The 57,191-nt window shown below is 69.9% G+C and carries 47 protein-coding genes; 25 read left to right on the forward strand and 22 right to left on the reverse strand.

Annotated features, from left to right (window positions below; genetic code table 11):
• Window positions 1-107 precede the first annotated feature (107 nt).
• The 3 genes from J3S20_RS22425 to J3S20_RS22435 all read left to right on the forward strand — a co-directional run bounded on the left by J3S20_RS22425 (window position 108) and on the right by J3S20_RS22435 (window position 3,176).
• Complete coding sequence (locus tag J3S20_RS22425) at window positions 108-1,097, forward strand: tripartite tricarboxylate transporter substrate binding protein (RefSeq protein ID WP_216838780.1); 990 nt, start codon at window positions 108-110, stop codon at window positions 1,095-1,097.
• Window positions 1,098-1,161: 64 nt separating this feature from the next.
• A complete protein-coding gene (locus tag J3S20_RS22430) occupies window positions 1,162-2,160 on the forward strand; it encodes an NAD(P)-dependent oxidoreductase (protein WP_216838781.1) in 999 nt (332 codons plus the stop codon).
• A 38-nt stretch (window positions 2,161-2,198) separates the two neighbouring features.
• Window positions 2,199-3,176, forward strand: a complete 978-nt coding sequence (locus tag J3S20_RS22435) for a tripartite tricarboxylate transporter substrate binding protein (protein WP_216838782.1) — start codon at window positions 2,199-2,201, stop codon at window positions 3,174-3,176.
• 54 nt (window positions 3,177-3,230) lie between these two features.
• Here the strand turns inward: J3S20_RS22435 and J3S20_RS22440 are convergent, their stop codons facing one another.
• Window positions 3,231-3,410, reverse strand: a complete 180-nt coding sequence (locus J3S20_RS22440; protein WP_216838783.1) for a helix-turn-helix domain-containing protein — start codon at window positions 3,408-3,410, stop codon at window positions 3,231-3,233.
• Window positions 3,380-3,526 carry a sigma 54-interacting transcriptional regulator gene (locus tag J3S20_RS31285; RefSeq protein WP_379793700.1) on the reverse strand — a complete coding sequence of 49 codons (147 nt, stop codon included), beginning with the start codon at window positions 3,524-3,526 and terminating at the stop codon, window positions 3,380-3,382. The genes J3S20_RS22440 and J3S20_RS31285 overlap by 31 nt, the downstream gene beginning before the upstream one ends.
• On the opposite strand from J3S20_RS31285, the gene J3S20_RS22450 reads away from it, so the two are divergent.
• The gene (locus tag J3S20_RS22450; RefSeq protein WP_216838784.1) at window positions 3,510-3,662 is read left to right on the forward strand and encodes a sigma 54-interacting transcriptional regulator; all 153 of its coding nucleotides are present in this window, start codon (window positions 3,510-3,512) and stop codon (window positions 3,660-3,662) included. The two genes, J3S20_RS31285 and J3S20_RS22450, sit on opposite strands and share 17 nt — an antisense overlap.
• Before the next feature lie 189 nt (window positions 3,663-3,851).
• Here the strand turns inward: J3S20_RS22450 and J3S20_RS22455 are convergent, their stop codons facing one another.
• A complete protein-coding gene (locus tag J3S20_RS22455) occupies window positions 3,852-6,167 on the reverse strand; it encodes a penicillin acylase family protein (protein WP_216838785.1) in 2,316 nt (771 codons plus the stop codon).
• Window positions 6,168-6,241: 74 nt separating this feature from the next.
• On the opposite strand from J3S20_RS22455, the gene J3S20_RS22460 reads away from it, so the two are divergent.
• Window positions 6,242-6,955 carry a GntR family transcriptional regulator gene (locus J3S20_RS22460; RefSeq protein ID WP_216838786.1) on the forward strand — a complete coding sequence of 238 codons (714 nt, stop codon included), beginning with the start codon at window positions 6,242-6,244 and terminating at the stop codon, window positions 6,953-6,955.
• Complete coding sequence (locus J3S20_RS22465; RefSeq protein WP_343215277.1) at window positions 6,952-9,111, forward strand: alpha-ketoacid dehydrogenase subunit alpha/beta; 2,160 nt, start codon at window positions 6,952-6,954, stop codon at window positions 9,109-9,111. Before J3S20_RS22460 ends, J3S20_RS22465 begins: the two co-directional genes overlap by 4 nt.
• Before the next feature lie 140 nt (window positions 9,112-9,251).
• On the opposite strand, the gene J3S20_RS22470 is transcribed toward J3S20_RS22465, so the two are convergent.
• Window positions 9,252-10,748, reverse strand: coding sequence for an ABC transporter substrate-binding protein (locus J3S20_RS22470; RefSeq protein WP_216838787.1), 1,497 nt, complete (start codon window positions 10,746-10,748; stop codon window positions 9,252-9,254).
• A 92-nt stretch (window positions 10,749-10,840) separates the two neighbouring features.
• Here J3S20_RS22470 and J3S20_RS22475 point away from each other — a divergent pair, with 92 nt between their 5' ends.
• Window positions 10,841-12,082 (forward strand): aminotransferase class III-fold pyridoxal phosphate-dependent enzyme, encoded by a 1,242-nt coding sequence (locus tag J3S20_RS22475; RefSeq protein ID WP_216838788.1) that lies wholly within the window; start codon window positions 10,841-10,843, stop codon window positions 12,080-12,082.
• Here the strand turns inward: J3S20_RS22475 and J3S20_RS22480 are convergent.
• A complete protein-coding gene (locus tag J3S20_RS22480; RefSeq protein ID WP_216838789.1) occupies window positions 12,074-13,507 on the reverse strand; it encodes an amidase in 1,434 nt (477 codons plus the stop codon). The two genes, J3S20_RS22475 and J3S20_RS22480, sit on opposite strands and share 9 nt — an antisense overlap.
• 104 nt (window positions 13,508-13,611) lie before the next feature.
• Here J3S20_RS22480 and J3S20_RS22485 point away from each other — a divergent pair, with 104 nt between their 5' ends.
• Together J3S20_RS22485 and J3S20_RS22490 are read left to right on the forward strand one after the other, a co-directional pair.
• Window positions 13,612-15,186 carry an ABC transporter substrate-binding protein gene (locus tag J3S20_RS22485; RefSeq protein WP_216838790.1) on the forward strand — a complete coding sequence of 525 codons (1,575 nt, stop codon included), beginning with the start codon at window positions 13,612-13,614 and terminating at the stop codon, window positions 15,184-15,186.
• Between the two features lie 74 nt (window positions 15,187-15,260).
• Window positions 15,261-16,793: an ABC transporter substrate-binding protein gene (locus J3S20_RS22490; RefSeq protein WP_216838791.1), complete on the forward strand. Its 1,533-nt coding sequence runs from the start codon at window positions 15,261-15,263 to the stop codon at window positions 16,791-16,793.
• Window positions 16,794-16,797: 4 nt separating this feature from the next.
• Here the strand turns inward: J3S20_RS22490 and J3S20_RS22495 are convergent, their stop codons facing one another.
• From J3S20_RS22495 to J3S20_RS22510, 4 genes are read right to left on the reverse strand one after another with little or no spacing between them, the layout of a single operon-like run.
• Window positions 16,798-17,748 (reverse strand): ABC transporter ATP-binding protein, encoded by a 951-nt coding sequence (locus tag J3S20_RS22495; protein WP_216838792.1) that lies wholly within the window; start codon window positions 17,746-17,748, stop codon window positions 16,798-16,800.
• Entirely contained in the window at window positions 17,745-18,704 is a 960-nt protein-coding gene (locus tag J3S20_RS22500) for an ABC transporter ATP-binding protein (protein WP_216838793.1), read from the reverse strand. Before J3S20_RS22500 ends, J3S20_RS22495 begins: the two co-directional genes overlap by 4 nt.
• Window positions 18,701-19,570, reverse strand: a complete 870-nt coding sequence (locus J3S20_RS22505; RefSeq protein WP_216838794.1) for an ABC transporter permease — start codon at window positions 19,568-19,570, stop codon at window positions 18,701-18,703. Before J3S20_RS22505 ends, J3S20_RS22500 begins: the two co-directional genes overlap by 4 nt.
• A complete protein-coding gene (locus J3S20_RS22510; protein WP_216838795.1) occupies window positions 19,567-20,484 on the reverse strand; it encodes an ABC transporter permease in 918 nt (305 codons plus the stop codon). The genes J3S20_RS22505 and J3S20_RS22510 overlap by 4 nt, the downstream gene beginning before the upstream one ends.
• A gap of 269 nt (window positions 20,485-20,753) precedes the next feature.
• Between J3S20_RS22510 and J3S20_RS22515 the strand changes: the two genes are divergently transcribed.
• The 9 genes from J3S20_RS22515 to J3S20_RS22555 all read left to right on the forward strand — a co-directional run bounded on the left by J3S20_RS22515 (window position 20,754) and on the right by J3S20_RS22555 (window position 32,183).
• Window positions 20,754-22,673, forward strand: a complete 1,920-nt coding sequence (locus tag J3S20_RS22515; protein ID WP_216838796.1) for a methyl-accepting chemotaxis protein — start codon at window positions 20,754-20,756, stop codon at window positions 22,671-22,673.
• A gap of 4 nt (window positions 22,674-22,677) precedes the next feature.
• A complete protein-coding gene (locus J3S20_RS22520) occupies window positions 22,678-24,138 on the forward strand; it encodes a chemotaxis protein CheW (protein WP_216838797.1) in 1,461 nt (486 codons plus the stop codon).
• The gene (cheB, locus tag J3S20_RS22525) at window positions 24,135-25,241 is read left to right on the forward strand and encodes a chemotaxis-specific protein-glutamate methyltransferase CheB (RefSeq protein WP_216838798.1); all 1,107 of its coding nucleotides are present in this window, start codon (window positions 24,135-24,137) and stop codon (window positions 25,239-25,241) included. Before J3S20_RS22520 ends, cheB begins: the two co-directional genes overlap by 4 nt.
• Window positions 25,238-26,077, forward strand: coding sequence for a CheR family methyltransferase (locus J3S20_RS22530; RefSeq protein WP_216838799.1), 840 nt, complete (start codon window positions 25,238-25,240; stop codon window positions 26,075-26,077). Before cheB ends, J3S20_RS22530 begins: the two co-directional genes overlap by 4 nt.
• The gene (locus J3S20_RS22535; RefSeq protein ID WP_216838800.1) at window positions 26,074-28,023 is read left to right on the forward strand and encodes a chemotaxis protein CheA; all 1,950 of its coding nucleotides are present in this window, start codon (window positions 26,074-26,076) and stop codon (window positions 28,021-28,023) included. The genes J3S20_RS22530 and J3S20_RS22535 overlap by 4 nt, the downstream gene beginning before the upstream one ends.
• The gene (locus J3S20_RS22540; protein ID WP_216838801.1) at window positions 28,020-28,283 is read left to right on the forward strand and encodes a hypothetical protein; all 264 of its coding nucleotides are present in this window, start codon (window positions 28,020-28,022) and stop codon (window positions 28,281-28,283) included. Before J3S20_RS22535 ends, J3S20_RS22540 begins: the two co-directional genes overlap by 4 nt.
• Window positions 28,284-28,329: 46 nt before the next feature.
• On the forward strand, window positions 28,330-28,713 hold the full coding sequence (locus J3S20_RS22545) for a response regulator transcription factor (protein ID WP_216838802.1): 384 nt from the start codon (window positions 28,330-28,332) through the stop codon (window positions 28,711-28,713).
• Window positions 28,710-29,348: a chemotaxis protein CheX gene (locus J3S20_RS22550; protein ID WP_216838803.1), complete on the forward strand. Its 639-nt coding sequence runs from the start codon at window positions 28,710-28,712 to the stop codon at window positions 29,346-29,348. The genes J3S20_RS22545 and J3S20_RS22550 overlap by 4 nt, the downstream gene beginning before the upstream one ends.
• 168 nt (window positions 29,349-29,516) lie before the next feature.
• Window positions 29,517-32,183, forward strand: a complete 2,667-nt coding sequence (locus J3S20_RS22555; RefSeq protein ID WP_216838804.1) for a hybrid sensor histidine kinase/response regulator — start codon at window positions 29,517-29,519, stop codon at window positions 32,181-32,183.
• Between the two features lie 24 nt (window positions 32,184-32,207).
• Here the strand turns inward: J3S20_RS22555 and J3S20_RS22560 are convergent, their stop codons facing one another.
• From J3S20_RS22560 to J3S20_RS22595, 8 genes are all read right to left on the reverse strand, one after another.
• Window positions 32,208-32,588 (reverse strand): hypothetical protein, encoded by a 381-nt coding sequence (locus J3S20_RS22560; RefSeq protein WP_216838805.1) that lies wholly within the window; start codon window positions 32,586-32,588, stop codon window positions 32,208-32,210.
• A gap of 2 nt (window positions 32,589-32,590) precedes the next feature.
• On the reverse strand, window positions 32,591-33,088 hold the full coding sequence (locus J3S20_RS22565; RefSeq protein ID WP_216838806.1) for an alpha/beta hydrolase family protein: 498 nt from the start codon (window positions 33,086-33,088) through the stop codon (window positions 32,591-32,593).
• Window positions 33,089-33,448: 360 nt separating this feature from the next.
• A complete protein-coding gene (locus J3S20_RS22570) occupies window positions 33,449-35,344 on the reverse strand; it encodes a ferritin-like domain-containing protein (protein ID WP_216838807.1) in 1,896 nt (631 codons plus the stop codon).
• A gap of 117 nt (window positions 35,345-35,461) precedes the next feature.
• The gene (locus tag J3S20_RS22575) at window positions 35,462-36,283 is read right to left on the reverse strand and encodes an SMP-30/gluconolactonase/LRE family protein (protein WP_216838808.1); all 822 of its coding nucleotides are present in this window, start codon (window positions 36,281-36,283) and stop codon (window positions 35,462-35,464) included.
• On the reverse strand, window positions 36,283-36,729 hold the full coding sequence (locus J3S20_RS22580) for an ester cyclase (protein WP_216838809.1): 447 nt from the start codon (window positions 36,727-36,729) through the stop codon (window positions 36,283-36,285). The genes J3S20_RS22575 and J3S20_RS22580 overlap by 1 nt, the downstream gene beginning before the upstream one ends.
• 6 nt (window positions 36,730-36,735) lie before the next feature.
• On the reverse strand, window positions 36,736-37,308 hold the full coding sequence (locus J3S20_RS22585; RefSeq protein ID WP_216838810.1) for an SDR family NAD(P)-dependent oxidoreductase: 573 nt from the start codon (window positions 37,306-37,308) through the stop codon (window positions 36,736-36,738).
• The gene (locus tag J3S20_RS22590; protein ID WP_216838811.1) at window positions 37,305-37,964 is read right to left on the reverse strand and encodes an NADPH-dependent F420 reductase; all 660 of its coding nucleotides are present in this window, start codon (window positions 37,962-37,964) and stop codon (window positions 37,305-37,307) included. Before J3S20_RS22590 ends, J3S20_RS22585 begins: the two co-directional genes overlap by 4 nt.
• A gap of 10 nt (window positions 37,965-37,974) precedes the next feature.
• Entirely contained in the window at window positions 37,975-39,456 is a 1,482-nt protein-coding gene (locus J3S20_RS22595; protein ID WP_216838812.1) for an aldehyde dehydrogenase family protein, read from the reverse strand.
• 367 nt (window positions 39,457-39,823) lie between these two features.
• Between J3S20_RS22595 and J3S20_RS22600 the strand changes: the two genes are divergently transcribed.
• Window positions 39,824-39,967 (forward strand): hypothetical protein, encoded by a 144-nt coding sequence (locus J3S20_RS22600; protein ID WP_216838813.1) that lies wholly within the window; start codon window positions 39,824-39,826, stop codon window positions 39,965-39,967.
• Between the two features lie 54 nt (window positions 39,968-40,021).
• Here the strand turns inward: J3S20_RS22600 and J3S20_RS22605 are convergent, their stop codons facing one another.
• Both J3S20_RS22605 and J3S20_RS22610 read right to left on the reverse strand, forming a co-directional pair.
• Window positions 40,022-40,921: a helix-turn-helix domain-containing protein gene (locus J3S20_RS22605; RefSeq protein ID WP_216838814.1), complete on the reverse strand. Its 900-nt coding sequence runs from the start codon at window positions 40,919-40,921 to the stop codon at window positions 40,022-40,024.
• Window positions 40,918-41,775: an AraC family transcriptional regulator gene (locus J3S20_RS22610; RefSeq protein WP_216838815.1), complete on the reverse strand. Its 858-nt coding sequence runs from the start codon at window positions 41,773-41,775 to the stop codon at window positions 40,918-40,920. The genes J3S20_RS22605 and J3S20_RS22610 overlap by 4 nt, the downstream gene beginning before the upstream one ends.
• 481 nt (window positions 41,776-42,256) lie before the next feature.
• On the opposite strand from J3S20_RS22610, the gene J3S20_RS22615 reads away from it, so the two are divergent.
• The 3 genes from J3S20_RS22615 (at window position 42,257) to J3S20_RS22625 (ending at window position 44,441) form a co-directional block, all read left to right on the forward strand.
• Window positions 42,257-42,751, forward strand: coding sequence for a fasciclin domain-containing protein (locus tag J3S20_RS22615; RefSeq protein ID WP_216838816.1), 495 nt, complete (start codon window positions 42,257-42,259; stop codon window positions 42,749-42,751).
• Window positions 42,752-42,880: 129 nt separating this feature from the next.
• Entirely contained in the window at window positions 42,881-43,801 is a 921-nt protein-coding gene (locus J3S20_RS22620) for an MBL fold metallo-hydrolase (protein WP_216838817.1), read from the forward strand.
• A gap of 64 nt (window positions 43,802-43,865) precedes the next feature.
• Window positions 43,866-44,441 (forward strand): hypothetical protein, encoded by a 576-nt coding sequence (locus J3S20_RS22625; protein WP_216838818.1) that lies wholly within the window; start codon window positions 43,866-43,868, stop codon window positions 44,439-44,441.
• Between the two features lie 255 nt (window positions 44,442-44,696).
• On the opposite strand, the gene J3S20_RS22630 is transcribed toward J3S20_RS22625, so the two are convergent.
• Complete coding sequence (locus J3S20_RS22630) at window positions 44,697-51,545, reverse strand: M10 family metallopeptidase C-terminal domain-containing protein (RefSeq protein ID WP_216838819.1); 6,849 nt, start codon at window positions 51,543-51,545, stop codon at window positions 44,697-44,699.
• Window positions 51,546-52,199: 654 nt separating this feature from the next.
• Here J3S20_RS22630 and J3S20_RS22635 point away from each other — a divergent pair.
• Both J3S20_RS22635 and J3S20_RS22645 read left to right on the forward strand, forming a co-directional pair.
• Entirely contained in the window at window positions 52,200-52,499 is a 300-nt protein-coding gene (locus J3S20_RS22635; RefSeq protein ID WP_216838887.1) for a hypothetical protein, read from the forward strand.
• Window positions 52,500-52,773: 274 nt separating this feature from the next.
• Entirely contained in the window at window positions 52,774-53,838 is a 1,065-nt protein-coding gene (locus J3S20_RS22645) for a TIGR03032 family protein (RefSeq protein ID WP_216838820.1), read from the forward strand.
• Window positions 53,839-54,190: 352 nt separating this feature from the next.
• Here J3S20_RS22645 and J3S20_RS22650 read toward each other — a convergent pair whose 3' ends face one another.
• Complete coding sequence (locus tag J3S20_RS22650; protein WP_216838821.1) at window positions 54,191-55,141, reverse strand: LysR family transcriptional regulator; 951 nt, start codon at window positions 55,139-55,141, stop codon at window positions 54,191-54,193.
• Between the two features lie 99 nt (window positions 55,142-55,240).
• On the opposite strand from J3S20_RS22650, the gene J3S20_RS22655 reads away from it, so the two are divergent.
• A complete protein-coding gene (locus J3S20_RS22655) occupies window positions 55,241-56,194 on the forward strand; it encodes a Bug family tripartite tricarboxylate transporter substrate binding protein (protein WP_216838822.1) in 954 nt (317 codons plus the stop codon).
• A gap of 22 nt (window positions 56,195-56,216) precedes the next feature.
• On the opposite strand, the gene J3S20_RS22660 is transcribed toward J3S20_RS22655, so the two are convergent.
• Complete coding sequence (locus J3S20_RS22660) at window positions 56,217-56,804, reverse strand: hypothetical protein (protein ID WP_216838823.1); 588 nt, start codon at window positions 56,802-56,804, stop codon at window positions 56,217-56,219.
• Window positions 56,805-57,191: the final 387 nt, after the last annotated feature.

Here is a 57,191-nt window from a genome sequence, read left to right on the forward strand (position 1 = left end):
CATAGCCTCCTTGAATCAGGTCTTGTTTTTCGAAATGCCGTTTCGTTATAAGCCTTCCAAGCCTCGGGCCGTCAAGCAGCGCCTGGTGCAGGGAAGGAAACCCCGGAATGCCCGGACCCCAATTCGGCCGTCGCGCCACCCTCCTCGGCGGCCTCTCCGCCCTGGCCACGCCAGCCCCCTTCGGACGGGCCCTGGCCCAGCGCGGCTGGCCCGCCGGGCGGCCGATCGAGATCGTGGTGCCCTTCGCGCCCGGCGGCGGCATGGATGTGATGGCGCGCAGCATCGCGCCCTTCCTGGCGGCGAAGCTGCCGGGGGCGCGCGTGGTCGTCTCCAATCGTGCCGGCGCCGGCGGGCAGCTGGGGACGGAGGCGGTGGCCAATGCCGCGCCGGACGGCTTCGTGCTGGGCGCCTGCGCCACGCCCACCGTGCTCAGCCAGCCGATCGAGCGGCCCGTGCGCTGGCGTCCGGCGGAGCTGACCTACCTGGCGCAGGTGGTCGAGGATCCCTGCGGCCTTTTCGTGCGCGCCGACAGCCCGCTGCGCGGACTGCCCGACCTGCTGGCGGCGGCGCGCGCCCGGCCGGGCGACCTGGCCTATGGCACGGCCGGAATCGGCGGCGATGACCACATCGCCACCCTGCTGCTGGAGGAGGCGGCGGGCCTGCGGCTGAGCCACGTGCCCTTCAACGGCACCTCCCAACTCCTCGTGCCGCTGCTCGGCGGCCAGCTGGAGGTCGGCGCCTTCAATATCAGCGAGGCGTTGCCCCTGCTGCGCGACGGCGCGATCCGCGGCCTGGCCCTGGCCAGCGCAACCCGCGACCCCTCGGCGCCCGGCATCCCGACCTATCGCGAAGGCGGCGCCGATGTCGTCTTCTCCGCCGGGCGCGGCATCTTGGGCCCGCCGGGCCTGCCGGATGCGATCCGCACAGCGCTGGAGGAAGCCTTCGCCGCCAGCTTCGCCGACCCCGCCTGGGCCGAGGCCGCGGCCCGCGCGGGCCTGCCGCTCAAGCCCCTGGTCGGCACCGCCTATCGCGAGGCGGCGCTGGGCGGCGAGGCGGCGCTGCGCGCCCTCTGGTCCCGCCGGCCTTGGAAAGAATGAAATTGCGTTGCACCGCGCCGGCCACCGCCCACCGACGCAGCTGATGCCATCACGGAGCGAAGCCATGTCCCACCACCATGCGGCAGCCCCCGTGGTGCTCGTCACCGCGCCTCGGCTCGCAGCCGAAGCCATCGCGCTACTGCAGGCGGCCGGCTGCGCGCTGGCCTATACCGAGGCCTATCCCTCGGAGGCGGCGCTGCGCGACGCCATCGCCCGGCACCGCCCGGTCGCCCTGCTGCATCGGCAGGGCGCGATCAGTGCCGCGGTAATGGACGCAGCCGCGCCCGATCTGCGCGTCATCGCCCGCCACGGCGCCGGCGTAGACGGCATCGACGTGGCGGCCGCCGAGGCGCGTGGCCTGGCGGTGACGCGCGCCGCCGGCGCCAATGCGCGCGCCATCGCCGAACACGCCTTCGCGCTGATCATGGCGCTGCTGAAGGACCTTCCCGCGGTCCGCGACGCCATGGCCCTGGGCGGCTGGGAGAAGACCACGCGCATCGCGCGCGATGCCGAGGGCACGACGATCGGCATCCTCGGCTACGGCGCCATCGGCGCACGCCTCGCCCGCCTGGCCGATGCCTTCGGCATGCGCGTTCTGGGCTTCGACCCGGCCCTGCCCCCGGGCCCCCTGCCCGGCCCCGGGGAGCGGGTGGCGGAGCTCGAGGCACTGCTTGGCCGCGCCGAGGTACTCTCCCTGCATTGCCCACTGAACGAGGCGACGCGCAGCCTGATCGACGCGGCGGCGCTCGCACGGCTTCCGCGCGGGGCGATCCTGATCAATACCGCGCGCGGCGGCATCGTGGATGAGGCGGCGCTGCTCGGCGCGCTCGACTCCGGCCAGCTGGCCTGGGCCGGCCTCGACGTCTTCGCGCAGGAACCGCTGCCGGAGGAAAGCCCGCTGCGGCGGCATCCGCGCGTGCTCGCCTCGCCGCACCTGGCCGCGAATACGCCGCGCGCGGTGGCGGCCATGGGCTGCGCGGCGGCGGAGAGCATCATCGCCCTGCTTGCCGGCGGCACGCCCGCCTTGCCGGGTGCGCTGGTCCTGCCGGCCCGCGCCGCCTGAGGGGGCGTGGAAACGAAACATAAGCGAAGGAGGAAAGCATGACCCAAGACTCCAAGGCCACGCGCCGCGGCATCCTGGCCGCCGGCCTCGCCGGCCTTGCCGCGCCGGCGCTGGCGCAGCAGGCCTGGCCGGCGGGGCGGCCGATCGAGATCATCGTCGGCTTCGCGCCCGGTGGCGGCACCGATGTGATGGTGCGCGCCCTGGCGCAGGCCCTGCAGCCCGAACTGCCCGGCGCCAATTTCGTCGTGGCCAACCGGCCCGGCGCCGGCGGCGAGACCGCCTATGCCGCGCTGCAGGCCGCGCGCCCGGATGGCTATACCTTCGGCACCATCAATACGCCCGGCTTCCTCTCGCTCGGCGTGCAGCGCCGCGTGCGCTACGACCGCGCGCAGATCCGGCTGATCGCGCGGCTGGTGGACGACCCCAGCGCCTTCGTCGTGCATCGCGATTCGCCCTACCGCACGCTGAAGGACCTGGTGGAGGCGGCGAAGCGCCGGCCGGGCACGATCAGCGTCGGCTCCTCCGGCATCGGCACCGACGACCATCTCGGCCTGACGCTGTTCCAGGCCGCCTCCGGCACGGAATTCATCCACGCGCCCTTCGCCGGTGCGGGGCCGACGCGCAATGCCGTGCTCGGCCGGCAGATCGACGTCGCCGGGCTGAACCTCGGCGAGATCGGCATGCTGGGCCAGGAGAACCCGATGCTCCGCGCCCTGGCCGGCATGGGCACGCAGCGCTGGGAGCTGATGCCGGATGTGCCGAATTTCCGCGAGGAAGGCTATGACGTGATCATGACCAGCGAGCGCGGCCTCGGCGCGCCGGCCGGCATCCCGGACGAGATCGCGAAGCGGCTGGAGGATGCGATCGCCAAGGTGATCGCGACGCCCGAATGGGCGGAGAAGGTGCGCCAGCTGGAACTGGCGATGAGTTTCCGGCGCGGCGCGGAGTGGGAGGCCGAGATGCCAGCTCAGCTCGCCCGCTACCAGGGCATCTGGCAGCGGACCCCCTGGCAATAGGGGGAGGCGCGGCAAGGGCCTGGCTGTCCGCCCGCGGCTGACCGCGAGGCCCGATCATCCCGCCAGACCGAGCTCCCGCATCCGCTTCCACAGCGTGGTCCGCGAAATGCCGAGCAGCCGTTCGGCCTCGCCGCGGCTGCCGCCGGCGCGCCGCAGCGCATCCTGCACGGCGCCCCGCGTCGCCTCGCCGACCACGCTGTCCATCAGCCCCGCCTCGGCGCCAGGGGCTTCCATCTGCGGCGCGAGATCCAGCTCCGGGAACAGCGCGCCGGCGCCCCGGTGAAGGCGCCGCGCTCATGGCCGAAGAAGGTGCTCTCGGCCAGGTCGCGCGGGATGGCGGCGCAGTCCACGGCGGCGGAGGCGGTGCTGCGCAAGGCGGCGCGCGTCGACGTGCCGGTGGTGCTGACCGGCGAGACCGGCGCAGGCAAGGAAGTGGCCGCGCGCTTCCTGCACGAGGCCTCGCCACCTCGCCGAACGCGGTCATGAAGAAGGCCGGCAGCGCGCCGGGGTCGTCCACCAGGCGGCGATCGACCTCCTCGCCCGACATGTCGGGCCGGCGGATGTCGCTGACCACGGCATTGGGGCGCAGCGACCGCTCACGCCGGCGAATATCGGCGGGGTGGGGTGTTCAGCAGCGTGAACAAAATGGGCCTGGCGCCCGACGCAATCTGCATCCTAGGGCGCCAGCACCTGGCGCCACACCGCCTGCGCCTGGATTCCGTCCCAGCCGTACAGCATCGGCACCATCGCCGTGCCGGCCCAGACCGGGTGCTGGTCCGCGTAATGCGGGCTGCCCGGATGGCCGGAGGTGCCATGGAAGACCGACCAGCGGCTGTTCTCCCACGCCCCCACATCGAAGGCATAGCGCGCCAGCGCGCCATAGCCTGCGGCATTGCCGCCGGCAGCGAAGAAGCCGGTGGCCAGCACCGTGTCCATGTCGCCGCCGATCGGCAGGGAAGGCGGGTCCAGCAGCGCCGCCCAGTCCGGGAACAGTGGCGACAGCGGGTGGGTCAGGCGCGGGCGATGCACCTCGCCCCAGGGGCACGCGCCGGCCGCCTCCGGCGCCGCGCTGCGCAGCGCCTCGGCCAGGGCCTCGGGCCAGCTCATGCCGTCCAGCAGGCTGGCATCGTCCGCCCGCAGCAGGGTCGGCAGGGTCCACCAGAGCTGGTTGGTGGGCGGCACGCCGGGGCTGACGGACAGCATCGGGTGGCCGGCCAGGGCGCCAAGGCCGCTGCGCTCCACCAAGATCGCCGTCAGCGCGCGGCGGAAGGCGACATAGGCGGCGGGCGCGCTGGAATCCGCCGCCATGCGCCCGTCCCAATCCAGCAGGCACTGGCGCAGCGCGGCGGCCTCCGGCTCCGCGGGGGCGGGCAGGGCGGCGAGCTTGGCGCGGAACAGCAGCGCGTTCAGCGACAGCGTGTCGCCATGCAGGCTGGCCGCCCCCTCCACGCTGCGGGCTTCCGGCGCCGCGCGCAGCCGGTCCAGCACGCGCTGGGCGCGGTAGGGCGGGTGGCAATCGGTGCAGAGGTAGTCCGGCCCGTCATCCGCCGCGACGCGATTGTTGGCGGTGACGATCAGCCCCTCCGCCGGGTCCATGACGCGGGGCATCGCCTCATGCGCGATCATGCCCTGCCAATCGGCGCTGGCCTGCCAGCCGGGCACCGGCAGCCAGCCATTTGTGCGCGGCCGGCGCGGGACCAGGGCCCGGATCTGGTGGCCGATATGTCCCCCGAGATCGCCGGCCACCAGGTTGTGGTCGATCAGCCCCCAGCCGCGCGTCGCCTCGAACAGCGCCTCCACGCTGCCCGCGCGCAGCATGCGGGGCAGGCAGTCGAAGGACAGGTCGGTTTCGGCGAACTGCACGGAACGCAGGGCGAGCGCGGTGCCGCTGGCCGGGTCGCCGGCGATGACCGGGCCGTGGTGGGTCTCCACCACGTCGAAGTCCCGTGAAGCGCCGCCGCGGATCGCGATACGGTCGACCCGCCGCTGCACCGACACCCAGCCAATCGGGCCGAGCGCATTCCGCGCGCCCGCGTCGAATCGCTCGACGAAGACGTCGTGGATGTCGACGAAGGCATGGGTGACGCAGTAGGCCACCTGGCCGTTATGGGCGAAATGCGGGAAGCCCGGCACGCCCGGCACCGTCAGCCCCACCACGTCGAAATCGGCGCAGGCGAGGTGGCCTTGCGCGTACATGTTCGGGATCTCGAAGACGCGGTGCGGGTCGCCGGCCACCACCGGGCGGCCGGTCGCGGATTGCGCCGGGGCCACCGCCCAGTTGTTGCTGCCGCCGCCCGTCGCATCCGGCGGCGCGCCGCCCAGCAGCGCCTCGATCGCCGGGCGCAGCGCGGCCAGGTCCGCCGCCAGCCGCTGCGCCTCCGCCCCCGGCGGCACCAGCAGCAGGTCCTGGCCGGCATCGTCATAGCGCAGCTTGGCCGCCTGCTCGGCCCCCACCAGCGGCAGCGCCGCGGCGCGCCACAGCTTGAACCAGATGGAGCCCATCAGCAGGCCGAGGCGGCGCATGACCGCGATCGCGTGCCAGCCCTCCCAGCGTTCCGGTACCGCCCGCAGCAGCGTATATTCGATGGGCAGGGGCGCGCCGGAGTCTAGGAAGGCGTTCACGCCCGCCGCATAGGCCTCCAGCATCGCCTGCGCCTCCGCCCCCAGCGCGGCGTAGTCGCGCCGGCTGGCGGCCTCCACGCCCAGGCGACGGGCCAGGATATCGCCCTCCGCCGCCGCGCCGCCCAGCCATTCGGCGCTGCGGCCCAAAGCACGGCGGCGGTTCAGCTCCATTTGGAACAGCCGGTCCTGCGCATGGACGAAGCCCTGGGCGCGGAAGGCGTCCTGTGCGCCGCCCTCGGTGCGGATATGCGGGATGCCCCAGCGGTCGCGCAGCACCGTGGCGGGCTGGCCCAGCCCGGGCAGGGGCAGCGTGCCGTCCAGCGGCGGCAGGGCGGCGCGCAGCGCCTCATATCCTGGGGTGGGCGGCATCAGCGGTCCCTCCTGCGCGGTCGGGATTGCCGCGGGGTGGATATATCAAATACTATGGAGCGATGAGCGCAAGCGTGCCCCCCTCCGATGACATCGCCTTCCTCTCCCCCGTGGGGCGGGAGAATCTGACCGGCCGCGTCTATGGCGAATTGCGCAATGCGCTGATGGAAGGCCGCATGCGGCCTGGCCAGCGGCTGAAGATCCGTGAATTGGCGCAGCAGCTCGGCACCTCCGAAACCCCGGTGCGGGAGGCGGTGATGCAGCTGGTTCGGGAACGCGCGCTGCGCATGGAACAGGCCAAGGCCATAACGGTCGCCGGCCTGACGCTGGCGCAGTATCAGGAACTGCGCTTGGTGCGCGCCGCGCTGGAAGGCCTGGCCGCGGAGGCCGCCGCCCGCCACATCACGCCCGCCGAGATCCGCACGCTGGAGCGCAGCCATGCCGAGCTGGTCCGTGCCGAGGCGGCCGGGGAGGCGGCGCCCGCCATCCGCGCCAATTGGCGCTTCCACCACGGCCTGTACCGCGCCGCCGCCATGCCGGAACTGCTGGCGGTGATCGAGGGCATCTGGCTGCGCAACGGCCCGATGCTGACCTATCTCTACCCCGACGCCCGCCCGACCTATCCCGGCCGCCATCGCCACCTGGACATATTGGACGGCCTGCGCGCGCGGGACGCAGCGGCCACGCGGGCCGCGGTGCAGGCGGATATGGAGGAAGGCGGCGCCGGCCTGGTGCGCCACCTGGCTGCGATGGAAAAGGCCGCCCAGAGCAAGGGAAAAGCCGCGTGAAGCTCAGCCCCATTGCCACCGCGACCCCCTGGTTCCGCCTGGAGGTCGAGGAAGCCGACTGGGCGGCGGAGGACCCGGCCGACCTCGCCCGCTGGATGGAACAGCTGCTGCTGATCCGCCGCTTCGAGGAGAAGATCCTCGAGCTGCACGGCGCCGGGCTGATCCATGGCCCCGCCCATGCCTCGATCGGGCAGGAGGGCGGCGCGGTGGGCGCGCTTTCGGTGCTCGGCACCGAGGACAAAATCAACGGCACGCATCGCGCGCATCACCAGATCCTGGCCAAGCTGCTGAACGCCGCGACGCCGGCGGGCTACGACCCGCGCCGTGATTCTGTGCCGGATGCCGCGCAGGACCATGTGCGGCGGACCATGGCGGAGATCATGGGGCTGGCGCAGGGCTACAATGGCGGCCGCGGTGGCTCCATGCATATGCGGATCGCGGAGGCCGGCGTGGTCGGCTCCTCCGCCATCATCGGCGGCAATGTGCCGCATGCGGTGGGCTATGGCCTGGCCGACAAGGTGCTGGGCCGGGAAAACATCTCGGTGGCCTTCTTCGGCGATGGCACGCTGATGGCGGGGCAGACGCTGGAGGCGATCAACCTGGCGGCGCTCTACCGGCTGCCGGTGGTGTTCTTCCTGGAGAACAATTTCTACGCCGTCTCCACCCATGTGCAGGACCAGACACGGGAGACGCGGCTGACGACGCGCGGCGCCATGTTCGGCGTGCCCTCGGTCGAATGCGACGGCATGGATGTGCTGGCGGTGCGGCGCGCGATGCAATGGGCGCGTGACCAGATTGCGGAAACCGGCGGCCCGGTCTTCGTGGAGGCGATCTGCTACCGCTTCCTGCACCAGTCCGGCCCGATGCTCGGCAGCCAGTTCGGCTATCGCGACAAGGCGGAGGAGGAGCTTTGGCGCGCCCGCGATCCCGTCACCACGCTGCCGGCCGTCCTGGACCGGCTGGGCGTGCTGGATGCCGAGGGCCTGGCGCGACTGGAGGCGCGGGTGCGCGCGGTAGTGGACCAGGCCGCGGAGGCGCTGGTGGAAACCCCGCCCGGCGCCAATGCGCCGCAGCTGCGCGACGGCCTGCTGCCGGAGGTGACCGATCTTGAACGCGGCATCCGCGGCGATCTGTCGGAACTGCGCGGGCTGAAGGCGCAGGAAGCGAGCGCCGCGGTGCCGGCGCAGCCGATGAAGTATATCGACGCCATTGCCGCCACCCTGCTGCACAATATGGAGCGCGATCCGCGCATCGTGCTGATCGGCGAGGATATCCACCGGCTGCGCGGCGGCGTCTCCGGCTCCGCCAAGGGGGTGATGGAGAAATTCCCCGAACGCGTCTTCGCCACGCCGATCTGCGAAAATGGTTTCACGGGCATGGCGCTAGGGGCCGCGCTCTGCGGGCTGCGGCCGGTGGTGGACATCATGTTCGGCGACTTCACCATCGTCGCCGCCGACCAGATGTTCAACGGCATCGGCAAATTCGCGCATATGTTCGGCGGCGGCTTCGGCATTCCGCTGGTGGTGCGGGCCCGCGTGTCACCGGCGGCGGGCTATGGGTCGCAGCATTCCATGGACCCGTCCGGGCTGTTCGCCGCCTATCCCGGCTGGCGCATCCTGCATCCCTCCACGCCGCATGACTACGTGGGGCTGATGAATGCGGCGCTGGCCTGCGAGGATCCGGTGCTGATGATCGAGCATCAGGGCCTGTTCCAGACCAGCGGGCCGGTGCCGCAGGACCTCGACTACATCGTGAATTTCGGCAAGGCGCGGGTTGTTCGCCACGGCACGGCCTGCACTGTGCTGACCTATGGCGCCATGGTGCCGGAGACGGAGGCGGCGGTGGCGGAGACCGGCATCGATGCCGAAATCCTCGACCTGCGCTGCCTGGATCTCGAGGGCATGGACTGGCCCGCCATCGAGGCCAGCATCAAGCGCACCAACCGGGTGCTGATCGCGGAGCAGACGGCGCATGGCACCGCGCATGGCGCGCGCTGGGTGGATGAGATCCAGCGCCGCTGCTTCGACTGGCTGGATGCGGAGATCGCGCGCGTGCATGGCAGCCGGGCGGCGCCGGTCGTCTCCCGCCCGCTGAATGCGGCGGCGCTGGCGGATGCGGCGACGGTGGCGGAGGGGCTGCGAAGGTTGATGCGGTAGGCGCGCCCTCTCCCCCCGACGGGGGGGGTTGGACGCATGCGTCCAACGAGGGGTGAGGGGGGTCTTGCGTGTGCTGCGTCTGCGCAGCCCCCCTCACCCAACCCTCTCCCCCCTGCGGGTGGAGAGGGCTCTTGGCCGCCTCAGCCCCCGCGTAGCCCCTGCACGCGGATCAGCCCGTCCGGGATCAGGCGCAGGCCGCTCACCGCTGCGGTGGTGCCGAAGAAGCTCTGCGGGTGCCACAGGTAGATATAGGGGCGGTCGCGCAGCAGCACCTGCATGGCGCGGCCATAGGCGGCCAGGCGCGCGGCCGGATCCACGCTGGTGCGGCCCTCGCGCAGCGCCGCATCGGCCTGCTCGCTGCAATAGCGGCCGCCGTTCAGGCTCTGGCCACAGGCGTTGAAGCCCCACAGATTGCCGTCGACATCGGTGCGGCCGGACCAGGCGATGATCAGCGCCTCAAAATCGCCGGCGGTCCAGGCGCGCAGCAGTGTCGCCACCTCGATCACCTGGATCTCCAGCGCGATCCCGGCCTCCGCCGCCATCGCCTGGATCACCTCCGCCGCCTGGATGTATTCGGTGGTATTGGGGACGGAGAACTTGACCCGTACCCGTTCCTGCCCCGCCTCCCGCAGCAGCGCACGCGCCCGGGCCAGGTCGCGGGCCGGCACCGGCAGGGCGGCGATGTGGTGCGGGTGGCCGGGCGGGGTGGATTGGTTGCCGGGGCGGTACAGCCCCTCGAAGGCCACCTGGTTCAGCGCATTGCGGTCGATCGCCAGTTCCAGCGCCTGCCGCACACGCGGATCCTGGCCGAGCGGGTTCTGGGCGCCGGCGCCATGCGCGACATTGATGGCGATATAGACGGAGGCGAGCGACGGCCCCTCCAGCAGCCGCACCCTCCGGTCTTGCCGGAGCGTTCCGACATCCGAGGGGTTCACCCGCTCGATCACATCCAGCGTGCCGGAGCGGAGATTGGCGGCGCGCACGGTGGTATCCGGGATGGGGCGATAGACCACCCGGTCGAAGTGCAGCGCGCCGGCGTTCCAATAGCCCGGGAAACGCTCCAGCTCGATGCGGTCCTGCGGCACGCGGCGCGTCAGGCGATAGGGGCCGGCGCAGGCGGGCTCCTTCTGGAAATCGGCGCCCAGCACATCGGCCTGGCGCGGCGAGACCAGCATGCCGGCGCGATCCGACAGCGCGGCCAGCAGCGGCGCGAAGGGCTCCGACAGGCGGATGCGGATCTGCATCGGCCCGGCTTCCTCCACCGCCGTCACCGGCCCGAGCTCCCCACGCCGCGTGGAGCCCTGGGCGGAGATGTGGCGGTTCAGCCCGGCGACGGCGGCGGCCGCATCCAGCGCCACGCCGTCATGGAAGGTGACGCCCGGCCGCAGCGTCAGCAGCAGCGCGCGGCCGCCTTCCTGCCATTCCCAGGCAGTGGCGAGCTGCGGCACCAGCGCGCCCTGCTCATCCACCTCGATCAGCTTGTCGCACATCGCCATGAAGACCTGCCGCGCCGCCACGCTGCGCGACAGCGTCGGGTCCAGCACATCGGGGTCCGAGGCGATGCCGATGCGCAGCGTCTGCGCGTGGGCGTGCCCGGCCAAGGTCAGGCCAAGGAGGGCGGCGAAAAGGGCTCGCATGCGATCTGCTCCGTTTCTGCACCGGCATCCTTGAATCGTTTTCGCGCACTGTCACCATATGATATATCGACCCTGAGCCGATGGAGCCCCGGATGCCCGATTCCTATCCCGCCAATCTCAGCCGCGACGCGGCGCTGCGCGAGCGTGCCGGGCGGGTGATCCCCGGCGGCCTCTGGGGCCACCTCAATGCCGCCAGGCTGCCCGCGGGCTACCCGCAATACTACAACCGCGCCGAGGGCTGCCGGCTCTGGGATGTGGATGGGCGGGAGGTGGTGGATTTCATGTCCTCCTGGGGCCCGATCGTGCTCGGCCACCACGACCCGGTGGTGGAGGAAGCGGCACGGCGCCAGGCGCAGCTGGGCGATTGCATGAATGGCCCGGCGCCGGTGCTGGTGGAGCTTGCGGAGCGGCTGGTCGCCACCATCCGGCATGCCGCATGGTGCCTGCTGGCCAAGAACGGCACGGATGCCACCACTGCCTGCGTCACCATCGCCCGCGCCGGCACGCGCCGCCGCAAGGTGCTGGTGGCGCGCGGGTCCTATCACGGCGCGGTGCCATGGTGCTCGCCCTCCACCGCCGGCGTCACGGCCGAGGATCGCGCGCATCTTGTGGCCTACGACTACAACGACGTGGCTTCGGTGCAGGCGGCGGCGGAGATGGCGAAGGGTGACCTGGCCGGTATCCTCGTCACCGCCTTCCGGCACGACATGTCCCGCACGCTGGAATTGCCCGACCCCGCCTTCGCGCAGGCGCTGCGCGCCGTCTGCGACGAGACAGGAGCGGCGCTGATCCTGGATGATGTGCGCGCCGGCTTCCGGCTGGATCTCGGCGGGTCGTGGGAGACGGTGGGCGTGCGGCCGGACCTCGCCGCCTACAGCAAGGCGATCGCCAATGGCCATCCGCTGGCCGCCGTGACCGGCGGCGAATGGCTGCGCCGCGCGGCGACGGAGGTCTTCACCACCGGCTCCTTCTGGTGTGGCGCCGTGCCCATGGCCGCCGCGCTGGCGACGCTGGAGGAATTGGCGCGCATCGACGGCCCGGCGCGGATGCGCGAAATGGGCCAGCGGCTGCGCGACGGCCTTGCCGCCGGTGCGCAGCGGCATGGCCTGCGCATCATCCAGTCCGGCCCGCCGCAGATGCCGCTGCTGCAATTCGCAGGCGATGCCGATTTCCGCCTCGGCGAGGCCTTCTGCGCCGCGGCGCTGGCGGCGGGCGCCTATTTCCACCCGCGCCACAACATGTTCCTCAATTGCGCCCATGACGCCGCGGCGGTGGATCGTGGGCTGGAGGCGGCGGAGGCCGGCTTCGCCGCCGTGGCACGCCTGTCAGGCTGAGGGCGGCCGGTGCTGCGCCCAGGGGCGGTCCAGTTCCAGGATCGCGCCGAGGCGCAGCAGGGACATATCGGCGCCCCAGGGTCCGACCAGCTGCACCGCCGTGGGCAGCCCGTCCTTCGCAAAGCCGGAGGGGATAGTCAGCGCCGGATGGCCGGTCAGGTTGAAGGGGTACATGTAGCTGGACCAGCCCTGGCGAGTGATGCCGCAGAGCTCGCCCTCGATCTCGATCTGGCCATCGGCGGCGTCGAAATCGGCAGGCAGGGCGGTGCGCGTCAGCGTCGGCGTCACCAGCACGTCGTAGCGGCCGAACAGGTCCTGGATGGTGCGGAACAGCCGCGTGCGGGCGAATTGCGCCTCGCGAAACTGGGCCAGGGAAAAGCCCGATCCACGCTCCATGAAGGCCAGCAGCACCGGGTCCATCTGGTTGTGCCATTGCGCCAGATGCGGCGTGCAGCTCACGAAGAAGCCGGCCTGGTACATGATGCGGCCCTGGAACTCCATCCAGTCGATCGCATCCGTCACCTCCTCGACGAAGGCGCCGCGGGCGGCCAGCGCATCGAGGCTGGCCAGCGTATTCTCCGCCATCTCCGCCTGCACCTTAGCGTTGCAGGCGCGCGCGATGTAGCCCACGCGCAGCCCGTGCAGGTCGCCGCCCACCAGCCCCGGCGGCAGCGGCGCGATGCCGGGGCCGCGCAGGCTCTGCGCATCACGCTCGCTGCGCCCGGCGATGACGGAGAGCATCACCGCCGCATCGCTGACGGTGCGCGTCATCGGCCCCGCATAGACGTTGTTCGCAAAAGTGTCGGCGGAGGCTTCCCAGGGCACGCTGCCCAGCGTGGCCTTCAACCCGACCAGGCCGCAGCAGGCCGCCGGGATGCGGACGGAGCCCGCGCCATCCGTGCCCAACCCGAGCGGCCCCAGCCCGGCCGCCACCGCCGCCGCGGCGCCGCCGGAGGACCCGCCAGTGGTGCGCGAGAGGTCCCAGGGATTGCGCGTGGTGCCGAAGCTCGGCCCGTCCGTGATGCCCTTATGGCCGAATTCCGGCATGGTAGTCTTGCCGACCAGGATGCCGCCCGCCGCCTTCAGCCGTGCCGCGGTCGCGTCGTCACGGCTCGGCACATTGCTGGCGAAGATGGCGGAGCCATGCGTGGTCAGCACATCGGCCGTATCGACCTGATCCTTGATGTGCAGCGGCACGCCGTGCAGCGCACCGAGCGCCGCGCCCTCCATCACCGCCTGCTCGGCGCGCCGCGCGGCCGCCATCGCCTGCTCGTGCAGCACGGTCACGAAGCAGTTCAGCCGTGGCTGCTCCCGGTCGATCGCCGTCAGCACCGCCTGCGTAAGTTCCACCGGCGAAAGCCGGCGCCGGCGGATCAGCGCGGCCGCCTGCGTTGCCGGCATGAACAGCAATTCCGTGTCGTCCATCGCCCGTTTCCTTCTTGCGCATCCCGCTTCCTGGGGGCCATGCTGGCATAGGATATATCGAACGGCGAGGGGCCAACCCCGCCAGGGGAAGAGGAAATCGAGGCATGTCCCAAAGCTTGATCGGCCGTCGCGGCTTGATGGCGGGCGGCACGGCGCTCGCCGCCGCCGGCATCATCCGCCCGCAGGGTGCCCGCGCCGCCAGCCAGCTCAACCTGGTGCTGGAATCGGAGGTGGTGATCCTCGACCCCTACATGACCACGGCGGCGATCACGCGGACCTTCGGCTTCCACATCTTCGACACGCTCTATGCGATGGACGGCCAGGGCCGCATCCAGCCGCAGATGGTGGAAAGCCACACCACCTCCGCCGACCGGCTGACCTGGAACTTCACCCTGCGCCCGGGGATGAAGTTCCATGACGGCACGCCCGTCACCTCCACCGATGTGGTGCTGTCGCTGCAGCGCTGGATGCCGAAGGATGCGCTGGGGCGCATGCTGCGGGATGCGCATGCCAGCCTGACGACCAAGGGCACGCTGGGCTTCGAGCTGGTGCTGAAGCGGCCCTTCCCGCTGGTGCTGGATGTGCTCGGCAAGCCCAATGCGCCGGTGCCCTTCATCCTGCCGGAACGCCTGGCGCGCACGCCGGGCGATGCGCGGATCACGGAGATCATCGGCTCCGGCCCCTTCCGCTTCCGCCCGGACCAGTACCGTCCCGGCAACTACATGGTGCTGGAGAAATTCGCGGATTACGTGCCGCGTCGCGAGCCGCCGGATTTCCTCTCCGGCGGCAAGGTGGTGAAGGTGGACAGCCTGTCGCTGCGCGTCATGCCGGACCAGGCGACGGGGGCCACGGCGCTGCTGGCGAATGAGGTGGACTACCAGCAATACGTGCCCTTCGACTGGATCCCGCGCCTGGAACGCTCGCGCGATGTGAAGCTGCTGTCGCTCGGCGGGCTGCACCAGTTCCAGGGCAACTTCCGGCTGAACCATGCCGCGCCGCCCTTCGACGACCCCGCCGTGCGCCGCGTGCTGTGGAAGCTGGTGGACCAGAACACGGTTCTGCAGGCCATCGGCGTGCCGCCGCGCTTCCGCGCGCTGCAGTGCGCCAGCTTCTGGATGTGCGATGCGCCCTACAGCACCGATGCGGGGGCGGAGGCGGCGAAATTCTCCATCGCCGATGCCAAGGCGGAGCTGGCGAAGACCGCCTATCGCGGCCAGCCGGTGCAGTTCCTGCAGGTGGCGGGCTCCATCTCCCAGACCGCCGCGGCGGTGCTGGTCCAGAACATGAAGGAAGCCGGCTTCACGGTGGATGAGCAGCAGATGGATTGGGGCACCGTGCTGGCGCGGCGTGCGCGGCGCGATGGCTGGAGCATGTTCGCCGTCTATTCCAATGGCGTGGACATGCTGACGCCGCTGACGCATTTCTACGTCGCCAATACCTGCGCCGATTATCCCGGCTGGTCCTGCGACGAACGCATTCCGCGCCTGACGCAGGATTTCGCCAATGCCGAGACGCCGGCGGAACGGCAGCGCCTGACGGCGGAAATCCAGCGCCTGGCCTATGAGCTGACGCCGTCGGTGATGTGGGGCCAGTTCACCATCCCGGCGGCCTATCGCACCTCGCTGAGCGGACTGATGGAATCCTCCTTCCCGATCTTCTGGAACGTCGAGAAGGCGTAGCGCCGCTCTCTCCGCTTGCCATCGGGGGCGCGTGGTTCCTACGCTCCCCCGGGTTCAAACGGGGAAGCAATGAGATGACCATAGGACGCAGGACACTCGGCAAGGGGCTGGCCGCCGCGGGCGGCATCACGCTGCTGGGCAGCGAGGCGCAGGCGCAGAAGGCGCAGGACACGCTGCGCCTGGTATTCCGCGATGCGGTGCCGAATATCGATGCCTATTTCAACAGCCAGCGCACCGGCCTGATCCTCGGCCACCAGGCCTGGGACGGGCTGGTGCACCGGGATCCCGAGACCTTCCGCGTAGTTCCGGCCATGGCGACCGAATGGCGCTGGGTGAATCCGCTGCAGCTGGAATTCACGCTGCGCCAGGGCGTGAAGTTCCATGATGGCAGCCCTTTCACCGCGAAGGATGCGGTCTACACCCTGAACACCGTCTCCAACCCCGAAACCCGCGTGGCGACGCCGAGCAACTATGCCTGGATCGATCGCGCGGAGGCGGATGGCGACTTCAAGCTGCGCATCCATCTGAAGCGGCCGACGCCGGCGGCGCTGGACTACCTGGCGCTGGTCACGCCGATCTGGCCGCAGGCCTATCGGGAACGCGTGGGCGCCGAGGGCTACAGCCGCGCGCCGGTCGGCGCCGGGCCCTACAGGATCACGAAGTTCGACGTCGCCAGCGGCGTGGAATACGAGCGCTTCGACGACTATTATGAGGGCGGCCCCAAGGGCAAACCGGCGATCCGCCGCATCACCGTGCGCTTCGTCACCGATGCGGCGACGGAGCTGACGGAGCTGCTGGCGCAGCGCGTGGACTGGATCTGGAACATGAATCCGGACCAGGTGCCCAACGTGAATCGGATTCCCTTCCTGCAGACGCTGCGCCAGGAATCCATGCGCATCGGCTATCTCAGCCTGGATGCGGCCGGCCGCAGCGGCGACACGCCGATGAAGAACCTGAAGGTGCGCCAGGCGGTCTGGCACGCGATCGACCGCAAGACGATCGCGGAGCGCCTGGTCACCGGCGGGTCCCGCGTGCCGGTGGCGCCCTGCTACCCGAGCCAGTTCGGCTGCAACGCCGATGCTGCCATGCAGTACGACTACAACCCGGACAAGGCGAAGCAGCTTCTGGCGGAGGCTGGCTACCCGAACGGCTTCGACATCGAGCTGACCAGCTACGTCCAGCCGCGCCAATGGTCCGAGGCGGTGCAGAGCTACCTGCAGGCCGTCGGCATCCGCGCGCGGCTGAACCTGCTGCAGGTGGCCGCGCAGATCCAGCGCGCCTGGCGCGGGGAGCTGGCCATGTCGATGGGCAGCTGGGGCAGCTATTCGATCAACGACGTCTCCGCCATCCTGCCCAACTTCTTCGGCGACACCAACGACGACTATGCCCGCGATCCGGAGCTGCAGCGCCTGCTGGTGGAGGGCGGCTCCTCGGCGGATGAGGCGGTGCGCAACGCCGCCTATTCCGCCGCCATCAAGCGCATCACGGAACAGGCCTACTGGGTGCCGCTGCACACCTACGTCAATACCTACGCCTTCGCGCGCACGCTCGACTTCAAGGCCTTTCCGGACGAGCTGCCGCGCTTCTACCTGGCGAAGTGGAAGTAGAGCCTTACCCTTCCAGGTGACATTCGACGAGGCCCGCCGCGGAGGTGGTGGGCCTCGGCACCTCCGTCGCGCAGGGCGCGAAGACTTTTGGGCAGCGCGGATGGAAGCGGCAGCCGGGCGGCACGTTGGCCGGGTCCGGCATGATGTCGCCGAGGCCCACATCCGGCACGCCGAGCCCGGGTTCCGGCGTCAGCACGCTGGCGAGCAGCGCCTGGGTGTAGGGGTGGCGCGGATTGGCGAACAGGGCCTCGCTTTCCTGCCGCTCCACGATGCGGCCGAGATACATCACGGCCACCTCGCTGGCCACGTGTTCGACCACCGCCAGGTTATGGCTGATGAACAGATAGGTCAGGCCAAGGTCGCGGCGCAGCTCATCCAGCAGGTTCAGGATCTGCGCCTGCACGGAGACGTCGAGCGCGCTGGTCGGTTCGTCGCAGATGACGATGCGCGGCCGCAGCACCAGCGCGCGGGCGATGGCCACGCGCTGCCGCTGGCCGCCGGATAGCTGGGACGGGAAGCGCCCGCCCTGTTCCGCGGAAAGCCCCGCGCGTTCCAGCGCCTCCGCCACCCGCCGCGCCACCGTCGCGCGGTCGATATCCCCCTGCGCCACCAGCGGCATCGCCACGATGTCCTGCACCCGGCGGCGTGGGTTGAGCGAGGAGAAGGGGTCCTGGAACACCGGCTGGATCAGCCGCGCGCGCGCCTTGCGGTCCATCGCGGAAAGCCGCTGGCCATCTACCAGCACCTCCCCGGATGTTGGCGGCAGCAGGCCGAGGATCATGCGGGCCAGCGTGGATTTGCCGCAGCCGCTTTCCCCCACCACGCCGAGCACGCTGCCCGGTGGCACGGCGAAGGAGACGCCATCCACCGCGCGCACCTGGCGCGGCGGCGCGAAAAGGCCCTGGCGGACATTGAAGATGCGGCGCAGGTCGCGCACCTCGATGGCCGGCGTCATGCGGCCAGGTCCAGCGTGCACAGCACCTCATGCCCCGGCCCCGCCTGATGGCGCGGGATCGGGCCCGTGCAGGCGGCGTGGGCGTAGTCGCAGCGATCGCGGAAGGCGCAGCCCGCAAAACCGGGCGGAATGCGCGGCACCACGCCGGGGATGCTGCCCAGCGGATCGCCGCGCTTCACCTTGCCCGGCACCGGCACGCAGGCCAGCAGGCCGCGCGTATAGGGGTGGCGCGGATGGGCGAAAAGCTCCGCCGTCGGCGCGGATTCCACGACCTCGCCCGCATACATGACGGAGACGCGGTCGGCGATGCGCGCGACCACACCGAGGTCATGCGTGATCAGCAGGATGCCGAGGCCGAGGTCGCGTTGCAGCCCGGCCAGAAGCCGCAGGATCTGCGCCTGCACCGTCACGTCCAGCGCCGTGGTGGGCTCGTCCGCGATCAGCAATTCGGGGTCGCACATCAGCGCCATGGCGATCATCACCCGCTGCCGCAACCCGCCCGAAAGCTGGTGCGGGAACTGCCCGAGCCGCAGCCCGGGCGCGGTGATGCCGACACGGCCCAGCAGCTCCGCGGCGCGGTCCACCGCCTGGGCGCGAGTCGCGCCGCGGTGGCGGCGCAGCACCTCCGTCATCTGGCTGCCCACCGTATAGGCGGGGTTCAGGCTGGTCATCGGTTCCTGGAAGATCATCGCCATGCGGTCGCCGCGCAGGCGGGACATCGCGCGCTCATCCAGCCCGCCGATCTCCTGCCCGGCGAAGCGCAGCGCCGAGGCCTCCCGTTGCCCGCCGCGCGCCAAAAGCCCCATGATGGCGAGCGAGGTGACGGATTTGCCGCAGCCGCTTTCGCCGACCAGGCAATGCGTCTCCCCCTTCCGGACCGCCAGCGAAGCCCCGCGCACCGCGGCGGTGCCGCCGAAAGTCACGCGCAGATCCTGCACCTCGAGAAGTGCGGTCACCGCGTAAGGTCCGTGCCGAGCATGTCGCGCAGCGCATCCCCCAGCAGGTTCACGCCGAAGACCAGCACAAACAGCGCGACGCCCGGCACCAGGATGACCCAGGGGGTGAAGAACATGTATTCCTTCGCCTCCGAGATCATCAGGCCCCAGGATGGCAGCGGCGCCGGCACGCCGAGGCCGAGGAAGGACAGCGCCGCCTCCAGCAGGATGGCCAGCGCCATTTCCAGCGTCGCCACAACGGCCAGATGCGTCGCGATATTGGGCAGGATTTCCCGCAGCAGCACGCTGGCGTGGGAGGAACCGGCGCACCAGGCCGCGCTGACATAATCCAGCGTGCGCAGTTGCATGGTGGTGGAGCGTGCGACGACGGCGAAGCGGTCCCACAGCAGCAGGCCGAGCACCAGGATCACCAGCAGGAAGCTGGTCCCCAACAGCCCCGCCACGGCCAGCGCCACCAGCACGACGGGAATGGAAAGCCGCGCCGTGATCAGGAACATCACGACATCATCCACCCGCCCACCATAGAAGCCGCCCAGCACGCCGAGCGTGGTGCCGATGACGCCGGAGGTGATGACGGTGGCGACGCCGATGATCAGCGAAATCCGCGCGCCATAGATCAGCCGCGACAGATAGTCCCGCCCCAGCTGGTCCGTGCCCAGCCAATTGGCCGGCGTGCCACCCTCCATCCAGGCGGGCGGCACCAGGCGCCGGCCGAGGTCGATGGCGTAGGGATCATAGGGCGCGATCCAGGGCGCGACGATCGCCACCACCACCACCAGGCCCACGATCAGCGCGCCGATCACGAAGGTGGCGTTGCGCAGCAGCCGCCGCGTGGCGCCGCTGCCGGGCAGGACGGCCCCGCTCATGAGGTGCGCAGCCGCGGATCGAGCACCGCGTTCAGCAGATCCGCCAGCAGGGTCAGCGCGATATAGATCAGCGCCAGCACCAGGATCACCGCCTGCACCACGGGAAAGTCGTTCTTGCTGATGCTCTCCCAGGCCAGGTAGCCGACGCCATGCATGGCGAAAACGGTCTCAATCACGATGGAGCCACCCAGCATGAAGCCCAGCTGCACGGCGGCAATGGACACAACCGGGATCGCCGCATTCCGGAAGCCGTGCTTCACCAGGATGGAGAGGCGGGACAGCCCCTTGGCACGCGCCGTGCGGATGTAGTCCGACGACAACGCCTCGATCATCCCGCTGCGCGTCAGGCGCATCAGGGACGGGATGGCGGAGAAGGACAGCACGATGCCGGGCATCACGTAGTACTCCCACCCGCCCGTGCCCGAGATCGGCAGCCAGCCAAGGTTCAGCCCCAGCACCACCATCAGGATCAGCCCGAGCCAGAAGGAGGGCATGGCCTGGCCCACCAGCGCCACCAGCATCACGCCGCGATCCACGTAGCTGCCTTCCCGCACCGCCGCGATGATGCCGAGCGGCAGCGCCACCACCAGCGCCAGCGCCAGCCCGACAAGGCCGAGTGTCAGCGTGATGGGCAGGCGGTGAGCGATGAGGTTCGCGACGCGGTCCTTGAAGAAGTAGCTCTCGCCGAAATCGCCCTGCACGGCGCGCAGCAGCCAATCGAAGTATTGCTGTGCCAGCGGCCGGTTCAGCCCATAGGCCTGGCGGATCAGTTCCACATCCTGCTGCGTCGCATTCGGCCCGGCGATGGAAATGGCAAGGTCGCCCGAAAGGCGCGTGAGCAGGAAGCTCAGCGTCAAGACCGTCAGGGCCACCAGGATCGCGACGGTGAACCGGCGCAGGATGAAACGGACCATGTGCAGCCAGCCTAGCCATGCGTTCCACGACCTGGCAAGCGCCCTGTCCCTGGGCAGCACGCGCCGACGGCCTGCCGAATGATCGCCCCTTCCTTCCGCGCCGCGTCCTGCGCGCCATGATGATCTTCGCGACCTGGCCTCCGGCCAGGGCCGGTACCGCTCGTCACGCCGCCGCAAACAAGATAGGAGAGGGCTGCCTGACCACGCCGCACGGATCGGAGGTGGGGAACGGTCGGCACTTGGCAACCTCGTCGCATCCTGGATGAACAATGGCGCTGGTGAAGACGACGACGCTGACGGGCCGCTTGAAGGTCCCGGGGGCCCCCTCCCCGGACAGCCAACGCCCCGCGCCGAAATCCCCGCCACGGCGCAAGCCCGCCGCCGGGCAGGACAATGCCGGCGACCGTATGGCCGCCGCCAGCCTGGAGCTGGCCGGCGGCATCACCGAAGCGGCCAGCGCCGTGGAGGAGCTCCGCGGCTCGCTGACCATGATCGCCTCGGGCGCGGAGGAAGCTGCCGGCGCGGCCCATGAATCGCTGGCCGCCGTGGTCGGCATGGCCGCGGCCTTCGAGCAGGCGCGCGAGCTGGCGGAGACCTCGCGCCAGCGCACCGATGCGCTGCAGGCGCTGCTGAGCCAGTCCGCCGCCGCGATCGATGCCTCGATCCACGCCGTGGGCGCGAATGCGCAGCGGCAATTGGCGGTGGTCGAGGTGGTGGGGGCGCTGGAGGCGCATGCCGCCCGGATCGGCGAGATCACCCGGAGCGTCGCGGATATCGCCGACCAGACCAACCTGCTTGCGCTGAACGCGGCGATCGAGGCGGCGCGCGCGGGCGATGAGGGCCGCGGCTTCGCCGTGATCGCGGACGAGATCCGCGCCCTGGCCCAGGCGGCGGAGCAGCGGTCGCTGGACATCAAGACCCTGGCCGATTCCATCGCCGCCTCGGTGCGCGACGTGGCCGGCCGCCTGCGGGAGGCCGCGGCGGTGGCGGAGGCCGAGGCCCAGGCCGCCGCGCGGGTCGGCACCACGCTGGTCTCGATCCGCAGCGAGATGGCCGCATTGGGCGAGGAAAGCCAGTCCATCCTCAGTGCCGCCGTCGATGCCGTCACCGCCATCAGCGAGGCGCGCAAGGGATCCGAGATCATCTCCAGCGCCGCGGAGGAACAGGCCGCGGCCACCGCGCAGGCCCAGGCGGCGGTCGAACAGCAGGCCACGGCGCTCGACCAGAGCCAGTCCGCCGCGGCCGCGCTGGCCGAGATGGCGGACCGCCTGGTCCGCGGCACGGGCATGGAGCCAGCGCAGGGCTCGGCCGCGGCCGCCGAGGAATTCTCGGCGACGGTGCAGGAGCTGTCCGGTTCGGCGAGCGAGATCCTGGTCGCCATCGAGCAGATCAGCCGTGGCGCCCAGCTGCAGGCGGCGGCGACGCAGCAGGCAGGCACCGCCATGACGCAGATCGAGACCACCGCGCGCAGCTTTGATGCCAGCGCGCGCGCGCAGGTGGCCCGGGTGGCGGCGATCCAGGCGCAGCTGGCCGAGGGCCGGCTGGCCGTCGCGGGCCTCGCCGAGGGCGTGGCCAGGGCGGTTGCCGGCAACAAGGACGTGCAGGCGCTGATCGAGGGGCTGGAGACACAGGCGACCGCGGTAGGCCGCGTGGTCGATGGCCTGGGCCTGATCGCCGTGCAGACGACGATGCTGGCGACCAGCGGTGGGGTGGAGGCGGCGCGCGCCGGCGAGGCCGGTCGTGGCTTCGCCGTGGTCTCGGGCGATGTCCGGACGCTGGCCCGCGACGCGGCGCAGAACGCGGAATCGGTGAAGGACCTCCTGGTCGCGATCGTCGCCCGCATCGCCCGGGTGCGGCGCGAGGTCGACCAGATCGCGCTGATCTCGGAGGCCGAGATCCAGCGGAACCAGACCCTGGAGGAGCGGCTGGGCCTGGTGGCCCAGGATAGCCAGAACCTGCAGACCGGCGCCGAGGATCTCGCCCGCACCAGCCGGACCATCGTGGCGGCGAGTGCGGAGGTGCTGTCCGGCATCGGCCAGATCGCCTCGGCGGCCGAACAGGCGAGCGGGGCTGCGACCCAGGCGGCGGCGGCGGCGCGCGAGCAGTCGCAGACCGCCGAGGACCTGGCCGTCGCGATCGAGGAGATCGCCCTGCTGGCGCATGAGCTGCAGCAGGCGCCGGATCGCTAGGGCCGTGCCCAGCCACAGGCTGACAGTGCGGGCGGGCGGGATGCGCCTGGCGCTGGCGGGCAGCGGCGTGGCGGAAGTGATCCGCCCGCCCCGGATGACCCGCGTGCCGAATGGCCCGCCGGGGCTGCTGGGCATCATGCCGCTGCGCGGCACGGTGCTGCCGGTGCTGTCGCTGCGCCAGTTGCTGGATGCGGCGGCCCCAGTGGATGCTCCGGTGGAGGCTTCGGTGGAGGCCTCGGTGGAGCGCATCGTGGTGCTGCGCCACGACCCGCCGCTCGGCCTGGCCGTCGATGCCGTCGAATCCTTCCTGGCCCTGGACGGGCCGGCACCGCCGGTGCAGGCCCGGCTGCTGCTGGAAGACGGGGAGGACGCCGAGGCGCTGGACCTGGCGGCGATCCTGCGCGCGCGCTTCGCCATGACGGCCCGCGCTGCCAGGGGCCGCGCCGCACCAGGCCTGCAGGTAGGGACGGGCCCGGCCGCCCCCGCCCGGCGGGACCAGGCCTTCCTGGCATTCACCCTCGCGGGCCAGGATTTCGCGCTGCCGCTCGACAGCGTGGCGGAGGTGCTGGCCCTGCCCGGCTTCATCGCCGCCCTGCCGCAGACCGAGGAGATCCTGCTGGGCGTCTTCACCCTGCGCGATGCGGTGCTGCCGGCCCTGTCGTTGCGCCTGCTGCTCGGCCTGCCGCACCGGCCGCCCACGGGCCGGGAGCAGGTCGTGGTGACGCAGGTGGTGGGCCAGCGCATGGCGCTGGTGGTGGACCGCATCAGCACCATCCTGCGCGTGGCGCCCGACCGCCTGGGCCCAGCGCCGAGCCTGTTCAACACGGGCGGCGGCGAGGCGCGCATCGACCGGGTGCTGCGCCAGGCGGATGGGCGCGGCGTGGTGGCGATCCTCTCGCCCGCCGGCCTCCTCGCCGATGACCGCGTCGCGGCGCAGCTGGCGGCGGTGGATCAGCAGAAGGATGAGAGCATGGCGACCGCGGCATCCCCCCTCGCCGTGGCGCGCGAACGCCTGCTGGTGATCCGCCTCGGCAGCGAAAGCTACGGCCTGCCGATCGGCGCCGTCGATGAGGTGGTGCGCCGGCCCGATACGCTGGTGCGCCTGCCGAAGGCGCCGGATTACGTGCGGGGCCTGCTGAACCTGCGCGGTCGCGTGATCCCGGTCATCGACCAGCGCCGCCGCTTCGGCCTGGCGGGCGACAGCGAGGCGGCGGAGCGCATCATCGTCCTCACCCTGGGCGGGCTGCAGGCCGGCTTCACGGTGGATGCGGTGACGGAAATCCTGGAAGTCGCGGCGGAGGACATCCTGCCGGCGCCGCAGCTGGCGGGCACCGGTGCCGGCCAGTTCGACCGCGCCATCGAACGCGATGGCCGCGTGATCCTGCTGATCGACCCGGCGGCGCTGCTGAACCAGGCGGAGGCCGACCTGCTGCGGGACCTGGCGGCGAGCCCCTCCACCGCATGATCAGGATCCTGATCGTCGATGATTCCGCGCTGATGCGCCGGGTCCTGGGCAGGGCCTTCGAGGCGGATGGCGGTTTCGAGCTGGCCTTCGCGCGCGACGGAACGGAGGCGCTGGTCCAGCTGCATGCCTTCCGGCCAGATGTCGTCACGCTCGATGTGCAGATGCCGCGGATGGATGGGCTGCGCTGCCTCGACCGGATCATGGTGGAGCGCCCCTGCCCGGTGGTCATGGTATCCGCCCTGACCTCGGAAGGCGCCGAGGCGACGCTGGAAGCGCTGGATCTGGGCGCGGTGGATTTCGTGCCGAAGCCGGGCGGCGTGGTCTCGCTCGCCATCGACGATTTCGCGCCCCTCCTCATCGAGAGGGTGCGCGCCGCCAGCCAGATCCGCCTGCGCCGCTCGCACCGGCTGGCGGAGCGTCTTCGGGCCCGCACGCCCGCGCCCCGGCCGGCCCCGCCCGTGTCCGCCCCGCCCGTGTCCGCCCCGCCGGGGGCGGGCGGCACTCTGCCGGCGGCGGGCGGCGCGCTGCCGGGCCTCGTGATCATCGGCACCTCCACCGGCGGCCCGCCGGCGCTGGAGGCGGTGCTGGCGCCGCTGCCGGCCAGCTTCCCCTGGCCGATCCTGGTGGCCCAGCACATGCCGGCCGCCTTCACCGCCTCCCTCGCCCGGCGCCTCGATGACCTCTGCGCGCTGCAGGTGACGGAGGTCACCCGCCCGATGCCGATCACGCCCGGCGTCGTGCATATCGCCCGCGGCGATGCGGATATGATGGTCAGCCTGCGCGCCGGCGGCCCCATCGTCCTGCCGGCGCCGGCCGGTCCGGCCCATCGCTGGCATCCCAGCGTCGATCGCCTGGTGACCAGCGCCATGGCCCATCTGCCGCCGCAACAGCTGATCGGCGTGCTGATGACCGGCATGGGCAATGACGGCGCCGCCGCCATGGCCGCGCTGCACCAGGCGGGCGGGCGCACCATCGCGGAGGCGGAGGACACCGCCGCGGTCTGGGGCATGCCCGGCGAGCTGGTGAAGGCGGGCGGCGCCGGCCTGGTCGCGCCGCTCGAAGCCATCGCCGCGCGCCTGGCGGCGCTGGTCGCAGTGCCATGACCGGGGCCGCACGCCTGACTGCCGAGCAGCTGCAGCGCCTCAGTGCGTTCGTCTACCGCCAGACCGGCATGCTGTTCGGTGAGACCAAGCGCTACTACATCGAGCGGCGGCTCGCGGAGCGCTACACCGCCACGGGCATCGGCGACTTCGCCAGCTATCTCGGCCACCTGCGCAGCGATGCGACGGAGCGCGAGACGCTGGTGAATGCCTTCACGATCAACGAAACCTATTTCTACCGCGAGGAGCACCAGCTGGCCTGCCTGTCCCGGGCGCTGCTGCCGGCGCTGATCGCCACGCGGCGGCCGGGCGACAAGATCCGCATCTGGTCCCTGCCCTGCTCGACCGGGGAGGAGGCCTATTCCATCGCCATCTGGCTGCTGGAGAACTGGCGCCTGGTCGATGCCTACAACATCGAGATCATCGGCTCCGACATCGACACGCGCGCGCTGGAAGCGGCGCGGGAAGGCCTGTACGGCGAGCGCGCCCTGTCCCGGCTGCCGCCCAGGCTGCGCGACTGCTATTTCGAACCGGTCCGGCGGCACCGGCGGCGGATCATCCGTGACCTGCGGGAATCGGTGAGCTTCGCCCCCGCCAACCTGGTCGATGCCGCGAGCATGGCCGTGCATGGGGTCTTCGACGTGATCTTCTGCCGCAACGTGCTGATCTACTTCGACGACGAGTCCCGGCTGCTCGCGGCCGGCACGCTGTATGACCGGCTGGCGCCCGGCGGCTTCCTCTGCCTCGGCCACACCGAGTCCATGAGCCGCATCAGCCCCCGCTTCGAGATCTGCCGTTTCGAGGACGCGACGGTGTTCCAGCGGCCCGCCGACGCATGAGCCAGGAGCTGATGGCCCAGTTCCTGGTGGAGGGACGCGAGCTGGTCGCCGAGGCGGCGCGCGGGCTTTCGGCACTGGCGCTGCAACCGGGGGACGCAGCCGCGATGGAGGCCTGCTTCCGCGCTCTGCACACGCTGAAGGGTTCGACCGGCCTGTTCGATCTGGAGGCCATGGGCCGGCTGCTGCATGCCGCCGAGGACCGGCTGACCGCCATCCGCGACGGCGCCGCCGGAGACCTCGATGCGCTGGTGGCGATGCTGGACCAGGTGGATCGCTGGCTGGATTCGCTGGAACGGCACGGACGGCTGCCCGCCGATGCGACCGCCATTGGCCAGGCGCTGGCCGGGCACATTCGCGAAGAGGCGCCGACCGAGGCGCCGCCCGCGGGGGCCGCCTGGACCATTCCGGCGGAATTCGCCGGGCTCGCCGGCACCGCCCTGCGCTACGTGCCGCGCGAGGACTGCTTCTACCTTGGCGACGACCCGATCGCCATCGCCTCCGCCATCCCGCGGCTGACGGCGCTGCGCGTCTCGCTGCGCGCGCCCTGGGACCCTTCCGAACCCTACGATCCCTTCACCTGCAACCTGGTCGTCGAGGCCGTCTCGGCGGCGCCGCGGGCGGAGGTCGAGGCGGGCTTCCGGCTGGTCGCCGATCAGGTGCAGTTCGCCGATCTCGTCGTCCCGAAGGCGGTTGACCGGGAGGCGGTCGCCCCTGAGGAGGTCGCCCCAGGGGACGTCACCCCAGGGGAAGTTGCCCCGGAGCAGGGTGGGGGTGCGCGGCGCAGCCTGCGGGTGGATGCGGCGCGGCTCGACCGGCTGGCGGCCCTCGCGGACGACCTGGTCATTGCCAAGGCGGGGCTGGCGGGGCTCGCCGCCCAGGTCGAAGCGCTGCCGGGCGGCCACGCGCTGGGCCAGGCGCTGCGCGCCAGGCAGGCGCGGCTCGACCGCCTGGCGGGCGATCTGCACGCCACGATCGGGCGGGTGCGCCTGGTGCCGCTCGCGCCGCTCTTCGCCCGCTTCCCCCGCCTGGTGCGCGACATTGCGGGCTCCCTAAGCAAGATAGCGGCGCTGGAGGTGGTGGGCGGGGAGGTCGAGGTCGACAAGGCGGTGGTGGACGCGCTGGCGGACCCCTTGCTGCACGTCCTGCGCAATGCGCTGGACCATGGCATCGAGGACCCCGCAAGGCGCCGCCGCGCCGGCAAGCCGGAAGCCGGCCAGATCCGCCTGGCCGCGCGCGTGGACGGCGACCAGGTGGTCATCGAGGTGACGGATGATGGCGCCGGCATCGATCCTGTCACCATCCGGGACCTGGCCCTGCAGCGGGGCCTGCTGGCGCCGGAGGAGGCCGCCAGGCTGGACGACGCGGCCGCGATCGACCTGATCTTCGCCCCGGGCTTCTCCACCGCCGCTTCCGTCACCACGCTTTCGGGCCGCGGGGTCGGCATGGATGTGGTGCGCTCCGCCGCCGCCGGCCTCGGCGGCAAGGTCGCCGTGACCAGCACTCCCGGACAGGGAACGCAGGTGCAGTTCCGCCTGCCGCTTGCCATGGCGCTGGTCCGGATCCTCGTGGTCGCCTGCGGCACAGAAACCTATGGCCTGCCGCTGGATGCGGTGGTCGAGACGGCGCGCCTGACGCCGGACCGCGTCGTGCCGATCCGGTCCGGGCGGGCCTTCCAGCTTCGCGACCAGGTGCTGCCGCTAGTCAGGCTGGCTGACCTGGTCGGCGCAGGCGGCGCGGCAGCAGCGGGGCAGGGTGAACGCGTTGTCATTGCCACGGTTCGCGGCCAACAGGTAGGCTTCGCCGTTGATGCCTTCGTCGATCGCATGGATGCCGCATTGCGTCCCATGGGGGGCCTGCTGGCCCAGGCACCGGGGCTGATGGGCACGACCCTGCTGGCGGATGGAGGTGTGCTGATGGTCCTTGACCTGGCGGAGCTCGTCGCATGACGGTCCGGCTCGACGATACCGTCATCCGCCTGGAAGGCGCCTGCCACCTCGAGGATGCAGATGCGCTGACGATTCTGCTGCAGACCGGCGAGGCCAGGCCCGTGGACCTTTCCGCCTGCGAGGCGCTGCACGCGGCCGTGGTACAGGCCCTTCTCGCCCTGAAGCCCAGCCTGACCGGCCTGCCCCCCTCGCCCTTCCTGCGCGATCTGCTGCTGCCGGCCCTTGCGGTGGAGAGACAGGCCCGGCCGTCCAATCTATAAGGCCCCAACGGTTTCCCCATGCCGTGACCTGCAGGAGACGTTTTTCATGGCTACGACGGTGCTGATCGTCGATGACAGCAAGCTGGCCCGGATCGTGGTGGGCAAGGCGATCGCCGCGCTGCAGCCAGGCTGGATGCGGGTCGAGGCGGGCAATGCCGATGAAGCGGTCGCGGTCGTGGAGGCCCAGCCGGTCAGCCTCGCCATCGTCGATTTCAACATGCCGGGACGCGACGGGCTGACCCTGGTGGAGGAACTGCGCGCCCGCTTCCCGACCATGCCGCTGGCGGTCGCGACGGCGAATGTGCAGGACGAGATCATCGCCCGCGCCCGCGCCGCCAACGCCACCTTCATCGCCAAGCCAGTGACGGAAGACGGCATTCGCGGCTTCATCTCCGGCGCCGCGATCCGGCTGCGGTCCGCCCCGCGATGACGGCGCAGATCGCCACGCTGGAGGATATGGAGCGGGACGCCCTGACCGAGCTGGTCAATATCGGCGTCAGCCGCGCCGCGGTCAGCCTGCGCAAGATGGTGGGCCAGCACGTGCTGCTTTCGGTCCCTTCGCTGGAGGTGGTGAGCCGCAGCGGCGCCATCACCCTGATAAGGGAGCGTGAATACGGGCAGCTGGTGGCCGTGCGTCAGGATTTCGACGGCGCCTTTTCCGGCCGCGCGCTGCTGATCTTTCCTGAAAGCAACAGCCTGGCGATGGTCCGCGCCGTGGCCGGCGAAACCCTGACAGTGGAGGAAGCCTCCGCCATCGAGAACGAGGCGCTGGCGGAAACCGGCAACATCGTCCTCAACAGCTGCCTCGCCACCATGGCCAACATGCTGAAACAGCCCCTGACCATGTCGCTGCCCGAGGTGATCCGAAGCAACGGATCATTGCTGTTCGAGCCGCGGAGGCTCGAATCCGGCGGTGGCATCGTGCTGTTCCTGTACATCAACTTCGCCATCAACAACCACGACATCCGCGGCTATATCTCGATGCTGATGGACCTGCCCTCGATCCAGGCGCTGCGCCTGCTGATCGCGGACTTCATCCGGCAGGTCATGGGCGAAGAGATCTAGCCTTGGCCAAACCGGGCCGGTTCCCCAGCGTTGGGTCCTGTCATGGCTGACTGCTCCGAGACCAGGTTATCGACGTCGCTGCTTACCGCCGACGCGGAAGCGGCACATGCGCTCACTCGTCTGACTGCGCTGGCAGGGCCGTGGCTTGAGGTCCTGGACCGCTGCGGCATGGCCATCACCGTCACGGAGGCAGGCTCCGCCACCGGGACCATCATCTACGCCAATGCGGCCTTCGAAGCGCTGACCGGCTTCCCGGCCGCCGAGGTGATGGGCCGGAGCGACCGCCTGCTGCACGCCGAGGAAACCGATCGCGCGGTCCTCGACCAACTCCATGCCGCGGTCGCGCAGACTGGCGCGGGCACCGCCGAGGTCCTGAACCGGCGAAAGGACGGCACGAGGTTCTGGAACCGGATCAGCGTCACGACGATCCGCGACGCCGAGGGTTCGCCCGCCTTCAGCCTGGCGACCCTGGCCGAGGTGACAGGCGGCCCTCCCCCGGCAAACGGCCATGCGGGCCAGCAGCACAGCCGCCCGAAGCTGGACGAGGCGCGGGCGCGGCTGCGGCAGGTGCAGGTCTCGGCTGCCGCGGCTGGCGCCTGGGAATGGGACATCGCGACCAACCGGCTGGTCGTCGATGCCCGTTTCGCCAGCATCTACGGCCTGGAGCCCGCGACCGCCGAGCTCCCCGCTTCCGCCTTCTTCAAGCCGATCCATGACGACGACCGCATGCGGATGCGGATTGCGGTCGCCGGCGCCCTGCAGGGGGCGGAGGTCTTCGCTCGCGACTTCCGGGTGGTTGTGGGGGGCGAGGTGCGCTGGGTCGCCGCCCGGGGCCGCACCTACCTGGATGACGAGGAGAAGCCACTGCGCTTCGCCGGCGTGCTGACCGATATCAGCGAGCAGCGGAAGGTGGAGGAACGTCTCTACATCGCCCAGACCGCCGGCGGGGTCGGCTCCTTCGAATATCTCAGCGGCTATGGCACGGCGGAGGTATCGGAGGAGTTCTGCCGACTGTTGGGCCTGCGCCCCGCCCTGACCCTGCCGGTGCGCACCATCAACGCCGTCGTCCATCCGGACGACGAGGCGATCATCCAGAACCGCGACGGGCAGATCCGGGAAGGCGCCGCCTTCCACGAGTGCCGGATCACACGCGCCGATACGGGCGAGGAACGCTGGCTCGCCTCGCGGGGCGAGTACCGCCGCGCGGTGGGCGGCGGCGTGATCTTCGCCGGCGTCATCTACGACGTCACCACCATCAAGCGTTCCGAGGCCCAGCTGCGCTTGCTGACCGAGAGCCTCGAGGAACGCGTGGAGCTGCGGACGCAGGAGCGCGACCGGGTCTGGAACCTGTCGCGCGATCTGTTGAACGTGATCGGCCCGGACGGGCTGCAGAGATCCGTCAACCCGGCCTGGACCACGCTGCTCGGCTTCGAGGCCTCCGAGCTGCTGGGCTCGTCGATGGACGCGCTGGTGCATCCGGATGACCTGGCGATTTTCGCCGTTCACCTCACTGCATTGCGGCGCGGCGAGCTGACGGCGGATTTCGACATACGCCTGCGCAGCAAGGACGGCACGTACCGCTGGGTCAGCTGGACCGCCATGGTGCAGGACGAGACGATCTACGGGATCGGCCGCGACGTCACGCAGCGCAAGCTGCTGGAAGAGCAGCTTCGACAGAGCCAGAAGATGGAGGCCGTGGGCCAGCTGACAGGTGGCCTGGCGCACGACTTCAACAACATGCTCACCGGCATCCTCGGCGGCATCGACATGGCACGCCGCCGTATCCAGCAGGGGCGCCTGCAGGATGTCGACCGCTACCTCGACGCAGCCGTCACCTCGGGCCAGCGTGCCGCCGCCCTGACGCACCGCCTGCTGGCCTTCTCGCGCCGGCAGACCCTGGACAGCCGGCCGCTCGACGTCAGCACCCTGGTGCGGTCGGTCGAGGATCTGCTGCGCCGTTCGCTGGGCGAGCGCATCGAATTGACGATCGACGCCGATCCGGACCTTTGGCCTGCCCTCGCCGATGAAAGCCAGCTCGAGAGCGCCATCCTCAACCTGGCTATCAATGCACGTGACGCGATGCCTGAGGGCGGGCAGCTGACGATCAGGCTTCAGAATGCCCATTTCCCGCCCGAGACCTTGGAGGCGAAGAAGGCGATCGCCGGGGATTTCGTGCAGATTCGCGTCGCCGACACGGGCTGCGGCATGCCACCCGAGGTCCTGGCGCGGGTCTTCGACCCCTTCTACACGACGAAGCCGGTGGGCCAGGGAACGGGGCTGGGCCTTTCGATGATCTACGGCTTCGTCCAGCAGTCGCGCGGGCACATTCAGATCGCCAGCGACGAGGGCAAGGGCACCGCGATCCATCTTCTTCTGCCGCGCTACGACGGGGATCTTCCCCTGACCCGGGAAGTGGAAAGTGAGCCGCCGCTGAGTGGAACGGGTGAAACGGTGCTGGTCGTGGAGGATGACCCCGCGGTTCGGCTGATCGTGCTCCAGTCGCTGAAGGAGCTCGGCTATCATTCCATCGAGACCCAGAATGGGAAGGAAGCGGTTCCGATCCTCCAGTCCAACCGCAAGATCGATTTGCTGGTCACGGATGTCGGGCTGCCGGGCCTGAACGGCCGGCAGATTGCCGACATCGGGCGGGAAAGCCGCCCCCATCTGCCAGTGCTGTTCATGACCGGCTATGCCATGGAAGCAGCTGATCAAAGCCGCTTCCTGACAGCCGGAATGACGATTCTGAAAAAGCCATTCTCGGTGGACGAGTTCGGACGACTCATTGCCGTCATCCTGCAGCGTTCCCCCGGGGAGAGTGGCAAGCCCGGACACTAGGGGGCGGATGAGCGCGGCGCGCCTTCAGGCGCGCAGGACGGCCAGCATGTCCCGCAGGAGGCGCTGCCGCGCCTCCTCCGTGGCGCCGATCGTGGCCGGCGCCGGGCGCCCGGGCCAGTCGATCGTGAGGAAGTGCAGCGGCCCGGTGAAGATGCCGTGCGCGCCGCCCTCATAGAACCAGATGTCGATATCGGCCCCCTGCCCGCGCAGGCGCGCCACCCACTCCGCGGGACTCTCCGTCAGGCTGGATGCGTTGCGCGCGGCGTTGCAGCGCGCGGCATTGCCTGGTGGTCCTTCGAAATCCGCCATGTTCAGCCTGCAGGGGACCTTCCGCGTCCAGCGCCAATCCGTCGGCGTGGCGCCCGCGTAGTTGTCGAGCGTCCCGAACACCGCGCGCAGCGGCACATTCAGGCGATCCGGCAGGCCAAGCCCTGCCCCCGCCAGCCCCCCGCGAAGACCATGCGGACATGGGCGGGACTGACCACCGCGGCGAGATTCGCCACGACGTCGGCGCCGTTCGACAGGCCGTGGAGGTGCAGGCGGGTGACGTCGATGCTTTCGAGCGTGGCGGCCCATCGGTAGGCGCCGAGGGCCGTGCTGTAGATCATCCGCTGCCGGGCCTCGTAGGTCATGTTCCGGATCCAGAAGTCGCTGTGGCGATCGAAGCCGTTCATCCGGTAGGCATCGAAGCCCAGCACGGCGACGCCATCAGCGTGCAGCAGCGCCATGGCATTGGCCTGGTCCCGCGCGCCACCGCCCCCATGCACCAGGATCACCAGGGGCGGCTTCGTCACGCCCGGCGGCAGCCGCAAATCGACCGAGGGATGGGCCGGATCGAAGGGCTTCAGCCTGCCGCGCACGGTGTTCATACCCGGCGCGACCGCCACGATCTCGGGCTCCGCCATGCTGCTTCCTGGCTCGGGCGTGGGCGCGCAGCCACCGGCCAGCGCAGCCAGCGACATCGCAAGCACCCCGCGCCGACCCAGGATTCCCTGCGCCACGCGGTGCCTTGCCGGGCAGCCGCCTGCGCCGGCAAGTCCCGGGCGAGGATAGGGCGCAGCAGTTTCCATCGTAGTGGCCATGCCCGGGCGCATCAGGGTCGTTGCAGCCGGCAGCATCGGCCAAACCCAGAGCTGGTCGCAAGGCGGATTGACGGCTGACGAAGCCGCAGGGGGCGTCGGAAGGTGCGTCGCCCAGGGGTAGGGGCGGCCTATCGGCCGCCACCTTGGACAGCGCCCGAGGCCAGCCAGCGTGATCCTATCCGTCTAGTCGGCCAGGAACCCGGCCGCGGCGTGCGAACCATCGCAAAACGGCTTGTTGCGAGACTGGCCGCAGCGGCAAAGCATCGCAGCCTCGGTCTTGAGGATCGTGCGTCCGGTCCCGCTGAGCATCTCGATGGCCCCCGACACGGCGAGCGGCCCGTTCCTCTGCGGCCGCACCTGCAGCACGCCATCGCGGACAGGCAGCGGCGTCGTATCGCCCGTCTCCGGCTCTCCGGTCGCCGCGAAGCCCGCCGCCTTGTGTGAACCGTCGCAGAACGGCTTGTTGCCGGAGGCACCGCAGCGGCACAGCGTCGCGCGATAGCCGATCGCCTCGCCGGCCAGATGAATGTCGGCGCGCACAGCGAGAGGCCCGTTCTCCCGAACCTGGATCAGGTTCACCGGCGGCGGCGCCTCCTCCGGACCGCCGTCGCGCCGCTGGTAGCGAATGGCGCCGGAAGGGCAGTTCTGCGCGACCATGACCAGGCCTTCGGTCGTCGTCGCGTCATCGGGCGCGATCCAGGCGCCGACGACATTCGCCTTGAACACAGCGGGCTGCTGCAGCACGCAGAAGCGGGCGTGGATGCAGCGCGTCGCCTCGAAGCTTATCACCACATCGCGGCCTTCCGCGACTTCGATCGCCGGCGCTTCGGTGGCGGCAGGGCGGCCCATGAGCCTGGCCGCAATCCCGCCGAGCGCCGTCGCCACGCTTTCGCCCAGCGCCGGCGGCAGCATCGTGCCGGCCCGCGCACCGAGTTCGCCGTAGCGTTCCGCCAGGACGGCGAGCGCGCCGGCGCCGGGCGCGAGCGGGGCGACGTCGCGCAGCATGGCGAAGCTCATGCCCGCCCTGCGGCCATCCTCGGCCATGCAGGCGGGCAGGCTGGTCAGGTGCTCGGCGACCGGCACCAGGCCGAACATGGTGTCGATGGAAGCATCGATGCACAACCGCTTGCGGACCGGATCGGTTTCCGCAAAGCCCTGCACGAGGCTGCGCAGCATCGCGGCGTAGATCGCATTGGCCAGGTCCATCACCGGCGCCGTGCCGGGATGATCGATATAGGTCTTTCCCGCCGGGTCGGGTGGCCGGCGCATCACCGGGTTGCGGACGACCGCGCGGCTCGGCGCGAAGGCAGGATCGGCCGCAAGGCGCGCGTCATACGCCTCCCGCACCGCGAGGAAGCGACGATAGTGGGAGGCCTCGATATCGGCCGGCGAGCCCTCGCCTTGTTCGACGATCGTATCCAGCGCAGCCAGCGCCGAAGCCAGGTCCGTGATCCGGCACAGGCCCTTCAACGCCGCAAGGTCCGGTCCGACCTGCAAGGCGGGATCGCCGACGAACAGCGCGGTCTCGCCCAGCCTCGCGGCAAGGTCGACAAGGGCAGCCCGGATGCTGCGATACAGGTGACCTACCGTCAGATAGTCCTGCGCGCTCGGCATGATGCGCTCGCCAGGCGTCTCCCGCCGGTAGTCGGGCATCGGCGAGGCGAAGCCGGTACCGTCCTGCAGAGACACGCCCTCGGGCCGCTCCAGGTAGATGAAATGGTCAAGCGTCGCGCGGTCGAAGGGCGTCAGCTGCACGATGACGCCGGAGGGATGGTAGCCGGCGCCGACCGGGAAGTTCGGCCGGCCGAAATGCGGCGCGCCGCCGATGGCCGCGGTCAGGTTGGCGACCAGCGCCAAATGCGTCATCTCGTCGACCGCGACATGGGTGATGGCACGCTTCCAGCCCGCCACCGCCGCAGCATCCGCCTCGGTCAGCCCATCGGCGGCGGTCTTGAGGCCGAAGGCGGCAAAGAGGTAGCAGCACATCAGGTTGTGCTCGATCTCGGCCGCCTCGGCCAGCAGATAGAGAAGTTCCTCCCGCGACCGGACGGCAATGGTAGGTTCGGACAGATCAGGCATTCCGCAGGACCTCTCGCGATGAGGGTTGCATCATGCCGCAGGGATCGCGACGCGTGCCAGCACGGCGTCACCCCGACCGCCCGAGGAGAGCCCGCCGGTGCCGAGCACATAGAGCGCTTACCCATCCGGTGTCAGCGCGACGGCGGTGCTGCCCTCGACGCCGGGGGCGGCGATCGCCACCGGCGCGCTGGCGCCGGGCATGAGGCGCGCGAGATCCACCGCATGCGTCGCGGCATAGATCGTCCCGTTCGGCGCAACGGCAAAGTCGTCCACCCCGAGCGTCATCGGCGCGAGCACCGTCGGTGTGCCGCCATCCACCCCCACCGCCAGCAGGCTGCGCTGCGCCGAGTTGGACAGCAGCAGCCGATCGCCCGCGCGCTTGATGCCGTTGACACCGGGATAGGGCTGCCCGGCCACCGGGGCGAGCAGCGGATGGTCGAGCCAGCTCGTGGCCGCGCCCGTCTCGAGATCGACCTGCCAGACGCGCCCCAAGGCGCTGTCGGCGAGCAGCAGCCTGTCGCGCGCGAGCAGCAGCCCGCCATTGGGAAACACGGCTTCCGCCAGGGCGATGCGGCGCGTCACGTTGCCGGCGGGATCGAGCAGCAGCAGGGCCGCCTGGCCCCGCATCGCGGCCGACCCTTCCATGAACGACGTGCCGTGCACTGCCAGCGCATGGCGCCCACCGCCAAGCGGTGTCAGGCTGACCGGATGCGCGGGCACCGCGGCGAAGGCGGAGTGGCCCGCACCGGGCGACCAGGCCTCCAGCCGCCGCGCGAAGTAGTTGGTGAAGATCACGCGCCCCTCGGGCTCCACCACGAGGTTCTCGAGGAAGGTGCCGTTCGGGAAGCGCACCAGGATCTCGGTCCCGGACTGTGCCCGCGCTGCGCGGGCAGCAACAAGCCCGCCGGCAAGCAGGCCCAGGCCGCGGCGGGTGATCATCACGACTGTCCCAGGATCATCGGCGCCAGGACCGGCGCCATCAGCATCTCGAATTCGAGGTTGGTCGCACTGACGATGTTCTCGATGATCAGCCCGTCCTGCAGGCGCGCCACATGCGTCTCGTCGAACAGGATGACGCGGCCGGTTGCGGCGACGCCGAAGAATTCGCCGGCATGGCGCTGGCGGGAATGGAAGCGCGTGACGACCCGCGTGCCATCGGCCGATTCGAACTGGTCGATGATCTCGACCGGCGATTCCGCCGGGAAGGCCGCGACGAAGGCGGTCAGGATCGCCTTGTATTCGTCGATCCCGTCGATCGGCCCCATCGGCTTGAGGCCGGTGATGCCCTGGATGCGCGGATGCGCGGTGGCGTCGGCAGCAGCGAGGTCGGCGCGGCCGAGGAAGTCGGTCACGAAGCGGCGCACGGTGGCGATGTTGGACGACATGGGGGTTCAGCCTCTGAAGATGATCTCGGGTTGAAAGGCGCCGGCGGGATCGGCGTGCAGGTCCCAGAAGGCCTCCGCGATGCGATCAGGATCGAAGGCGGTATGACGGGCAACCGTGCCTGCGATCGTCACCGTGCCGGCATGAATGGTCTGTGACGCCAGTTCCGCGTGGAGCGTCAGCGCCAGGCTGCGCAGCCCGGCCTTACCGACGGCCAGTGACGCCGCCGGCAGCCAGCCGGTGGGATCGAGCGCGAGACCACCGCCGGTGAACAGGATGCTGCCCTGCCCAGCGGCGCGCATGCCCGGCAGCACCGCTTGCACGGCGACCAGCGCGCCGGTGACGTTCACGGCGAAATCCGCCGCGAGATCGGCCGGCGCCAGGGCCGAGGGCCCGGGGGCGGCAAAGCTCGCGCGATAGGCGTTGTAGACCATCACCGCCGTTTGCTTTGGCAGCGCCGCATGCCGCGCGGGATCGCGGCAGAGCCCGAGCACCGCGAATCCGCCCGCGGCGAAGCGACGCGCCACGGCGGCGCCGAGGCCCGGCCCGAAGCCGACGACCGCGCAGACCGGCGCGCTCATGCCGCAGGACCCGCATAGCGCAGCAGCGGCGCGCCGATCATCGGACCCATGCCCTGGGCGTAGCCGAGCTGGATCAGCAGCATGCCCACCGGCTCCGTCCAGCGCGCGGTCGCAAGGCCGCCGGCCTCGACGGGCTGCGCGCCGAGATCGGCGGCGAGGCCCAGCACGACCGCGCGCGCCGCCGCATCCTCGCCGCAGACGAAGACCGCGGGCGGCGCCAGGCCATCCGGCACCAGCGGGCCGGTCCCGCCTGCCGCCTGCATCAGCTCGGCGAAGGGCGGCACGCCCTTCACCACGAGCGCACCGGGCACCCAGCGCGCCACCTGCTCGCCGCCGGAATCGGTGGTGCCGAGGGCCAGCCCACTGAGGTCCGGCAGCAGCGGGTTGGTGCAGTCCCAGACGATCTTGCCGTCGAGGTTGCCGGCCGCGCCGAGCGCCGCCTGCGCCGCGCCCCAGGGCACGGCCAGCACCACGACATCGGCCGCGGAAGCATCGGTGCCGACGGGGCCGCCGATCTCCTCGGCGATCGCCTGCAGCCTGGCGGTGTCGCGGCCGAAGCCGACGGTCACGTGGTGGCCCTTTGCCGCGAGCCTGCGTGCGATCGGCGCGCCGATATTGCCGGCGCCGCCGAGGATCAGGATGTTCATCGTGTTCATCGCCCCATGCTCACGCCAGGTTCGCCCAGACGGTCTTGTATTGCGTGTAGCTCTCAAGCGCCTCGGCGCCCTGCTCGCGGCCGTAGCCGGACATCTTGAAGCCGCCGAAGGGCGCGTTGGGGTGGTACTTGTGCCAGGTGTTGATCCAGACGGTGCCCGCGCGGATGCGGTCCGCGAGCCTGAGCGCGCGCCCGAGGTCGCCGGTCTGGATGCCGGATGCCAGGCCATAGGGCGTGTCGTTCGCGATCCGCACCGCCTCCTCCTCCGTGTCGAAGGGGATTACGGGCACGACGGGTCCGAAGATCTCCTCGCGCGAGATGACCATGTCGTTGGTGGCGTCGGCGAAGACGGTGGCCTCCACGAAAAGCCCCTTGCCATCCAGCTGCCGCGTGCCGCCGCCGGCGGCGAGCCGCGCCCCGCCCTCGCGCCCGGCCTGCACGTAGCGCAGCACCTTGTCGTATTCGGCACGCGATGCGATGGGCCCGATCTGCGTCGCGGGATCGAGCGGATCGCCCACCACCGCGTCGCGCGCCATGGCGGAGAGACGGGCGGTGAACTCCTCGTAGATCGGGCGCTGGACCAGGATGCGGCTGCCGGCGACGCAGACCTCGCCCTTGTTCCAGAAGATGCCCCAGAAGGCGGCCTGCAGCGCGGCGTCCAGGTTCGCATCGGCGAAGACGATGTTCGGCGACTTGCCGCCGAGTTCCATCGTCAGGTGCTTCATCGTGGCCGCACCCGTGCGCGCGATGCCCTGGCCGACGCCGGTGCTGCCGGTGAAGGCGATCTTGTCCACCAGGGGGTTCTTGACCAGCGCATCGCCAAGGCTGCCGCCCGGACCGGTGAGCAGGCTGTACACGCCCTCCGGCACGCCGGCATCGAGTGCCACCTGCGCCAGCGCGAGTGCGGTCAGCGGCGTGTCGGAGGCGGGCTTGTGGATGATGCAGTTCCCTGCCGCCAGCGCCGGCGCGATCTTCGACGCGGACAGCGCAAGCGGGAAGTTGAAGGGCGTGATGGCGGCGACGACGCCGAGCGGCTCGCGCCGCGTCAGGATCCTGATGTCGGCCTCATAGGAACGGCGATAGGCGCCGTCCATGTGCGCCATCGCCTGGCCGGCGAAGAAGCGGAACAGGCCGGAGCAATGCGGCATGATGGTTTCGCGGAAGTCGCGATAGGGCATGCCCATGTCCATCGCCTCGCGGATCGCGAAGTCATCGGCGCGGGCGTCCATCAGGTCGGCCATGCGGAGCAGGACCTTGGCGCGCTCCTCGTGATGCATGCGGCCCCAGGGGCCATCCTCGAAAGCGCGCGTGGCGGCCTGCACGGCGGCGTCGGCATCCACGGCCGAGGCCTTGGCGACGGTCGTGATCTCGGCCTCGGTCGTGGGATCGGTGGTCGTCGTCGTCGCGCCATCCGCGGCGTCGCGCCAGGCGCCGCCGATCAGCAGCTTTCCGGGCGCGACGGCCTTGCGGACGGGCTTCAGGGTGTCGGTCACGGCGTGCTCCATGTCGAAGGTTCATCGGCGCCAGGACCGGTCTCGCAGGGCCCGGCGCCATGACCATGACAGGAGCATGCGGGATCGCGGGGTGGCCCGTTCACGCCGGGCTGCGGTGCTTCTCGCGAGACTGCGGTGGCGCCGGGGCCGGTCCGTCATCAGGCGCTTCTTCCCGCAGGCGCGCGCGAACGGGCACAAGGGGGCGCGAGTGGGCTGGCCCGCCTGCAGCCATGGTTCGGCATCGCGCGTGCCGGGCCGCGCCTCGGCGCCACCAGCCCTGCGGGTGCGATTGCAGTCGGAGCACGCCATGCCGCCATACCGCCGCTGTCCCGAATGCGGTGCACTCTGCCGGAAGACCAGGGAGCCCGTGACCGGCAAGCTTCGCTGCCTTGCGCTCCAGGACAAGACGCTGCTGCGGCGCCTGCAGCGCCTGGAAGCCGCCATGGACCGGCTTCGGACTGCGGTGAAGGCCGAGAGCAGACAAGCGCGAGACGAATCCGCCCCGGATTAGCAATATCCGGTCAGATCACGCCGCCAGCCGCCTCGGCGCCAGGGCCCCCATGGCTCATGGCAGCCGCGCCGCCGGCGTCTGCCGGCGCCAGGCGCGGGGCGTGGTGCCAGTGGCGCGGCGGAACGCCGCCCCGAAGGCGCTCTGCCCGCCATAGCCCACGGTCTGCGCGATCTCCGTCAGGCTCAGCCGCGGATCGGCCAGCAGCGCCTTGGCGCGCTCCATCCGCGCTTCCGTGAGCCAGGCATGCGGCGGAAGGCCGGTGCTGCGGCGAAAAGCGGTGCAGAAATGGGTTGGCGAGAGCCCGACCAGGGCGCTGAGTTCGGCCAGGCCGATCTCGCTGTCCAGGTTGTCCATCATATAGGCGGTGGCGCGCCGCACCTGCCAGGCCGCCAGGCCGCCCTGCGGCACCGCCACCGGCTTCGACCGGGACATCGCCACGAAGCGGCTGAAGATGGTCAGCAGCGCCGCATCCACCAGCAGCGGGTCGGGCGATCCCGATCGGCCCTGGCGCCACAGGGTTTCGAAGCCGGCGGTAACAGTCCTGTCGAGGTTGAAGCCGGCATGCAGGGCGCCGAAATTGCCATCTTCGGGCAGGATGTCAGGCCCCGTCAGGTCGAGCAGCCGTCGATACGGGATCGCAAGAAGATCGAGGCCATGCGGCGTATCCATCACGACGGTCGTCGTGAAGCGCGGCGGCACGATGGAGACAGCGCCAGCAGTCGTGGTCTGATGCCGGCGCCCCGCCCCGCAATCGATCAGCCCGGGGCTGCTGGTCAGCGGACGAACCAGGACAATATCCTCGGTCGGCAGGTCGGAGAAGTCGCCCGCCGTCTGCTCGGCCAGGATCATCGCGGCGCCGGATCGGCCGAGCGGCGCGAAGTCCCGCATGAAGCTGCCGTAGGTTGCCTTGTAGAACTCCGCATGGCTCGTGAAGACCGGCGTATCGCGGCTCATGCAGCGGCCCCCCGTCGCCAGGCCCCGGGCGTCATGCCGGTGGCGCGGCGGAACGCCGCCCCGAAGGCGCTCTGCCCGCCATAGCCCACGGTCTGCGCCACCTCCGTCAGGCTCAGCCGCGGGTCGGCCAGCAGCGCCTTGGCGCGCTCCATCCGCGCTTCCGTCAGCCAGGCATGCGGCGGAAGGCCGGTGCTGCGGCGAAAGGCGGTGCAGAAATGGGTTGGCGAGAGGCCGACCAGGGCGCTGAGTTCGGCCAGGCCGATCTCGCTGTCCAGGTTTTCCATCATATAGGCGGTGGCGCGCCGCACCTGCCAGGCCGCCAGGCCGCCCCCGTGGCTCGCGGGTCCCCGCCCGACCTCTCGCAGCAGCAGGCCGAGCAGCGCCAGGGTGGAGCCTTCGACATACAACCGGCTCGCCATCCCGTCCTGCCGTGCGGCATCCCACATCCGCGCCAGCACATGGCCGATCTCTCGGCTCCGGATCTGCTCGAGGCCCGGTCGCCGCAACACGTCGAGCCAGCGCCGGTCCCCGCTCAGCTGGTCGGGCAGCGCGGGATCAATGGCCGCGACGCGGAAGGCGTTGGGACGGTCATGGACAATCGAGGCCGCGGCATCCGGCAGCTGGACCGCGATGTTGCCCGGCGCCGCCCGCGCCATGACGCGCCCGAAGCCTATGTCGCATGTGGCCTGGAGCGACGTCCGCGCCTGCGCGACGATGAGCAGGCCCGTCGGCGGGTCGGAGAAGTCGCCGGGCGGCTGCCCGATTTCCATAAGCCCGACGCGCGGGCTGCTACCGAAGCGACGTTCCTGCACGAAGGGCGCGAAGCTCCCGCCCTCGACGTACTCCCCGAACATGCACCCACTCCCTCCGGCATGTTGCATTGCACCCTACCATGAACGTAATGTCATTTTCACGCGTCCCTGCGAATTTTCGTTCGGTCTTGCGATGTCATACCGGCATCGGTTGCAGGATCCGGCCCGCGCGGGCGCCGCCGCGCGGCGGCGCCGGGCCGGGGCGCTTCCCGCCGGGCGGGACAGCGGCGGGCAGGCGCGACCCGCGCGCGGGTCCTGGTCAGCGAAGGTGAGTCCTACCGGGCCGATATCCGCGCTCCGGAGATGCAGCGTGCCACCACGCCGCGCCTGGCATTCGCGCGACTTTGCCACCGCTGCGGCGCGGCTCCGCCGATGCGGGATCCGTTCATCGCCGCAATCCCGCTGGAAGCGCCATAGCGGGTGACGAACCGGCCCTTCACCGATCAGGCAGTCTCTGACCCGCACGCCGAGGATGAGGCACGGGCATCCCGCTCGCGCCGGGCGCGCGAAGAGGAAACTGCCCATGACACGCCTTCGCAGACTCATCATCGGCGCCGCCGCGGGCCTCGCGAGCGCGGCGCTCGCTCCCGCCGGCGCCCAGGCGGCCAGCCTGTTCGAGACCGTCGCCGCCAACCCTCGGCTCAGCACCTTCGCGTCGCTGATCCGCAAGGCCGGTCTCGAATCGCAGCTCGGCTCGCAGGCCGGCGTCACGCTCTACGCCCCCACCAACGCCGCCTTCGAGGCGCTGCCCTATGCCGCCTACCGCCGCCTGACGGAGACCTCGGGCCAGGCGGAGGCCGCCGCGGTCGTCCGCGCGCACATGGTCTCCTGGAGCAGCCCGATCCCGATGGACACCGACGGCTCGGCGGTCATGACGACACTCGGCGGAACGCAGCTCGCCTTCCAGGGGATATCGAGCAGCACGGTGCGCGTGAATGGCCGGCCGATCCTGCAGATGAACATCCGTGCCGACAACGGCTTCCTGCACATCGTCTCGGACGTGCTGCCGACGCCCTGAACCTGCCTACCGGGCCGCCGCGGCGCGGCGGCCCGCTTCAGGTCGCAAAAGAGAGGAGCCCATCGTGATGCAGGCGCATGGCGGCACACCCTGTCCTGTCGACGAGGTTCCTGAAGTGAGGCGCAAGCCATGATCAGCCGCCGCCTTGTCGGCTTCGCCACCCTCGGCCTTCCGCTGCTGGCCACGCGCCAGGCCCGCGCCTATCGCCCCGGGGCGGGGCTGGAGATCGTGCGGCTCGACCGCCCCGGCGAGGCTTCCGTCAATTCCTACCTTCTGGTCGGCGCGCGATCGGTCGTGGTCCTCGACTGCCAGCGGACGGCGGTCGAGGCGCGGGCCGTCGTCGCGGCAGCAAGCGGGCTGGGCTTGCCGGTCGAGGCGATCGTGCTGTCCCATGAGCATCCGGATCACATCGTCGGGCTCGACGTCGTCGCGCGCGCTTTCCCGGAAGCGCCGATCATGGCCGGCGAGGGGACGCGCGACTGGATCGTGCGGGAAGGCCCGGCGCTGCTCGGCGCCATGCGCGGCGCCTTCGGCGCGGCAATCCCCGACCGCATTCCGGAGCCGAGCCGGATCCTGCGGCCGGGCGAGATGATCCGCCTGGCGGGCACCGAATGGCGCGTCGACCAGCTCGGGCCGGGAGAGGCCTCGGGCATGACGGTGCTGCACGCGGAGACGGAAGACGTGCTGTTCGCCGGCGACCTCTTCGGCAGCCGCGCAACGCCCTGGCTGCTCGATGGCCATGCACGCGCCTGGATCGCGCAGCTCGAGACAGCGCTACCGCGCTATGGTGGCATCGGCACGGGGTTGCCGGGCCATGGTGCCGCGGCGCCCGTCGCCGCACTGATCCGCGAGCAGCTCGGCTACCTCCGCGCCTTCGAGAGCCTCGTCCGCACCGAGCTCGCGGGCGGCGCCTCCCTGCCTGAGGGTGCGGCGGCGCGGATCCGCGGCGCGACGGATGCGCGCTTCCCGGGATACCCGCGCGTCGCGCCGCAGCCGAACCTCATCGAGCTGAATGCCCAGTCGTTCGCCCGCGAACTCGCTGGTCGGTGAGCGCGACACGGGCCGTGGTAGCGCGTGCTCCCGCGCGCCTGGCAGCGGGCCGGAGGCGCTGGTCATGATCCGCGCGGTCGAGGCACCAGAGGGCCGCGGTCTACCGCTGCTGCGGCTGCGCAGCCGCGTTGCCGAGGAGACTGCGCGCGAAGCTGCTGACCGCGGAGACGATGCCCTGCACTTCCTGCCCGCCCCAGCGCCGGGACCCCGCATGACACGCGCCACCAAGTCGAAAGCAGGCGCCCCGCTGGCGCCGACCATCCCCGCCATTCCCCCAGCCGAAGTGCTCGGCCGGCTGTCAGCCCTGAAGACCGCCGGCACGCCGGACCTGACGCAGCAATGGCGGAACACTTCGCCCCCGTGCCGCCGCCCTACAACCGGCGCTTCCTGGATAGCCGCCTGGCGTATCGGATCCGGCCAACGTGTCGGCCTCGGCTCCGCCGACCAGCGCGTCCGCGCCATCGCCACCCACCAGCAGGCTCGCACTATTATCGTTACGCGTGCGCTCGTTCGACCCCGCATTGCCGTACAGGGCGATGTGAACGCCCGCGCCCAGGCCGGTGGCGTCGATGCTAAGCGCCGTGGTGCGGGCGCGGCTGCCCACGGCGTCGGAGACGTACGCCGCCTCGCCCCCCCGTGACGTCGCGCAGGACCAGGTTGGAAGGCGCGCAGGCGGTGAAGCGGATGACGTCGTTGCTCTCGCCGCCGCGGTTGCCCTCGCCGCCCGGGTGCTGCGCCGCATCCGCGATCAGGGACGCGTCGCCGCCCGCGCGGCCCTTCATGCTGTCCCTCCGGGCTCCGAGTTGCTGGGTGTTGGCCTTGCAACCAAAGCCAATCAACTCAGCCGCGAAGGGACAACCTCCATGGCAACGACAGCTCGTGCGGGGCTATCTGATCAAAGGATAAAGTCGCCGGCCTGCAGCGTGTGCAGTCCGGTAAGCTCGATCATCATGTCCCGTGTGCCGTCACTGTTGACGCCGATGTTGATGAATGTATTGCCGCCAAACTGATGGAAGCTGACTTCCCCGGTGCTGACACCGGTAGAGTTTGCAGACACCCGGCCCAGGAAGGTGAAGTCCTGCAGCCCGGGCAGGTCGGTATTGCCGTCGATGGCGGACAGGTCGATCCGGTCGCCAGCCTCGAAGTCGGTGATCACATCGCGGGACGTCGGCGTGCTGTCGGTCACGGCGGTGAAGCTGAAGTGGTCGGCACCAGAGCCACCCGTCAGCCTGTCGCGGCCAGCGCCGCCAATCAGCGTGTCGTTGCCAGCCCCGCCGCTGAGCGTGTCATGGCCGACGCTGCCAGTCAGCACCTCATTACCCGCGCTGCCGGCCAGCAGAACGGTGACACCCACGAAGTCGCTCATCTGCAGATTGTGCACGCCGCTAAGCTCGATCTGGAAGTCGCGGGTTTTGCCCGCATCCACACCGCCGATGACATAGGTGTGTCCGCCCCAGACATAGGACCACAGCTCGCCCGCCGCCGCCTCCGTGTATTTGGTGGTGGTGCCGCGGTAGATGAAGGACTGAAAGCCGTTGAGCCCCGTATTCGCGTCGAAGCCGGACACGTCGATCCGGTCGCCCGCGCTCCAATCGGTAATCACGTCACGACCGATCGACGTCGCCAGGCTATCCGAGGCCTGCGTGTAGACAAACAAGTCCGCACCCTCGCCCCCCATCAGAGTGTCCTTACCCAGCCCGCCGACCAGCACATTGGCAAGGCCATTGCCCACAAGCACGTCGCCGAAAGCCGAGCCTTCCAAGTTCTCGATGCTGAGGAACGTATCGTCCATGGCATCGCCGGTCGCCATGCGGCTGAGGGTCAGGTCCACCACAACGCCGGCCAGGGCAGAGCGGTAGCTGGCAAAGTCGGACCCGGCCCCGCCGATCAGCTCATCGGCGCCGGCTCCGCCCTCCAGCGTGTCGTTGCCATCGAAGCCCTGCAGCGAGTCCATATCCAGGCCGCCAAACAGGTGGTTGTCCTCGACGTCGCCACGGAGGAAGTCCTCTGCCGCGGATCCGATGATGTTCTCGATTCCAATCAGCGTGTCGCCCTGGGCGTCGCCGAGCGCCTGAACCTGGTCCTGGAGGTTGATGGAGACGCCAACCGTGCTGCTGGAGTAGTCTGCCCAGTCGCTGCCGCCATTGCCAATCAGCAGGTCGGCCTCTGAACCGCCCGCCAGCGTGTCGGCCACGGAACCGCCGATCAAGGTGTCGGCGCCACCATCACCCACCAGCAGGTTCGCACCCTGGTCGTTGCCCGTGAGCAGGTTCGCCCCCGCATTGCCGTAAAGGGCGATGCCCACGCCCGTGGCGAGGCCCGTGGCGTCGATGTCGAGCGCCGCGGTGCCGGTGCGACTGCCCGCAGCGTCGGAGACGTGCACCGCCTCCACCCCCGCAACGTCGCGCAGGACCAGGGTGGAGGGCGCGGAGGCGGTGAAGCGGATGACATCGTTGCCCGCGCCGCCGCTGATGACTTCGCCGGCCGGGTGATCCGCCGCATCCGCGATCAGGAACACGTCGTCGCCTTCGCCGCCCTCGAGCGTGTCCGCGCCCGCCAGGCCCTCCAGCGTGTCGGCACCGGCGCCGCCCAGCAGGATGGTGTCGCTGCCGTCGCCCGTCAGCCTGTCGCCCAACCCGGAGCCGATGATCCTCTCGACGCTGGACAGGACATCCCCCGCAGCGTCGCCGCCAGTGTTAGTCCCAGTGGCGAGGTTGATCGAGATCGCCTCTGCCGAGGCGCTGTAGTCGGCCGTGTCGGTGCCTGAGCCGCCCTCCAACGTATCGGCGCCTGCCCCGCCCACCAGCAGGTCGTTGCCCTCAGCGCCCAGCAGCGCATCCGCGCCATCCAGGCCACGCAACGTGTCTGCACCTGCCCCGCCCGAAAGGATGTTCCCACCCGCCGTGCCGACCAGCAGGTCGTCCAGCGCGCCGCCGGTCGCGTGCTCGAAGCCGCTCACCGTCATCTCCGAGGTCTGGGCGCCGATCAGTGCCAGCGTGCCGAGGCCGAGGTCGAGTTCCACACGGCGCTGCGTCTCGGCGAATGCGTCGATGCGGTCCAGGTCGCCCGGGGTCGCGATCAACGTCTCGATGCCCTCCAGCGTGTCCACGCCGATGCGGCAGAGATATTCGTTGAAGCGCGCAAGTTCCGAGCTCAGCGTGCCGAATACCACGGCGGATGCAACCGCCGCACTGTAGTCGATGGTGTCGTTCCCGGCCCCGCCCTGGAGCAGGTTGCTACCCGCGCCGCCGTCCAGCGTGTCGTCTCCCTCGCCGCCCTGCAGCGTGTCCGCGCCGTCCTCGCCCAGGAGCAGGTCGTTACCCGCGCCGCCCTCCAGCCCGTCATTGCCGTTGCCGCCGGCCAGCATGTTGGCCTCGTCGTTGCCGAACAGGGCATCGTTGCCCTGGCCACCAATCGCATTCTCGAAGCCGCTCAGCGTGTCGTCACCGTGATCGTGGCTCGCCAGGTTCATGCCCAGATGGACGAACACACCCACGCTGTCCGACTCGTAGCTCACGGTATCGTTGCCGGCGCCACCGATCAGCAGATCGCCGCCCGATACGGTCTCATCCCCGGTACCGCGACCGTCGATGAGATCGTCGCCATCACCGCCATCCAGCACATTTATCGCGCCGTCGCCGAGCAGCGTGTCGTTGCCCGACCCACCCACCAGGTTCTCGATCGAGACGAGGACATCCAACGCCGCCTCGCCGGTGCTCATCCCCATCGCCTGCATGTCCACGACGATGCCGACCGTGGTCCCGGCGTAGGAGGCGAGGTCGCTTCCCTCGCCACCATCCAGCGTGTCCGCCCCCAAACCGCCGACCACCGTGTCGGCGCCATCGCCGCCCGACAGGCGGTTGGCCATGTCATCGCCGGTCAGTAGGTCGTCGTGATCGGAGCCCAGCAGCGCCTCGATGCCCTGCAGCAGGTCGCCCTCGGCGTCGCCGCCGCTGCCGGTGTTGGTCTCGAGGCTGACGCTGACGGCGGCGTCGGAGCCGGCGTAGGAGGCAAGGTCGAAGCCCTCGCCGCCGGTCATCAAATCGGCGCCCGCGCCGCCCTGGAGCGTATCGTCGCCGGCATCGCCCACCAGCATATCCCCGCCTGCGAGGCCCTGCAGCAGGTTCGCCTGGGCGTTGCCGTAGAGCGTGTCGATATGGGCGGAGCCACGCAGGCCCTCGATGCTGGCATAGGCGTCGCGCGTCGCCTCGTCGTCGGCGCCGTAGGACATCGAGTTGCGGAAGCCATCGAGCGTTGCGGCGACGCCCGAGGCCGCATTCTCATAGCTCGCCATGTCGAAGCCCGCGCCGCCATTCAGCGCGTCGGCTCCCACTCCGCCTTCCAGCGTGTCGTCGCCGGCACCACCATACAGGGCATCATTGCCAGCCAGCCCGCGCAGCAGGTTGGTCCGCCCGTCGCCGTACAAGGCGTCAGCGTAGCGGGATCCTTCGAGGTTCTCGATGCAGGCCAGAACGTCGCCAACCGCATCGCCGGTGCGCAGCCCGCTGTCGAGGCTGACGGTCACGCCCGCCGCGGAATTGGCATAGCTGGCGGTGTCGAGGCCGTCGCCGCCATCCAGCGTGTCCTCACCCGCACCGCCTTCGAGCGTGTCGTCGCCGCCCTGACCCTGCAAGAGATTGGCCCCGGCATCGCCCCGGATATCGTCCGCTTGGTAGGTGCCCGAGACATCCTCGATGGAGACCAGGTCGTCCCGGTCCTCTCCCTCCGCATCGATGGAGGAGGGTGCGAAGGTCGGCATGCCGGATGTGCGCGCGGAGGTCGCGGTGCCATCGGCCAGGCGCACCACCACCGCCGCCCCCAGATCGGAAAAGTCGGCCGTGTCGATGCCTTCCCCACCGATCAGTAGGTCGTTACCGGCACTGCCCATCAGCGTGTCGTTGCCGAACCCGCCATCCAGCACGTCATCACCGCCGAGGCCGACGAACAGGTTGTCCACCGGGCAGCCATCGCCGCTGACATCGCCGATCAACCAGTCATCGGCCTCCGTCCCGATAATGTCCTCGATGTTCGACAGCACCATGCCCTCGGCCGCGCCGCCGCTGGGCATGGAGGGGTCGAGCGAGACGACCACGCCCTCGGCGAAAGTCTCAACGTCGTCGCCGAAGAAGAAGGGCGCGAAGACCACGACATCGTTGTGGCCCTCGCCGCCATCCAGCGTGTCCGCGCCAGCCGTGGCGAAGAACAGGTCATTGCCCGCGCCACCGTTCAACAGGTTGGCACCGGCATCGCCGATAAGGAGATCCGCCTGCGCGGAGCCGATCGCCCCCTCGATGCCCGAAAGGCTGTCGCCCCCCGCGCTGCCATCCTGGACCACGCCCTGGTACAGGTTGATGAAGACCCCCTGGGTGGCGCCGCTGTAGTCGGCGATGTCGAAGCCGCTGCCGCCTTCCAGCACATCGGCGCCGGTGCCGCCGATCAACGTGTCATCGCCCCCAAGGCCCTCGATCCGGTCATCGCCATCGCCGGTGACAATCCGCTCGGAGGCATCCGTGCCGATGATCGTCTCGGCGAGGTTGGTCACGGTGATCGTGACCGGAAGTGGATCGCTGCTCAGCATGCCGTCATGAGCGGTGACCGTGATGTCGTAGATGTTGTCGCCACCGGCATCGGCCGGCGCCTCGAAATCAGGGGCGGTCTTGAAGGTCACCGCGCCCGTGATGCTGTCGATGTCGAACAGCGCCGCATCCGTACCGCCCAACGACCAGGTGGGGGCGGGGCCGTCGGGGTCTGCGCCCACGGCCTGGTACGCGGTGCCGATGCCATTCTCGGCGAAGTTGGCGGTTCCGATGGATGTCACGGTGGGAGCCTCTGGGACATTGGTTACGGTGATTGCGACCGCCAAGGGTTCGCTGCTCAGTGTGCCGTCGGTTGCCGTGACGGTGATGTCGTAGACATTGTTGCCGCCAGCGTCGGCCGGCGCCTCGAAATCGGGCGCGGCCTTGAAGGTCACCGCGCCCGTTATGGTGTCGATGTCGAACAGCGCCGCATCCGTACCGCCAAGCGACCAGCTGCGCGCCGGCCCCTCGGAGGTAGAGCCCGCTGCCTGATAGGCCGTGTCGGTGCCGCCTTCGGCGAAAATGGCGGTCCCGCCAGAAATCACGGTGGGCGCCTCTGCCTCGTTCGTGACGGTGATGGCGACCGCGTGGGGGGCACTGTCCGCCGTACCGTCATTCGCGATGACGGTGATGTCGTAGATATTGTCGCTGTCAAAATCCGCCGGCGCCTCGAAGTCCGGCGGCGCCTTGAAGGTCACCGCGCCCGTGATGCTGTCGATGTCGAACAGCGCCGCATCCGTACCGCCCAGCGACCAGACGAAGCTCGTGGTGCCGTCGGGGTCGATCGCCGTGGGCAGATAGAAGGCGCCGGTTCCATTTTCCGCGAAGGTCGCCGTCGTGCTGGAGTTCACGCTGGGCAGGTCATTCCCCGCGGTGACGCTGATGGTTATGGACGGCGTCGGCGGCGTATTGCGCCACACGCTGATCGTGCCGTTTGCCGCACCGGAGATCACGTCGAGGTCGCCATCGCCATCAATATCGCCGAAGCTCGGCGCGCTGAAGGTACCGACGTCGATGTCATTGAAGGGGTTGTCGGCACCGGTCAGCAGGGTGAAGGATGGGTTGGTGGTGGTGCCGGTATTGCGATAGGCCGTCAGCTTACCGGAATCAGAGCCAACGACGAGATCGAGATCGCCATCACCGTCGAAGTCCACCAGGGTTGGCATGCTGCCGGCCGCGCCGACATCGATTCCGGTGACAGGACTATCGCTGCCGCTGAGAGCGACGAAGACCGGCGCTGTGCTGGTTCCGGTGTTTCGAAAGGCCACGAGCCTGGCGACGGTATCGCCCGAGATGAGGTCGAAATCCCCGTCGCCATCGAAATCACCGAAGGTGGGCGAGCTGAAGTTGCCCACATCCAATCCGTTGAACGGATTGTTGACACCGGTCAGCGCGGTGAACACGGGCTCGGTGCTTGTGCCCGTGTTGCGGAACGCGAGGAAGGTGCCGTTCTGCTGGCCAGTGACAAGGTCGAGGTCGCCATCGCCGTCGAAGTCCACCAAGGCGGGGGCGGCGTAGGTCCCGAGGGTGAGGCCGTTGAAGGGATTTGATACCCCGCTCAGCTGGGAATACACTGGACTGTCTGCGGTGCCGGTGTTGCGGAACGCCTGCAGCGTGTTGTTCTCTCGGGCGGAAACGATATCGAGGTCGCCGTCGCCATCGAAATCGACCAGTGTGGGGACGCTGTACGAGCCCACATCAAAGCCATTCATCGGATTCGCGGAACCGGTCAGCGCGGTCAGCGTGCCGATGCCGACGCCAGATCCCTGTTCTGCCGCATCAATCACATCGAGCGTCAGGCTTCGCGTGGCCGTCGGCGTATCGCTGAGGTTGGCGTAGCCGAGACGCTGGATGAGCGCATCCACCGCGGCTGCTGTCACCGCGTCTGTAAAGGTCACGACGAAGGAGGTGCCCACCCCACCAGATGCGGTGCCGATCGCCACGCCGCCATAGCTGATCGTCGTGCCCGAGACGCCGATCTGCCCGTCGGAATCGCCCTGATGGAGCACCGAAATTCGGTCCTCTTCCAGCAGGCCCGCCACCACCAAGCGGCCCCCGATGAGCGAGGATGTGGTCGTGAAGGTCACCGCATCGTCGAGCAACTGCGGTGCGGCGTTCACCGTGTTCTCGGCAAACGTGATGCTGGGGCTGAAGCCGATCAGGGACATCCGCGGCGACCTTCTCGATGCGACCCGAGCGACCGATCGCGCAGCACTTCGAACTGCAGCGCGGCTGCTTGAGCATGTGAGGGAGGAACAAAAGAATGTCCTGTCGCTTATAAATTCCATTACTTTTGGTGTGAAGGTTGATTTCGATCGATATTTGTCGTTCTCACAAAATCCTACGAACCCTTACATTCCATATAAGAAATGATACATTGGCGCTGACCGTCGTTCGGTGAGGCGCCGGACCGCCCGCGACTGAACCGCCCCGGCTTCGTCGCAGCCTCCGACTCCTGGAAGGCTGGTGCTGTGCCGAGCGAGACGACGGACAAGTTCTCGCACGAAGTCCGGGACCACGCTGTGCGAGTGGTGCTGGGGCGCGAGGTCCAGCATCGTCCGATGGGCGACGCTCCAGTCGATTGCCGGCAAGATCGGCTCCACGGCGCAGACCTTGAATGAGCGGTCAAGCAAGGCGGAGCGCGACACGGGTGCCGCCTTGACCCGACGACAGAGATGTCCGCACGGCTGAAGTCCGTGGAGCGGGAGAGCCGGGAGCTGCGCGGGGCCAACGAGATGCTGCGGAAGGCGAGCGCCTATCCTGCGCAGGCGGAGCTCGACCGCCGATTCAAGTGACGATCGTCTTCATCGACGATCGCCCGCATGGCCCGAGAGAGCCGAATCGAGGGACTGACGGCCAACGATCTCATCCCCCTGGATCGCGCCCGAAAGGGGAAGAAGCTCTCCACCGCCGCGTGGGAAGGCCCGACCGATCCCGACGCGCGCATCGCCCGGATGAAAGACCGCCGCACGCGGCTGGCGCACCAGACGAAGCGCGCGGAAGACCTCGACACCGGCGCGTTGGTCGCCGCCGAGATACACGCCGCGGGCCACGCCGAGCCGCGTCTCGACCTCCCGCAGCGCCAGCGGATGAGAGGGACCCGCCGTCGAAGCGGGCGCTGATGGGCTTGTCGCCAACCGGTGACAGGCCCGGCAGAGGCAGCGTAGCGTGGAGGTCGGCGGGCACGGTGTCCGAGAACGGCAGGGTTCGGGATTCGCAGCCGAAGCTCATCGCCGTTCAATGGATTGCGCTATGCCGGTCAGCCTTGATGCATGTTCCGGGTTCACTTCCGCACGCTTTTCAGATCGGACGCCGCATGATCTCGCAGACAGCTTGGCTTCATGATGCTGGGCGCGCTTCGTCGCAGACCGCCCGCCCGCTGGCCGCTGCCTCGGCATGAGCGCCCCCACCGCCGCCCCGTTGGGCCCGCTCATGCTCACCTCCCAGGGTTTCGCCGGCTGGCTGGCGGAGGCGGGGCTGAGCCTAGCGCTCACCACCTACCAGGCCGGGCGGCTGATCTTCCTGGGACTCAAGCCCGATGGCAGCTTGCGCGCGCATGAACGCCTGATCGAACAATGCCAGGGCCTCTGGACCGATGGCGACACGCTCTGGGTCAGCGGCAAGGCGATGCTCTGGCGCTTCGCCAATGATCTCCCGCCCGGCATGGGCACCGCGCAGGGCGCCGACCGCCGCTTTGTTCCGCGTGAAGCGCGCGTCACCGGCCGCATCGACATGCACGATATCGGCATGGGCACCATGGCGGACATGGCGGCGCCAGGGCCGATCTTCGTCAACACGCTGTATTCGTGCCTTGCAGCGGTCAGCGAGACTGCGAGCTTCCGCCCGCTCTGGCGCCCGCCCTTCATCAGCGCGCTGGTGCCCGAGGATCGCTGCCACCTGAATGGCCTGGCCATGGATGGCGACCGCCCCGCCTTCGTTACCGCCATCAGTCGCAGCGATGTGGCCGATAGCTGGCGCGAACGCCGCACGGATGGCGGCGTGGTGCTGGATGTGGCGAGCGGGGAGGTGGTAGCCAGCGGCCTGTCCATGCCGCATTCGCCCCGGCTCCGCGATGGCCGGCTCTGGATGCTCAATTCCGGCCGTGGTGAGCTTGGCGTGGTGAGCCCGGCCGATGGCCGTTTCACGCCGGTCTGCTTCTGCCCGGGGTATGCACGGGGGCTGGCCTTCATCGGGCGTTGGGCGGTGGTCGGGCTGTCACGGCCACGCGGCAACCAGACCTTCGAGGGCCTGCCCCTTGGGCGGCTGTTGGCCGAGAAGGACGCGGCGCCGCGCTGCGGGCTGCTGGTGGTGGACACCCAGACCGGCCAGATCGCGCAGTGGATGCGCTTCGAGCACACGATCGACGAACTCTACGACGTTGCCGTGCTGCCCCGCGTGCGGCAGGCGGAGGCGATCGGCTTCAAGGGCGACGAGATAGAGCGAGCGGTCAGCGTGGAGTAGGGCGCGCGGGTTGCAAGCTCGCCGTACCGAAGTGTTCGCTGTGGAAGTAACGATTTTGGGCAATTGTGGTTTGAACCAAGGCGAGTTTCGACCGCCCTGAAACCGGCCATTTACCTGGGTTTCTAAGTTCCGTACTAGAAACGTCCAAGTCGGGAGGACCGGAGAGAAAATGCCTCCGGAGAGCGATTTTCGGCCGTATCCGCGTCGAGCCGTCATCAGATCTGCCGCGAAACCCCCAGGAAACCCGCCACTCAGCAGGCCCGACGGTCTGACGGAGAGCACGGTTTGTACGGGAACTGGCGGAGAGGGTGCGATTCGGCACGGGCGATTGCTGGGTGCCGTTAGACGCGCCTCACCGGCTGAAAGCAGTTGGCGATCCCGCTTCCACCTCACGCGGTGCGCGTCGGATTTGGAGATGCCCCAGGAGCGCCTGCACCCTCGCTGGCCGTAACCGATCGCGTGAATACACCGCATACAGTGATGGTCCGTCGAAGCGGCAGTGCGACAGTACGCGGACAAGTTGGCCGGCTGCGAGTTGCGGTTCGATCAGCATCAGGGGCAGTCGTGTCACGCCGAGCGCCGCCAACGCCCAATCCCGCACCTGAATGGCCGAGGAGGTGCGCACACGGCAAGTCAGCGCGACCTGATGACGCTTGCCGCCCTCGTCTGTCAGCAACAGCGTCTGGCGTTCCCCGCCGAACCCGGCATAGCCAATCCAGGCGTGGCGGCCGAGGTCGTCAACCTGGCGCAGCGAGCCACCCGCGCCAGCGAGGTAGGCGGGAGCAGCGCAAAGGACGCCCTCAAACGTCCCAATACGGCGGGCCACCAGCCCCAGTTCAGCGCCCCGCAACCAACCGAAGCGGAACGCAACATCAATTCCCTCCTGCCGCGGATCGACGATACGGTCGGTCGCCGCGATGTCGAGCCGTAGGGCGGGATGTTGCGCCAGGAAGGACGCAAGCAGCGGCACCAACACTGCATCGGCCATGCCGACAGGACAGGAGATGCGAAGTGTTCCGGCGAGGGCGCCCTCATCTCCCCGCGCAGCGGCGAGGGCAGCTTCTGCCTCAGCGCGGAGACGGCGACCGGCTTCGAGCAGGCGCTCACCCGCGGGTGTCGGCCGGGTGCCGCGGCTCGAACGGATCAGAAGGCGCGCGCCGACCTGCGCCTCAAGTGCCCCGATGCGGGCGCTGACCGAGGACTTGGCCGTGCCCAACGCGGCTGCCGCGGCACTGATGCCGCCAGTTGTCACAACGCGCTCAAGCAGCGCGAGGTCACCAAAGAGGGTGTCGCGGATTGTCATCGTTCGATTTGGCAGAACGAAGCGTCCTGAATCAAGAACGCCAGGGCAAGCGGCGCCTGTCTATCCTCCCCGGCGAACCCAGTGCTGGAGCCTGATGTCATGAACCTCCCCCGCCGTGCGTTGCCGGGGCTTTTTGCTTTCGGTTTGCCCGTAATCGCGCGGGCCGAGGCCTTCCCGGCCCGCCCGGTCCGGCTGGTTACGCCTGTCCCTTCCGGCGTTGGCGCGGAAGCTACGATTCGGCTCTTTGCCGACGGCTTGTCGCGCCGCTGGGGGCAGCCAGTCACGGTGGAGAATCGGCCAGGCGGGGACGGCGTGATCGCGGCCATGGCCTTCCTGGGCCTCCAGGACAATCACAAGCTTTTGCTTTCCTTTGCCGGTCTCTTCACCGTGAATCCGGCCACCATCCCGAACCTGCCATACCGCACGGAGCAGTTCGCTTCTGTTTCCACCGTCGCCATCGACCACATTGCCGTCGTTGCCAGCCCTGCTCTACAGGCCGCCAACCTGGCGGATGCGGTGAGGCTGGCTCGCGCGGGAGCCGGAACGTTGACCTGGGCATCCTCTCCGGGCGGCATCGCCATCGCCTTCGCAGCGTTCGCAGCCGAACAGGGCATCAGTCTAACTCGCGTGCAGTACCGCGCCGTTCCCGACATGCTGAATGACCTTGGCGAGGGGCGGATACAGCTTGCCGTCATGCCGCTAGCCACCGCATTGCCGCAGGCACGAGGAGGCCGCCTGAAGCTGCTGGCCGTGACGAACTCGACCCGCTCCGCTGCCGCTCCAGACCTCGCGACTGCCGCTGAGCAGGGTTTCCCGAAATACGAGTTTGAGGGTTTCGTCGGCGTCTTCGCCGATGCCCGCCAGCCGGCAACGGTGCGCCGAGCACTGGAAGAAGCGACCCGGGCGATTGTGTCTGACGACGCATTTGCCAGCCGCGTGCGCACCGCGGGGCAGACACCGTTTGCCGGCGGGGCTGCCGATCTTCATGCACGCATCATCGCTCAGGGAGGGCTGGTCGAAGCTGGCCTGCGCCACCTCCCCCCAGGAGGGTAGTCGAATGCGGCAGCACTATCGTTCACTTGTCGCGGCGGTTCGCCCCTTCGCGCTGATCTTGTTGCTGGCCGAGCCCGCAGGGGCGGGTGAGGGAGCGGCGGAGCCGTTCGAGGAGACTGAGCTGTTCGAAGTCGCGGGGGCGGTCGGAACCCTGGTGCTTCCCGCTGGCGCGCCAGACCGGCGGACCCCGGCTGTCGTGATCCTGCACGGAAATGACCGGTCCGATAGCCGCGCCAGCCTCGACACGGACCAGCTTCTGGGTGCCGGCTTCTCGGTGCTGGAGGTGGCGCACTCGCCGGGCGACAGCCTGCAGGCGGTGCTCGCTGCCCTGGCGCTGCACCCCCGCGTAGCGGGGCAGCCGCTGGTCCTTCTCGGCTTCGGTGCGGTCGCCAGGCTTGTGGCGGGACGGCATGGGCTCACTGCCGCACAGGCCCTGCTGTATCCGGGTTGCGACCGGATTGCGACGGCCGTGACGCCGGGTGAGGCGGTGCTGACCATTCACGGCGCGGCCCACGCTGCGGACGAAATACGCGCCTGCGCCATGTTGGGCCGAGCCATGGGAGTTTCCGGTGTCGCTCGGCACCTCAGGGATCTGCAGGGCGCCGATCACGCCCGGGACCGGCATGGGTTTGCCGGAGAGGGCGACGGTGTTCCTCTACTTCGCCATCAAGGAGGTTCTGTTCGAGGCCGCGCTGCGCTCCCGCCGCGCCCGGGTCCTTGACGGTGTGAAGGCGGGGTTAGCCGCTTGTCGCGGCCCGGCAACTGCCTTGCTGCGGATGCGGGTTGGGAATCTGCATACAGGCACCGACGGGTGGCGTGCGGCCGGTCACGAACGGCCCCTCGCATGTCTCTCCGCGGACGTGATGGCCTCCGGAGGGGCTGCGCGAACAAGAGCGAATAGCAGCGTAGCCATGCGAACCTGGACGAATCTGGCGGAGGAAGTGCGACTCGGTACAGGCGGTCTCTAGGCTGGAGCCTTGGAGAATGGTGTGCCCGG

The sequence above is a fragment of the Falsiroseomonas tokyonensis genome (genome assembly GCF_019024325.1).
In the GTDB taxonomy this organism is placed as follows: Bacteria; Pseudomonadota; Alphaproteobacteria; order Acetobacterales; family Acetobacteraceae; genus Falsiroseomonas; species Falsiroseomonas tokyonensis.

Bases quoted from the DNA above. Each gene is read 5' to 3' on its own strand.
- J3S20_RS22425 (WP_216838780.1), top strand. From the start codon at position 108: ATGCCCGGACCCCAATTCGGCCGTCGCGCCACCCTCCTCGGCGGCCTC.
- J3S20_RS22430 (WP_216838781.1), top strand. From the start codon at position 1,162: ATGTCCCACCACCATGCGGCAGCCCCCGTGGTGCTCGTCACCGCGCCT.
- J3S20_RS22435 (WP_216838782.1), top strand. From the start codon at position 2,199: ATGACCCAAGACTCCAAGGCCACGCGCCGCGGCATCCTGGCCGCCGGC.
- J3S20_RS22440 (WP_216838783.1), bottom strand. From the start codon at position 3,410: ATGGAAGCCCCTGGCGCCGAGGCGGGGCTGATGGACAGCGTGGTCGGC.
- J3S20_RS22450 (WP_216838784.1), top strand. From the start codon at position 3,510: ATGGCGGCGCAGTCCACGGCGGCGGAGGCGGTGCTGCGCAAGGCGGCG.
- J3S20_RS22455 (WP_216838785.1), bottom strand. From the start codon at position 6,167: ATGCCGCCCACCCCAGGATATGAGGCGCTGCGCGCCGCCCTGCCGCCG.
- J3S20_RS22470 (WP_216838787.1), bottom strand. From the start codon at position 10,748: ATGCGAGCCCTTTTCGCCGCCCTCCTTGGCCTGACCTTGGCCGGGCAC.
- J3S20_RS22475 (WP_216838788.1), top strand. From the start codon at position 10,841: ATGCCCGATTCCTATCCCGCCAATCTCAGCCGCGACGCGGCGCTGCGC.
- J3S20_RS22480 (WP_216838789.1), bottom strand. From the start codon at position 13,507: ATGGACGACACGGAATTGCTGTTCATGCCGGCAACGCAGGCGGCCGCG.
- J3S20_RS22485 (WP_216838790.1), top strand. From the start codon at position 13,612: ATGTCCCAAAGCTTGATCGGCCGTCGCGGCTTGATGGCGGGCGGCACG.
- J3S20_RS22490 (WP_216838791.1), top strand. From the start codon at position 15,261: ATGACCATAGGACGCAGGACACTCGGCAAGGGGCTGGCCGCCGCGGGC.
- J3S20_RS22495 (WP_216838792.1), bottom strand. From the start codon at position 17,748: ATGACGCCGGCCATCGAGGTGCGCGACCTGCGCCGCATCTTCAATGTC.
- J3S20_RS22505 (WP_216838794.1), bottom strand. From the start codon at position 19,570: ATGAGCGGGGCCGTCCTGCCCGGCAGCGGCGCCACGCGGCGGCTGCTG.
- J3S20_RS22510 (WP_216838795.1), bottom strand. From the start codon at position 20,484: ATGGTCCGTTTCATCCTGCGCCGGTTCACCGTCGCGATCCTGGTGGCC.
- J3S20_RS22515 (WP_216838796.1), top strand. From the start codon at position 20,754: ATGGCGCTGGTGAAGACGACGACGCTGACGGGCCGCTTGAAGGTCCCG.
- cheB (WP_216838798.1), top strand. From the start codon at position 24,135: ATGATCAGGATCCTGATCGTCGATGATTCCGCGCTGATGCGCCGGGTC.
- J3S20_RS22530 (WP_216838799.1), top strand. From the start codon at position 25,238: ATGACCGGGGCCGCACGCCTGACTGCCGAGCAGCTGCAGCGCCTCAGT.
- J3S20_RS22535 (WP_216838800.1), top strand. From the start codon at position 26,074: ATGAGCCAGGAGCTGATGGCCCAGTTCCTGGTGGAGGGACGCGAGCTG.
- J3S20_RS22540 (WP_216838801.1), top strand. From the start codon at position 28,020: ATGACGGTCCGGCTCGACGATACCGTCATCCGCCTGGAAGGCGCCTGC.
- J3S20_RS22545 (WP_216838802.1), top strand. From the start codon at position 28,330: ATGGCTACGACGGTGCTGATCGTCGATGACAGCAAGCTGGCCCGGATC.
- J3S20_RS22550 (WP_216838803.1), top strand. From the start codon at position 28,710: ATGACGGCGCAGATCGCCACGCTGGAGGATATGGAGCGGGACGCCCTG.
- J3S20_RS22555 (WP_216838804.1), top strand. From the start codon at position 29,517: ATGGCCATCACCGTCACGGAGGCAGGCTCCGCCACCGGGACCATCATC.
- J3S20_RS22565 (WP_216838806.1), bottom strand. From the start codon at position 33,088: ATGGCGGAGCCCGAGATCGTGGCGGTCGCGCCGGGTATGAACACCGTG.
- J3S20_RS22570 (WP_216838807.1), bottom strand. From the start codon at position 35,344: ATGCCTGATCTGTCCGAACCTACCATTGCCGTCCGGTCGCGGGAGGAA.
- J3S20_RS22575 (WP_216838808.1), bottom strand. From the start codon at position 36,283: ATGATCACCCGCCGCGGCCTGGGCCTGCTTGCCGGCGGGCTTGTTGCT.
- J3S20_RS22580 (WP_216838809.1), bottom strand. From the start codon at position 36,729: ATGTCGTCCAACATCGCCACCGTGCGCCGCTTCGTGACCGACTTCCTC.
- J3S20_RS22585 (WP_216838810.1), bottom strand. From the start codon at position 37,308: ATGAGCGCGCCGGTCTGCGCGGTCGTCGGCTTCGGGCCGGGCCTCGGC.
- J3S20_RS22590 (WP_216838811.1), bottom strand. From the start codon at position 37,964: ATGAACACGATGAACATCCTGATCCTCGGCGGCGCCGGCAATATCGGC.
- J3S20_RS22605 (WP_216838814.1), bottom strand. From the start codon at position 40,921: ATGAGCCGCGATACGCCGGTCTTCACGAGCCATGCGGAGTTCTACAAG.
- J3S20_RS22610 (WP_216838815.1), bottom strand. From the start codon at position 41,775: ATGTTCGGGGAGTACGTCGAGGGCGGGAGCTTCGCGCCCTTCGTGCAG.
- J3S20_RS22615 (WP_216838816.1), top strand. From the start codon at position 42,257: ATGACACGCCTTCGCAGACTCATCATCGGCGCCGCCGCGGGCCTCGCG.
- J3S20_RS22620 (WP_216838817.1), top strand. From the start codon at position 42,881: ATGATCAGCCGCCGCCTTGTCGGCTTCGCCACCCTCGGCCTTCCGCTG.
- J3S20_RS22625 (WP_216838818.1), top strand. From the start codon at position 43,866: ATGATCCGCGCGGTCGAGGCACCAGAGGGCCGCGGTCTACCGCTGCTG.
- J3S20_RS22630 (WP_216838819.1), bottom strand. From the start codon at position 51,545: ATGTCCCTGATCGGCTTCAGCCCCAGCATCACGTTTGCCGAGAACACG.
- J3S20_RS22635 (WP_216838887.1), top strand. From the start codon at position 52,200: ATGGCCCGAGAGAGCCGAATCGAGGGACTGACGGCCAACGATCTCATC.
- J3S20_RS22645 (WP_216838820.1), top strand. From the start codon at position 52,774: ATGAGCGCCCCCACCGCCGCCCCGTTGGGCCCGCTCATGCTCACCTCC.
- J3S20_RS22650 (WP_216838821.1), bottom strand. From the start codon at position 55,141: ATGACAATCCGCGACACCCTCTTTGGTGACCTCGCGCTGCTTGAGCGC.
- J3S20_RS22655 (WP_216838822.1), top strand. From the start codon at position 55,241: ATGAACCTCCCCCGCCGTGCGTTGCCGGGGCTTTTTGCTTTCGGTTTG.